Genomic DNA, 57,671 nt, shown 5'->3' with positions numbered 1-57,671 from the left:
ACTATGGACAGCGGAGCCGGTCACGACAGCATGAGCCTCTCGCAGGTGACGAGGGTCGGCATGATTTTTGTCCCAAGCGTCAAGGGAATCAGCCACAGCAAAGAGGAGTTCACGACGTGGGACGATGTGACCAATGGAAATGGAGCAAATGTCCTCTTGCACGCCCTGTGTGACATCGATCGCCTTGAAACACCCGGGAGGTGAATTTTTTGAGCGAGAAAAACGACTATATCATTGAGATGCACGGCATCCAGAAGAGCTTTGGCGGCGTCAAGGCGCTGCGTAACATTGATCTGCAGGTGAAGCGCGGAAGCTGCCACGCCCTTCTGGGCGAGAACGGCGCTGGCAAATCGACCTTGATGAAGGTCCTGACCGGTATCATTGCAAAAGACAGCGGAAAGATCCTGCTCAATGGGGAGGAGGTCCAGATCCAGAGCCTCCGCCATGCAGAGGAGCTGGGCATCGCCATCGTTCCGCAGGAGCTGTCCTTTATCAGCTATTTTACGGTGGCGGAAAACATCTTCTATGGCGAAGAGCCTACACGTCCTCTGCCTCTGCTGATCGACTGGAAAAAGCTGTATACCGCCTGTGATGAGAAGCTCAAAGAGCTGAAAATCGATCTGCCCAGCAAAATGCAGGCCGGAAAGCTGAATGTCTCCGATCAACAGATGATGGTCATCGCTCGCGTACTGGCAAAGAATGCCAACATCATTATCATGGATGAACCGACGGCGCGCCTTGGTCATGGAGAAGTGACGAAGCTGCTGAAATATATTCAATATCTGAAAACCTGCGGGAAGACCATTATTTACATCTCCCATCGTCTGGAGGAAATTTTCGAGATCTGCGATACCATCACAGTCCTGCGCGACGGCGAGACGATTCAGACCGCTCCCACCTCCCAGATGGACAGCGACAAGCTGATCAACCTGATGGTCAACCGGCAGATCAAAGTCAACACCACCCGGACCCGGAAGAGCAGCATCGGCGAGACCGTCCTCTCTGTAAAGGGACTTTCGAAAAAGGGTGTGCTGCGGGACGTCTCGTTTGAAGTCCACAAGGGTGAGATTTTGGGGATGTTCGGCCTGGTGGGCGCCGGTCGGACAGAAGCGGTCCGCGCCATGCTGGGGGTTGACCGGTATGACACGGCGGAAATCCGGTTGGACAGTAAGCCCGTCGTATTCAAAAACATCGGACAGGCCCTAGCCGCTGGCGTCGCGCTTGTGCCGGAGGAGCGGCGGAAGCAGGGGATCCTTCCCAACACGCCGATTTACAAGAATGTGTCCATCTGCAATCTGAAGGCGCTGTCGCGTCTGGGCCTGATCGACAAGAAGAAGGAACTGGAATACGCCAAGCACTGCACGGAGATACTGGGCGTCGCCTGCTCCTCCGTATTCCAGAATGTGGGAAATCTCAGTGGCGGTAATCAGCAGAAGGTAGTCATTTCCAAGTATATTGACCGCAATATCCGCGTGCTGATCCTCGACGAACCCACCCGCGGCATTGATGTCGGTGCGAAAGATCAGATTTATGAAATCATTGAGGGCCTGGCACAGCAGGGAATGGCAGTGATCGTGATCTCTTCTGAGATACCGGAGTTGCAGCTGATGTGCGACCGCATCTGCGTCATGAGCCAGGGGAAAGTGACGACCGTGATCGATCGTTCTGAATTTGCGGATTCCGATAATATTCTGCGGAATGCAATCGGAATATGAGGATAGGGAGGAGTTCATTGATGAACGCCAAATTAAATGTTTCCAGAATTGCCCGGAATTACGGGACGCTTTTCGCTTATATCATCATGCTGCTGGTGTTCTCGATCCTGGCGCCGAGTGCTTTCCCGACGCTTTCCAACGTGATCAGCATCCTGCGGCAGATCGCCATGCTGGCCACCATCAGCCTGGGCCTGACCTTCGTCCTGATCACCAAGCGCTCGGATCTGTCCATCGGCTACAGCACAAGCTTCCTCGGGATCGTAGTGGCTGCGCTCCTGGTCAGGGCTGGAATGAACATATGGCTTGCTGCATTGATCACGGTCCTTCTCGGCGCACTGATTGGACTGATCAACGGCGTTGTGATCGCCTATCTAGGAGTTCCGGACTTTATTGCATCTTTGGGAGTCGGTTACGTGGTGGCTGGCATCAATCAGGCCTATACCAAAGGCCACCCCATCTCCAATCTCCCGGCGGACTTTGAGATCTTTGGCGCTCAGCGACTGGGCGGTGTGATCCCGAACGCGGTTATCATCATGCTGATTGTACTGGTCGTGTCTAGCATTATCCTCAACCAGACAAAGTTGGGACGATACATATATGGCGTGGGTGATAACGAAGAGGCATCTCTGATGTCCGGCGTCAATACGCGCTCCACCATTGTGTGGGCCTATGTTTTCTGCGGCATTGCCTGCGGCGTCACGGCCGTGATGCTGACTTCCAGACTGGGCTCTGCGCATCCTCAGGCTGCGGAGGATTACTTGCTGGATGCTATTGCGGCCGTATGGCTGGGCGGCACCGCTTTCAAAGACGGTGAGCCGAATCTGGCTGGTACACTGCTGGGCGCTCTGATTATCGGAACAATGGCCAACGGCCTCACGATCCTCAATGTCTCCTACTACTATCAGGATATTGCGACTGGCCTGATTATTCTCGCCGCCGTTATTATCACCTCGGTTCAGAAGAGCCACAAGAATTAACGAAGGATTGGAGAATACTTGTATGAGAACACTGGTAAAAAACGGGACCATTGTCACAGCAGAGAGTGAGTACAAAGCAGATATTCTCATTGTCGATGAAAAGATCACGTCAATCGGCACCAATCTAGAAGGCCCCTTTGATAGAATCCTGGATGCAGAGGGCAAATATGTGCTCCCCGGCGGTGTGGACAACCACGCCCACTTTGAGGCGCTCAATACGGACGGCATCACCACAAACGAGCCCTATGCCACTACCTGGGTGGCCCTGCAGGGAGGAACGACTACCATTGTGGACTTCTGCACCAATGAACCCGGCATGAACCTGGTGGATTCCGTCAACTACCGCCTGAATGTCCGCGCCAAAGGCAAGGTGGCTCCCGACATCGCCATTCACGCCTGCTGCAACGATTTCACGGATGAGACCGTCGGTGAGATCAAAAAGCTGGTGGAGATGGGTGTTCCCACCATGAAACTGTTCCTGGCCTATAAGGGCACCTCCCTCTACATGGATGACAGCAAGCTGCTGGCCTGCCTGGAGGAGGCTGGCAAGCAGGGCATGACGATGATGGTCCATGCGGAGAATCCGGACGTTCTGGATAAGTGCCGCAATGATGCGGCCGCTACCGGACACTATGAGCCAAAATACCACTACATGACCCGCCCCCCCTACGGCGAGGCGGAAGCCGTCTCCCGTGCCATCCGGTTTGCGGATGCCATGCACTGTCCCATGTGCATTGTCCATGTCAGCTGCATCGAGGCTGGCGAGGAGATCCGCAAGGCTCGTGCGGAGGGCAAGGCGGTGATCGGCGAGACCTGTCCCCACTATCTGGTGCTGGACAAGCACAAGATGGACCATCCGGACTGGCACATCGCCGCCCGGTGGATCTGCTCTCCGGCCCTGCGGGACAAGGAGGACCAGGATTACCTATGGAAGGCGCTGAATAAGGATTGGCTGTCCATCTGCGGCTCTGACAATTCCGGCATCCCCCAGGCACAGAAGAACTGGGGCTGGGACGAGGAGCATCAGCGCTGCGACTTCCGGATGGTCCCTAACGGTTGCCCCGGCGCCGGCGACCGCATGAATGCCCTGTGGACCTATGGCGTTGCCGCCGGCCGCATGACACGGCAGAAGTTTGTGGATGTGTGCTGCACCACGCCGGCCAAGCTGAACGGCATCTATCCCCGCAAGGGGACCATCCAGGTGGGCGCTGACGCGGACCTGGTGCTGTTCGACCCGGACTACAAGGGGACGATCACGCTGGAGACCAACCCCACTGGCGTGGAGTACAACGTGTTCGAGGGCCTGGAGCAAATCGGCCGCGCTGATACGGTGTTGCTGCGCGGCAGCGTCGTGGTGGAAAACGGCAGGTATCTGGGTGAAGTTACAGAAGTTGTGGCTGACGGCATTACCTATCAGGGATGCACCAGCGCCAACGGCAAGTTTATTCCCGGCAAACCCTATGGTTTGGGATATGACCTCTTGAAAAGATCATAAGAAGAGGATTGCAATCGGGATGAACTCCTTGAACTTTCACGGATGTATAAGAGACGATGTTGATCAATTTCCTATCAATGCTGTAACAGGGCGCCGAGTACATACTCGGCGCCTTCTGTCATCATCCAGTTTGCATATGCGAACTACCTTTATTACATAGGGAACGTTGTAAGTGTAAAACGATTATAAGAATATGAGGCTATCCCGCCGAAAGGCCGATCTTAACTTATATCGTCTGTATCTCAGAAAATATTTCCTGTTGGCTTGACAAAGAGGGCGTGCCCATTTTGAAGAAATTGACGAAACCATTATCTGCTTAGTACGATGACTGGAATGTTAATATCATCAATCTGCTGGAGACCTACGACCGTCTGATTGCGTTTGGTCAAAAGAACCTCAGCACCCCCTTTGTGCAGGAGGGCATCCAGAGCATCAGCACCAGAAATCGCATCCTGCGTGAGCTCTGCTCCCAAAACCCGCCCATCTCCAAAGTGTTCCGGGAGATTGGGCTGGCGGACGAACAGGGATCCGGGATGGGGAATACTTATAAGTACACAAAGCTCTACTCCGGCGGGAGCCCGGAATTTATTGAGGGTGACGTGTTCCACACAGTCATGCCGCTTGCTCCAATTACGGCTGAAATGGTTGGACCGCAGGACGTCACCCATGTGACCCTACATGATACCCTGCTTGAGCGTATCCTTGTTTTTTGAACGGAACTGCGCTCTAAAGCGAGGATTATGCAACACTGTGGTTTTCAGGATTTCAAACATTTCACGCAGAAGTATCTTAAACTTTTGCTGAACCTTGGGATGCTGAAGATGACCCTTCCCGATAAACCTCAGAGCCACAGCCAGAAATATATGACGGTGCAAGGGGCTGTACCTAAAAATTGAACACAATTTGGAATAAAGAATTGAAGGCATGATCTTGGGTAATAAAAGACTATATTGTGGCGAAAAGCTTTGATAAGTTAGGCTGCCTTGCATACCTCTGTAAGACGTCTAATGAGGCTTGGTACCTTTCAGGTATACTAGAGGTTCTGCAGGCTGTCGGCGTCCAGATCGTGATCCTGGATGGTCCTGAGATTTATTCGGAGTGTGTCCCTACACGTATGTGGAGGACATGGAGAATATCATTGATCGGGGGGGACAGTTGGACAGGGGTTTATAATGCAGAAGATTACCCGGAGATACTGAGGAAGAATTCCATGCCGCTTACGATAAAGAGGTCCAGAATGAGCCCGTCGGGAAGATTAGGCCTTGTTTGAAAAATAAAAGTTACACAAGAAACCAAGTTATGCGAAGCTATGAGCATGAAACGATATGAATTAACAAAAGAACAATGGGAACGGATCAAGTCGCTGCTGCCACCAGAAGAAATGGGAAAGCGGGGGCGCCCCCGGAAGGATAACCCGATTATGCTCAACGGAATGCTCTGGATCGTCCGGAGCGGTGCGCAGTGGCGTGAACTGCCGGAGACTTATGGCCCTTGGCAGTCTATATACGCCCAATTCGCTAAATGGGGGGATGACGGCACTCTGGAAGTGGTATTCCACACACTGTCTACGGACGCGGATATGGAGAACCTGAACATGGACTCCACCTGCGTAAGGGTGCATGAAAGCGCAAATGGCGAGGAAAAAACGGCAGATAAGGCGGTTGGCCGTACCAAAAGCGGATGGAACACAAGACTCCACGCTGTTGTAGACGGTCTGGGAAACCCGCTGGAGTTCCGGATCTCCGCTGGAAATGGCCACGATTCGGTTCACGCTGTTGAACTGCCGCAAAAGGTCAGAATCGGCAGGAGTGCCGTGCCGCCAGACCGGGCCTATGGTGCCCGGACGATTCGGGAATATATCTCAGCGCACAGGGCCAGCTATGTGATCCCGCCGCAAAGCAATGTTTCCGATCCCTGGCCGGTTGACTGGCATCTGTATAAAGAGCGCCATCTGGTGAAGTGTTTTTCCCAGAAAATCAAGTGGTTTCGCAGAATCGCCACCCGATATGACAAGCCGGATGCTTCCCTCTTGGCCTTTGTGTATTTTGCCGCCATCGCTATTTTGTTACTTTAGCACAATCTCCGCCTTTTTTCGAATAAGCCCTAGTAAGCGACCCCATCCTTTTTACGGATAACCGGTTGGGAAATGGAGAAGCAAGGATACTGCCGATATCCGGTGATTTGCGCGTGAGGGAAGAATATCCGGGCAGAAAGCCGTTGCCGGGTGAAAGCGCCTAACCTGTTGGGCACACACTGCTGTTACCGTCATCCTCACAACCGTTTCTGAAAATTGCCCGCCACGGAAACATCCTCATCCATGATAATAAAGGAATTGGGATCTTCTTCCCGCAGGATTTTCCGCAGGTGGAGCGCCTCCTTCTTAGAAACTACTGTCAGCAGCAAGTCGGACGGCTCGTTGCTGTAAGCTCCGACGCCAGTCCACTTCGTCACGCCGCGGCCGGCATATCGGAACACCAACTGCTCCATGGCCTCAGATTTGGTGATGATCAGCATGGTGACCATTACATTCTGCAAGTGCATCCGGTCCAGAGTCAGGTAGGTGGTGCAGCCGAAGATGATGCTGTAAACCACCACGTCCTGTTCAAACAGGAGGAGGCCGATCCCGTATACGAACACATTCAGGATCATGGCGATTCGCCCCACGCTGAAATCCGGCTTTTTCTGGACGCACAGCAACCCCAGGATCTCCTCGCCGCCGCCGGAGCATCCCGCTGTCAGCGTCATGCCCGCCCCGACGCCGCATACCAGCCCGCCGATGACGCAGGCCGCGATTGTCTCGTCAAACAATCCTTCCGCCGGGATCGGGATTAGGGCCAAAAAGGCACTGTAACAGACGATGCAAAGGGCGGTCTTTGCAAAGAAAAAGTGCCCGAACCGGAACCAGGAAATCAGCAGTAGAGGAATATTCAGCAGAAAATAAAGAATGCCCGCCAAGTCGCCGATCTGCTGGATGGCAGGGAAGAAATGCAGCAGCAGCATTCGCAGCAGCTGCGCGATTCCCAGGAATCCCCCGCTGTACATATCATGCGGCAGAATGATCCAGTTCATGGAGGCGGAAAACAGCAGGGAACCCAGGATGATTTGAGCGGCTTCCTGCACCGGATGTCCCTTGTACAGCTCCAGTGCCGTGGGGCTGTCATGCGTTTGCTCCATTTCTCATCTCTCCTTTTCGCTCTGTGGAGAAGCCCTGGCACAATCTGTGCCAGGGCTTCTCCACAACTTGATCTTACTCAGTCGCCAGGCCGTGTTCCACCAGGAACTGGTGGGCCACCTCCTGGGCGCTCATGCCGTCCACGTCCACTTGGGCGTTCATGGCAGCCATGGTCGCCTCGTCGATGGCACCGTCCAGTCTGGACAGTATCTCGGCCAGTTCGGGGTCGGACTCCAGGAGCTCGGCATCCACAAAGTTCACAGCGTAGTAAGGCGGGAAGAAGCTCAGATCGTCCTCCAGCATGGTGAGGCCCAGCTTGGACAGCAGAGCATCGGTGGCAAAGGCGTCCACCACGTCCACCTCGTCGTTCTCAATGGCGGTATAGCGCAGGCTGGCGTCCAGGCCCTTCACGTCCTGGAAAGCGGTGCCGTACTTGCTCTCCAGCAGGGGCAGGCAGTCCTCGCGGTCCATAAACTCCACCGTGCAGCCGAGACGCAGCTCCGGGGACTTCTCAATCAGGTCAGACAGAGAGGTCAGGCCATATTTCTCCGCAGTCTCGGGCTTGACGCTCATCACATAGGTGTTGTTATAGCCCAGGGGGTTGGAGGTCTGGATCCCGTGCTCCTCCAGCATCAGATCGTGGACGGTCTGCCACACCCGGTCCTTATCGGTGTCCATAGGCTGGGCCAGCAGGTTCAGCAGCGCCGTTCCAGTATACTCCACAAACATATCGATGCTGCCCTGCTCCAGGGCGTCAAAGCACATGGCCGCGCCGGACAGGCCGAAACGCTGTTCCACCTCATAATCGGTATTTGCCTCGATCAGCTCCGTGTAGATCTCACCCAGAATGTTGACCTCGGTGAAGTTGGAGGTGCCCACTACGATGGTCTTCTGATCGCCGCTGCCAGCTTCAGACCCGCTGCCGCCCGCATCAGAGGGGGTCCCGCCGCAGGCGGCCAGAGAGAGGGCCATGGCGGCGGCCATCGCCATACAGGTGAATCGTTTCAAGTGTTTCATACAAATAGACTCCTTTTCAGAATGGGGTGTTGATATGGTTGAGATATCGAATCTGCCTCACAGAGGACTCATGCGATGATAGAGGCGTAGGATGCCACAGAAACCACCAGCAGGGCTCCGCACAGCGCGGCGGCCATCGCCTTCCGGCGGGACCGGACCGACAGGCTCAGGTTTTTGATCTGGTCCTGAGGCAGCAGTCCCTCGCTGGTGAAGGCCCGCTCCACGCGGCCCAGGAGGAAATCCAGAGTCAGTGCCATCAGCGCGGCGGCCACGGCTCCCATGATCGTCATGGGGTAATTCAGGGAGTTCATGCCCAGCTGGATGAAGGAGCCCAGGCCGTTGGCACCGGCGAAGGCGGCGATGGTCATGGTGCCCACAGAGCTCACCGCGGCGATGCGGATGCCGGACATGATGTACGGCATGGCCATGGGCAGCTCCACCCGGCGCAGCTGCTGCATCCGGGTCAGGCCGATGCCCCGGGCCACTTCCATGGAAACGGGGGAAATGCCGGAGATGCCGGTATATGTATTTTTCAAAATGGGAAGGAACGCATAGACGAATACCATGAAAATGGCCAGCGTCTCACCCACGCCCAGAAAGGGAATGCCCATGGCGAGCAGCGCCATACAGGGGATGGACTGCATCACGTTGGCGATTCCGATCACCACATTGGATACCGCTTTGTTCCGGGTGATGAAGATGCCGAGGGGAACGGCGATGATCAGGGCCAGCACCACGGAGAAGCTGGTCATGGCCAGGTGCCGGAGAAACTCCTCCAGCAGACTGTCCCACTCCTCCACATAAATGGAGAAATAATCCATCAAAGTGTAGCGGGACATATCACTCCGCTCCTTTCTCCGGCGGTATGTTCCGGAACGAACTGCTTGCTCATGGTGGCCAGAATGATGCTCTTCGTCAAATAGCCGAGCAGCTTCCGGTCATGCTGGATCACGGGAATAATGCCGGACACATCGTAATCAATGGTGGCGATGATCTCTTTCAGGGAAGTTTCCCCCTCCACGGCGATGTAATCATCGGATATGTAGTATTCTATGGGGTCGGCCTCCCGCTTTCCGATCAGCTCCTCCAGCCAGACGACACCCAGGAGCGTCTGCCCCTTATCCAGCACCAGCAGGCTGTCCACGCTGTTGTGCCTCATGATCTGCAGGGCCTGGATGACGGTGCGCCCCTTTGAAATAGTGAAGGGACGGCGGCGCATGATGTCCGCTGCGCGGATATATTCCGGGTTGGCCCACAGCCGGTTGGCGCCGATGAACTCTGTGACGTACTGGTTCGCAGGGTGCTTTAGAATGTTTTCCGGGGTGTCACACTGGGCGACTTTTCCATCCTGAATGATGCAGATGCGGTCGGCCAGCTTGATGGCTTCGTCCATGTCGTGCGTGACGAAGACCACCGTTTTTTGCGCCTTGGTCTGCAGATCATGGATTTCGTTCTGCAGCTCCGCCCGGGTCATGGGATCCAGGGCGGAGAAAGGTTCATCCATCAGGACGATGGGCGGATTGGCGGCAAAAGCCCGGGCGATGCCCACCCGCTGCTGCTGACCGCCGGAGAGCTGGGATGGGTACTGGCCCCGGTAGATTTCCGGGTCCAGATTGACCATCTTCAGCATCTTATCGACCCGGTCCCGGATGGCCTCTTTGGAAAAACGGGCGATCTGCATGGTGAGGGCGATGTTTTCTTCCACCGTCAGGTGGGGGAACAGGCCGCCCGACTGTACCACATATCCAACCTTTTTGGGAAGGTCCTGGACCTTGATCTGTTCTACGGGAATGCCGTCGATGGAAAGCGAGCCTCCCCGCAGGGGAAGCAGCTTGTTGATGCTCTTCAGCAGGGTGGTCTTGCCGCATCCGCTGGAACCGATCAAAACGAAAAATTCGCGGTCATGGATTGTCAGCGAAACACCGTCCAACACAGGCTTATCTTTGTAGGCGATGCGAACGTCTTCAAATTCGATCATGTCTCCTCCATCTTCACATCGTAATTGAATCGAGCGCTGGTTTGCCCATATTATGGGCTGTGATTTATTAAAATGGGATTAAGTTCTGCTCAGCGGGCATTAAGATTCCATTTCATTGCGTGTGAGGTGGGGGCGGAGCTTCTGAATGGGCTCCAGAAAGGAAATGCGAAAGCTGGGATATACGCCGCCTACACGCCTCTTAATCCAATCTTAATGCTGTGGGCGAAATACTTATATAATTATGGTATCCTGCATGATAGGATAAGGCTGTTGAATTCCGATCCAGAATCATGGGAGATGAAGATATATGGAAAAAACAGAGAACAGCACTCCCTATTCCCCCCGGTACGGAGAGGCGGAGACCGGAGGCACCGGAAGACTGAAGATCTTTTTCGGGTACGCGGCAGGCGTGGGCAAGACCTACGCTATGCTGGAGGCAGCCCATCAGGCGCAGAAAGAAGGCGTCGACGTGGTGGTCGGCTATGTGGAGCCCCACGCCAGGCCGGATACACTGGCGCTGCTGGAAGGGCTGGAGGTCCTCTCATGCAGGGAGGTGGACTACCGGGGGATCCGGCTGCGGGAGTTTGACCTGGACGGAGCCCTGGCGCGCAGACCACAGTTGATCCTGGTGGATGAACTGGCTCACAGCAACGCCCCGGGCTGCCGCCACACCAAGCGGTATCAGGATGTGGAGGAGCTGCTGCAGGCGGGGATCAATGTCTATACCACAGTAAACGTGCAGCACCTGGAATCTCTGAACGATCTTGTCACCTCCATCACAGGGATCGTGGTGAACGAACGGATCCCGGATCACGTGTTTGACCGCGCCAACCAGGTGGAACTGGTGGACATTGCGCCCGCTGACCTGGAAAAGCGGCTGGAGGAGGGGAAGATTTACCGGCAGCGCCAGGCGAAGCAGGCGCTGGAGAATTTTTTTACCGCCGAGAATCTGACGGCCCTGCGGGAGATCGCCATGCGCCGGACAGCGGACCAGCTCAACCGCACGGCGGTCCAGGAGAAAAAGGGGAAGGCCGCGCGGGCGGGAGACCATATTCTGATCTGCCTGTCCTCAGCCCCCTCCAACGCCAAGGTGATCCGCACGGCCGCCCGGATGGCCGAGGCGTTCCACAGCGGCTTCACGGCGCTCTTTGTCCAGACACCGGAGACCAAGGAGCTGTCCGGAGAGAATATCAAACGCCTGCGGAGCAACCTGCGCCTGGCGGAACAGCTGGGCGCACAGATCGCCACCGTCTATGGCGCGGACCCGGCGGAACAGATCGCGGAGTACGCCCGGGTCAGCGGTATCACGAAAATCGTCATGGGGCGCGTGAATCACCGGCAGCACCCCTGGATCGGGCAGAAAAGTCTGGCCGACCGGTTGATCGAGCGGACGGACCTGGATGTGTATATCATTCCGGACCGCCAGCCGCTCTATAAAAAGCCCCTTGGAAAGCTCCGGAAGTCCAGAGTCCGCTTTTCCTGGAGAGACGCCGTGGTCACGCTGCTGTGCCTGGCGATCTCCACAGCGGTGGGGTTTGCCTTTGATTGGGCGGGCTTCAGCGAATCCAACATCATCACGATCTACATTCTGGGCGTATTGGTGACAGCAGTCAGCACCAGCGGGCATCTGTATGGAGCAGCCAACTCCCTGCTGAGCGTGCTGGCGTTCAACTTCTTTTTTACCGAGCCGCGCTTCACCCTCCAGGCTGACGGGCCCAGCTATCCCGTCACGTTCCTGATTATGCTCTCATCCAGCATCATCGCCAGCTCTCTGGCCAGCCGCGTGAAGGAGCAGGCCCGCATGGCGGCGGAAAAGAGCTACTATACGGAGCTGCTGCTGGGAAGCAGCCAAAAGCTGCAGACCATCCGGACGGAGTGGGACTGTCTGCGCCTGACGGCGGAGCAGCTCAGCCGCATGTTTGACCGGCCGGTCATTTATGCCCTGAACGACGCCGACAAGGAGCTGGACTTCCGGATCGAGCCGGCGGACGAACACACGCTTCTGGAAAAGCTGAGCACGGAAGAGATCGGCGTCGCCAAATGGGTGCAGAAAAACAACAAGCACGCCGGCGCCACCACGAATACGCTTCCGGACTCAAAATGGCTGTTTCTTTCCGTGCGGGGCACCCGCGGCGTGATGGGGATCGTAGGAGTTCCCATTGCTGGTTATGTGGTCCCGGACGCTTTTGAAAAAAACCTGATGGTGGCACTCCTGGGAGAGTGCGGCCTCAGCCAGGAGCGTATTCGTCTGGAGGAGGAGCGGAACCAGATCGCGCTCCAGACCCAGCGGGAGAGCCTCCAGGCCAATCTGCTCCGGGCGGTCTCACACGATCTGCGCACACCGCTCACCAATATCAACGGCAGTGTGGGCATCCTGATGGGGAAGGATCAGACGCTCAAGCCGGAAGTGCGCGAGCAGCTGTATACCGCGATTGACGATGACACGAACTGGCTCATCAACATGACGGAAAATCTGCTGGCAGCCACACAGCTGGAAACTGACAGGACCAAGCTGAAAACCGCTCCCGAACTGCTGGAGGATCTGTTTCAAAGTGCTGTCCGGCAGTTGGACCGGCGGGCAAGGGACCACCACATCTCAGTTGATCTGGAGGACCAGACGCTCATGGCGTCCATGAACGCGGGGATGATTCAGAGGGTCATCATCAACATGATGAACAATGCGATCCAATATACGCCCAAGGACTCCCATATCATTCTGAGCGGGACCCGCAGGAAGGACTGGGTGGAGATCAGCGTCTCTGATGATGGCCCCGGGATCCCGGATGAGGCGAAAAAGCACCTGTTCGATCTGTTTTATACCGCGGAGCAGGGAAAGCCTGACAGCAAGCGGGGACTGGGGCTGGGACTGCATCTCTGCCAGTCTATCGTCAATGCCCACGGGGGGACGATCACCGTCTCCGATCACGCACCATCGGGGACAACCTTCCGGTTCACCCTGCCCGCAGTTCGGACAGACGGCGTGAAATGAGCGTCCAGGACGGCGGTTTTTCATTAATGTTTTGTTAATACCGCCAGAAATTTCTTAATCCCCTTTTATAACGCGCTGCGCTATTCTAGAAAACGCGAACGGGAGAATAGGGGGCATCTGTGCCTGCTACCCGGAGCGAAAGGAGAATCTTATGAAGGAGTATCTGCTGATTCAAGTGGCCGCCGCTGCTGCCATTGGGATCGCCGCGTGGCGGACTCTTCCGGAGACGATGATGTGTGCAGCCTGCGGGCAGCTCCAAAGAAGAAAGGAGTTTTCAAGATGATGGATGTATTGATGGTAGGCACCCTGGCGGTCAGCTTCGGCCTGGTATGGCTGCTGATCCGCTGGTGTCAGAAACAGCTGGACGACCCGGAGTCGTAAGCGCAGAAAGGAGATCATAACCATGATTGCACTTGGAATTATCGTTCTGCTGCTGGGCGCTTATCTCGTTTACGCGCTGGTGCATCCGGAGCGTTTCTGAGATGCCTGATACCGCAGAAAATAGGAGGAATACGATATGTTGCAGCTGGCGCTGACAATCATCATCTTTCTGATCATTGTCATTCCGGTTGGACGGTATATGTATCATATCGCCACATGGAACCACACACTGGCCGACCCGGTCTTTGACCGTCTGGACGGCGTCATTTACAAAATCGGCGGCGTGAATCCCCATCAGGGTATGAACTGGAGACAGTACGCTCTGGCTCTGGTGGGAACCAACGCGGTCATGGTGGCCATCGGCTACCTGATCCTGCGCATTCAGAGCGTCGGGATCTTCAACCCCAACAGCATCGGCAACATGGAGCCGACCCTGGCGTTCAACACCATCATCAGCTTCATGACCAACACGAACCTGCAGCATTACTCCGGCGAGTCCGGACTGAGCTACTTAAGCCAGATGCTGGTCATCATCTTCATGATGTTCGTCTCTGCCGCCAGCGGCTACGCTGCCTGCATCGCGTTCATCCGCGGGCTGACCGGCAAGACCAAGGACGACGTGGGCAACTTCTTCGCCGACCTGACCCGCATCACCACCCGCCTGCTGCTGCCGTTCTCCATCGTGGGCGGCCTGCTGCTGGTGTGGCAGGGCGTGCCCCAGAACTTCGACGCCAACATCGTGGTGAATACACTGGAGGGCACCTTCCAGACCATCGCCATGGGTCCCATCGCCGCACTTGAGATCATCAAGCACCTGGGCACCAACGGCGGCGGCTTCCTGGGCGCAAACTCCACCACCCCGCTGGAGAACCCCACGATCATCTCTGACATGATCGAGCTGTACTCCATGATGCTCTTCCCCGGCGCCTGCGTCATCACCTTCGGCAAGATGGTGCGCGGCCGCAAGAAGAAGGATGCCGCCGGCGACAAGGCGCTGGCCGGCAGCGAATCCGCCGGCCAGCTGTCTGCGGGCGGAGCTGAGCAGGGCCCCCGCCTGAAGGACCACAGCCTGACGGCGTCCATCTACGGCTGGGAGGGCCGCACGATCTTCCTGGCCATGGGTATCATCTTCCTGGTCGGCCTGGGCGTGTGCTACTGGTCGGAGCTCCAGGGCAACCCGGCTCTGGCAAAGATCGGCCTGGATCAGTCCATGGGCAGCATGGAGGGCAAGGAGGTCCGGTTCGGCATCGCCCAGTCGGCCATGTTCACCACCACCACGACCTCTTTCACCACCGGCACCGTCAACAACATGCACGATACCCTGACGCCTCTGGGCGGCATGATCCCCTTGCTGCACATGATGCTGAACGTGGTCTTCGGCGGCAAGGGCGTCGGCCTGATGAACATGATTATGTACGCCATCCTGGCAGTGTTCATCTGCGGCCTGATGATTGGCCGTACGCCCGAATACCTGGGCAAGAAGATCGAGGGCCGGGAGATGAAGCTCACCGCGCTGTGCATCATCATCCATCCCTTCCTGATCCTGTTCTTCTCCGCGCTGGCGGTCTCCACCTCCGGCGGCCTGGAGGGAATCACCAACCCGGGTTTCCACGGCCTGAGCCAGGTGCTGTATGAGTACGCCTCTTCCGCGGCCAACAACGGCTCCGGCTTTGAGGGTCTGGCAGACAACAGCTACTTCTGGAACATCACCGCAGGCCTGGCCATGTTCTTCGGCCGGTACCTGTCCATCGTGATCCAGCTGGCCATCGCCGGTTCCCTGATGCGCAAGCGGTTTGTCAACGAGACCGTGGGCACCCTGCGCACGGACACCCTGTCCTTCGCTGTGATCTTGGTGTTCGTAGTCTACATCTTCGCAGCGCTGACCTTCTTCCCCGCGCTGGCGCTTGGCCCCATCGCAGAGCATCTGACCCTGTGGGCCTAAGGAGGGCGTTTTCATATGAGTAAGAAACAAAATAAGAAATTTATCACCCCGGAGATCCTCCGGGGGGCGGTGAAGGGCGCGTTCGTCAAGCTCAATCCCCGCTATATGATGCGTAACCCCGTGATGTTTGTGGTGGAGATCGGCTGCTTCATCACCCTGCTGCTCTCCTTCTTCCCCGGCCTGTTCGGGGACGTGGACGCAGGCTCCCTGCGGATCTACGACATCATCGTATGCGTGATCCTGTTCATCACGGTGCTGTTCGCCAACTTCGCCGAGGCTGTGGCGGAAGGCCGGGGCAAGGCCCAGGCCGCCAGCCTGAAAAAGACACAGAAGGACACGGAAGCCCACCTGCTCCATGAGGACGGCAGCGAGACCATCGTCCGTTCCAGTGAGCTGAAAAAGGGCGACATCGTTCTGGTGGTGGCTGGCGAGGTCATCCCCGGCGACGGCGAGGTCATTGAGGGCATCGCCTCCGTGGATGAGTCCGCCATCACCGGCGAGTCCGCCCCCGTGGTCCGCGAGAGCGGCGGCGACTTCTGCTCCGTCACCGGCGGCACCACGCTGGTGTCTGACTGGCTGAAGATCCGCATCACCTCCGAGCCGGGCAACAGCTTCCTGGACCGGATGATCGCCCTGGTGGAGGGCGCCAGCCGCAAAAAGACCCCCAATGAGATCGCACTGAACACCCTGCTGGTGTCCCTGACCATCATCTTCCTGATCGTGGTGGTGACCATGTATCCCTTCGCCGTATACAGCGGCGTACAGATCCCCGTCTCCACCCTGATCGCCCTGCTGGTCTGCTTGATCCCCACCACCATCGGCGGCCTGCTGTCCGCCATCGGCATCGCGGGCATGGACCGTGTCACCCGCTTCAACGTCATTGCCATGAGCGGCAAGGCAGTGGAGGCCTGCGGCGACGTGGATACCATGATCCTGGATAAGACCGGCACCATCACCTTCGGCAACCGCTTGGCCGCCGACTTCTTCCCGGTGGAGGGCGCCAGCCGCAGCGATCTGATCCGCTGCGCGGCCCTCACCAGTCTCCACGATGACACCCCGGAGGGCAAGTCCACTCTGGAGCTGGCCCGCCGCCTCGGCGATAACAGCGTGGAGCCCGCGGGTTCCAGCTTCCTGGAGTTCACGGCCCAGACCCGCATGAGCGGCGTGGACCTGCCTGACGGCACCAAGGTGCGCAAGGGCGCCAGCGACGCCATTGAGCAGTATGTGAAGGAAAACGGCGGCAAGGTCCCCGCGGATCTCCGCACCCATGTGGAGGAGGTCTCCTCCCTGGGCGGCACGCCTCTGGTGGTGTGCGAGAACAACAAGGTCCTGGGCGTCATCTACCTGAAGGATACGGTGAAGCCCGGCATGGTGGAGCGGTTCGAGCGCCTGCGGGCCATCGGCATCAAGACCATCATGTGCACCGGCGACAACCCCCTGACCGCGGCCACCATCGCCAAGGAAGCCGGCGTGGACGGCTTTGTGGCAGAGTGCAAGCCTGAGGACAAGATCGCCCTGATCAAGAAGGAGCAGGCCGAGGGCAAGATCGTCGCCATGACCGGCGACGGAACCAACGACGCCCCCGCCCTGGCACAGGCCAACGTGGGCCTGGCCATGAACTCCGGCACCACTGCCGCCAAGGAAGCGGCCAACATGGTGGACCTGGATTCCGACCCCACCAAGATCCTGGAAGTGGTGGAGATCGGCAAGCAACTGCTGATCACCCGCGGCTCCCTGACCACCTTCTCCATCGCGAACGACGTGGCCAAGTACTTCGCCATCATCCCGGCCATGTTCAAGCTGGCTGTTCCTGAGCTGAACGTGCTGAACATCATGGGGCTGGCGACCTCTTACAGCGCCATCCTGTCCGCGCTGATCTTCAACGCCATTATCATCCCCTGCCTGATCCCCCTGGCCATGAAGGGCGTCAAGTACCGCCCCATGTCCTCCGGGAAGATGCTGGGCCGGAACATGATGATCTACGGCCTGGGCGGCATCATCGCCCCCTTCGTGGGCATCAAGATCATTGACCTGATCATCGCCCCGGTGCTGGCTGCCCTCGGCTTTGGTATGTAAGGAGGAACCTGAATGATGAACGAGAAGAAACATGGCATTGGCCACAATATCCGGCAGGCCGTTCTGGTCACCGTGGTATTGCTGGTGCTGTGCGGCCTGGTATTTCCGGTGCTGCTCAGCGGCCTCTCTGCTGTGATTTTCCCCAGCCAGGCCAAGGGCTCTCTGGTGACGGCAGACGGCATCGCCGTGGGCGCCAAGAACGTGGGTCAGGACTTCACCGAGGATTACTTTATGTGGTGCCGTCCCTCCGCGTACAATTACAATACTTACTATGAAGAGGACACCGACGGCGACGGCCAGGTGGAGCAGTACTACAACGACGGTTCTGAATTCGCCGGCCTGAGCTCCGGCTCCAACAACTACGCCCCCTCCAACCCCGCCCTGACGGAGCGGGTGGAAGCGGACATCGAGGAATTCCTGGAGAAGAATCCCGGTGTCAGCCGGGAGGATATCCCCACTGACCTGATGACTGCCTCCGGCTCCGGCTTGGATCCCCACATCTCTCCCGCCTCTGCGGAGGTGCAGATTCCCCGCATTGTGGAGGCCTCCGGCCTCAGTGAGGATGAGGTGCGCCAGATCATCGCCGACAACACCAAGGGCAAGACCCTGGGCGTGTTCGGAGAGGAGACCGTCAACGTGCTGGGCGTGAATCTGGACATCGCCCTGGCCATGGGCCTGGTGGGCGAGATCTCCAAGTAATCACGGGCCCCGGATGCCTTCTTGGGCAGAGGACACTGGTATGCAGTTTCATTTTGAGAAAACGCTGGAAAAGCGGTATGAGCCGCAGGTCACTGTTACGAACGAGACCCCGGCGTGGCTGATGATTTGCCTGGCGGAGTCCATAAAGGACTGGATCGGCCAGAGTCCCAGAATCTTTTGCAAAAGTGAGGAGCCGTACCTGCAGTTCGGCTATGAGGTGCTGACGTTCCCGGTTGCGGAGTTTGCACAGATTTTCGGCCCGCTGATCTATGCGATCAATCAGGCATGGCCTGTGCAGGTATTTGGAATGGGAAGCCAGGATGAGCTGGTCGAGCTGTCCTTCACAAAGGAGGGGACAGCCCCCACTATCCAGCAGAAGAACGTCTCCGGGATTCCATGTGCGGAATTGAGAGACCTGTACTTCTGCGTGAAGTTCCCGGATCCTCTGGCGGCGGACTGTATGTTCCGTTTGCTGGACGCGGTGGAGAAAAAGTCTGCTGCCGTGGCCCTGGAGTGGGAGTACGCCGATTTTCTGGAACAGCAGCGGCTGGCAAGAATTGACCGGACACTCTCCTATTGCTATGTCTCACTTGAAGAAGAGGAGAGCGCGGACCCGGTCGGATGGCTTTCCGGACTGACGCTTCAGCAGAAATGCGAACTGTGGCGGATGTTTTTGGGAAAGCGGCTATTTCTGCCGGAATTCGAATGGCTCAGAGATGCAATGCTCCAGGGAGCTGTTCCAAACTGGATCGAGTGGCATTTAGCGCTCTATCGTGTTCTGGAGGAAGAGAACATTCGCTTTTTCTGTAAGGACGGACAATTTGAGCTGCTGGACAAGGAAGGACACCGCATCTATTTCGGTGTAGACCATTCCGAGGCGGCAGAGCAGGTGCTGATGAAAGTCCTGTTCCCGCTCAACCAATGACCGAGAGATTCTGAAATAAGGCTGAAAGGCGGACCGGTACATCCGGTTCGCCTTTCAGCCTCTTATGATTCCTTAATACGGGAAACGCTTTCTTTTTCCCGATTTAAGCTGAAAAGCAGTATGATAAGGTCAAAGGAAGGGATGATTATGATGACCTGGAAAACGAGGCTCCTGCATTTTGAGCGCATGTGTGATGGGCTCGTGGAGCATTTCCTGCTTCAACACAAGATCCTTGGATTTCTATTGATTTTTATCGGGATGCCTCTGGTGACGCTGTCGGCGGTATGTATTTGCTCCACCGTTCTTGTACTGCCGCTGGCCTTGGCGTTTGGGTACCTGTGAAGAGGGCCTTAATACAATTTTAATACGAGCCCTTAAAAATTAATGCCCCTTTAAGACGAAAAGTGGATAATGTGATTAAGACTCCATAAAGACATATTAAGGGGTGGGGCTTACGCAGCGGCCTTTTCATAAAAGCTGGTCGTCTCCGTTTCGGATCATCATATTCGGATTTCTCTTGGTGATTCTGCTGGGGAGCTTCCTGCTGATGCTTCCGGTTGCCACAAAAGAAGGTGTTGTCACGCCGTTTTCGGATGCTCTGTTTACTGCCACGTCGGCGGTATGCGTGACAGGCCTGGTTGTTCACGACACTGCTACTTACTGGTCGAATTTCGGACAGTTCATCATCGTATTGCTTATCCAGATCGGGGGCCTTGGGGTGGTAACCGTGGCCGGTGCTTTCGGTATCCTCTCCGGGCGCCGGATCGGCCTGATGCAGCGCAGCACGATGCAGGAGGCCATCGCTGCGCCGAATGTGGGCGGGGTCGTGCGCCTGACAGGTTTTATCCTGAAAACTGCCTTGGTGGTAGAGCTGTTGGGGGCTGCCGCGCTGTTCCCCGTTTTCTGGCAGGAATTCGGCTTGATAAAGGGACTTTGGTATGCCCTGTTTCACTCTATTTCCGCCTTTTGCAATGCGGGATTCGACTTGATGGGGATCAAGGAGCCCTTTTCGTCTCTTGTGGATTACGCGGACAACCCGGTGGTCTCCGTTGCGATCCCGCTGCTAATTATCATCGGCGGCATTGGATTCTTGACTTGGGATGACATCCGTACGAACCGCCTGCACATAACCAGATACCGGATGCAGAGCAAGGTGATTCTGGTGGTCACCGGCAGTCTGATTCTGCTTCCCGGCATCTATTTCTTCCTGTTCGAGTTTGCGCGGGAGCCTGTGGGGAAGCGACTCCTCTTATCCTTTTTCCAGGCGGTCACGCCCCGAACTGCGGGTTTTAATACGGCGGATTTGACCGCTATGAGCGAAAGCGGGCAGACGATTATCACCATGCTGATGCTCATAGGTGGTTCGCCAGGCTCCACTGCGGGCGGCATGAAAACGACAACGCTGGCGGTTCTTCTGGCGAACGCGCTGGCGGTTTTTCGGCGCAATGAGTATCCGCATTTCTTTAACCGCCGGATCTCCAAAGAGACCATCTCCCAAGCGGCGACAATTTTTGCGATGTATCTGGGGCTGTTTCTGGCCGGAGGACTGGTAATCAGCCGAATGGAGGGGCAGCCTATTCTGGACAGCCTGTTTGAAACGGCTTCGGCCATCGGAACTGTGGGCCTGTCCTTGGGACTGACGCCGCAGCTGCATACGGTCTCACGCCTGATTTTGATCGGCCTGATGTTCTTTGGACGGGTAGGGGGGCTGACGCTGATATTCGCTGCCCTTTCCAGCACCCAGAATTCCAGCGCCCGACTGCCGCAGGAGCGGATTACGGTAGGGTGAATCTGTAAATAAAGAGGATGAAATACATGAAGACAATTTTGCTGATCGGTTTAGGCCGCTTCGGCCGCCATGTGGCCATGAAGCTCCACGAATTGAACCATCAGGTGATGGCGGTGGATCAGGACGAGGAAAAAGTCAACCGGATTTTGCCCTATGTGACCAGCGCCCAGATCGGAGACAGCACAAACGAGGAATTTTTGGCCTCTTTGGGGGTGCGAAACTTTGATGTATGTATCGTCGCTATCGGCGATAATTTCCAGAGTTCTCTGGAGACGGCTTCCCTGCTGAAGGAGGCGGGGGCGAAAAAGGTGGTGGCCCGGGCCGCACGGGACATTCAGGCCAAATTCCTGCTGCGAAACGGGGCGGACGAGGTCGTCTACCCAGAGCGGCAGATCGCGGTCTGGACCGCCATCCGATACAGCTCGGATAATATTTCGGACTATATCGCGCTGGGGGACGATCATGCCATCTTTGAGATTCAGGTTCCGGATAACTGGGTCGGCAAGACCATCGGCCAGCTGGATGTCAGGAAACGGCATCATGTGAGCATACTGGCCATCAAGCAGAACGGACACTTCGCCATGACGGTCATTACGCCGGAGACCTGTCTCCCGGCCAACAGCACCATGCTGGTTTTGGGAACAAACCAGAACGTTCAAAAATGCTTCCACATCTAGCGGCTGCGGCTCCAGGCATGGAAAGGACAGGTTGGGATGGAGTATATGATTTTGCTTGGCGGCCTTCTCGTGTTTGCGCTGGTCGGTTTCTGGATGATGGGAAGGGTTGACAGGTTTCTGAATGCGGCGCGGGCAGAGCAGGAGGGGCGGCAGCATGCCGAGTGCTTGAAGATCGCGGCATCGGACCCCTGTGTGATGCAGCCTGTTTTTAAAACTGTGTCGGCGCTTAAGGAGCAGCACCCGGACTTGTGGTGTGAGCTGTCCTTCGGAAGAGAAGCGGAGGTTTTGGGATGTCTCAGCACAGGCAATGTGGACGTTGCGATTCTCCCCGGTGAGACAGGGGGCGGAGCGGCGTTTGAAAGCAGAGACTTTCTGTTTTCGCCGGTTTCTTTCCGGGCGGTGGAGGATTGCACGACCTTGTCATCTATCGACACAAGCGTGCGGCGGCAAAGGATATTGCTGAAACAGAATACATCTGCTTCCCTGGCTGCGGAATTTGTTCAGAGAATTTGTGAACAGAAACCGTAGAAACGTGCTATAATAGAGCCGTTTGAAGGGAGGCGGTAATATGGAGACTTCTGCGCAGGTCGGACGGGGAGAGCGGAGGCGGAAAGGATCCCTTACGATTTTTGCCGGTTATTTCTCCGGCACGGGAAAGACCTACCGGATGCTGGAGGCTGCCGGCCGCGCCGTGCGGGCTGGAGAGGATGTTGCCGTCGGCCTGCTCTCCTGCAGCCAATGGCCGCAGACGCAGATCTTGGCGGATGGCTTTGAGACGCTGCCGCTCAAAGCGTTTTCGGAGGCGGGGAAGACCGTTTATGAGCTTGACGTGGATGCCTGTCTGAAGCGCGGCCCAAGGCTTCTCTTGATCGACGAGCTCTCTCATGAAAACGCGGGCGGCTCCCGCCACAGAAAACGCTGCCAGGATATTGAAGAACTGCTGCAGGCAGGGATTGATATCTATACGACGCTGGATGTACAGCACATTGAGAGTATTCAGGACACCGTTTCCGAAATTTTGGGCGCTCCGGCCGAGGAGCGGATTCCGGACAGGGTGTTCGATCAGGCCGCGCGCGTGGAATTCGTGGACTGTGAACCGGAAGACCTGCGGGAACGCCTGATCCGGCAGGACCGGACGGATCTGCTGTCTGAATATTCACAGCCCAAATTGAGCGCGCTTCGGGAGCTTGCCCTTCGCCGCTGCGCGGACCGGACGGCTCTGGATACACAAAAGAGCCGGGGCGGAGAGAGGTACCGGACCCGGGAGCATGTCCTGGTCTGCCTTTCCGCAGCACCTTCCAATGAACGTGTCATCCGAACGGCTGCCCGGATGGCCGACGCGTTCCGCTGCGGCTTTACGGCGCTGTTTGTTGAGACAAAAAATTTTCAGTCCATACCGCAGCCGGATCGGAACCGTCTGAGGGCCAATCTGCGTTTGGCTCAACAACTGGGTGCATCCGTCGAGACGGTATATGGCGATGACGTGGCCTACCAGATCGCCGAATTTTCCAGGCTGTCCGGCGTGACCAAGATTGTGCTGGGCCGTGGAGAGACTTCCAACCGCATCCTGTTTTGGAAGCCCTCGCTGACGGAACGGCTGGTTGAGCTCACACCGGAACTGGACATCCACATCATTCCTGACACTGGAACAGCAAGGCGGTTTGCCTCCCATTACAAAAAAGAGCTGTATGCACCCGCGGTCCCCCTCCTGGATTTGCTGAAAAGCACTCTGCTCCTGGTGCTGTCTACGCTGGTGGGCCTTATCTTCTATTATCTGGGCTTGAGCGAGGCCAATATCATCACAGTCTATATCCTGGGGGTGATGCTGACCTCTATCTTCACAAAGAGCGCGGTTTGCAGCTTTCTGAACTCGGTTGTGGGCGTCTTGGCGTTTAACTTCTTTTTTACGGAGCCAAGATTTTCACTGCATATCTACGCCAGCGACTATATGGTCACATTTTTGGTCATGTTTCTGGCATCCCTTCTTACAGGCTCTCTGGCCGCCAAGCTAAAATCTCTGGCGAAGCACTCAGCCCAGCTGGCATGGCGGACCAAGCTTTTGTTTGAAACGAATCAGGAATTGCAGAAGGCCGGAACCCAGGACGAGATCCTTTCTGTCACCGCACGGCAGCTGCTGAAGATTTTTCAGCGCGATATTGTCACCTATCGGTCAGATCAGGGACAGCTGGACGCGCCGAAGATCTTTCCGGTTGATGATGCGTTTTCCGAAAGCAAATACTCCGCCGCATCGGAGCATCAGGCGGCCCAGTGGGTTCTGACCAACAACAAGCGGGCGGGCGCCGGGACGGAGACGTTTTCGGATGCGTGCTGCACATATCTGGCCGTCCGGACCGCAGAACAGGTATATGGGGTCATAGGCGTCGCGGCCTCTGGCGAGGAGATGGATTCCTTTGAAGGCGGACTGCTCCTCTCGATCCTGGGGGAGTGCGCCCTCGCTATGGAAAACCAGAAAAACCTGGAGGAGAAAGAGGCGGCTGCGGTCCTGGCCAAGAACGAGCAGCTGCGGGCCAATCTGCTCCGCTCGATTTCCCACGACCTGCGCACACCGCTCACCTCCATCTCCGGAAATGCCAGCAACCTTCTCTCCAACGGAGATATGTTTGACGCAAAGACCAAGCATCAGATGTATGTGGATATTTATGACGACGCCATGTGGCTCATCAATCTGGTGGAGAATCTATTATCCGTCAGCCGCCTGGAGGGAGGGCAGATGAATCTGCACCTGTCCACAGAGCTGATAGGTGAAGTGGTGGCTGAGGCGCTGCGGCACATCAACCGCAGAAGCGCGGAGCACCATCTGCATATCCAGAGCGGCGACGAGTACCTGCTGGCGCAGATGGACGCGCATTTGATCGTGCAGGTCATCATCAATATCGTGGACAATGCGATCAAGTACACGCCGCCTGGCTCTGACATTGAGATTAGCTGGGAGCGGCAGGGGCGGTTCGCCGCACTGTCGGTTGCTGACAACGGCCCGGGCATTCCTGACTCGGCAAAACCCCGCGTTTTTGACATGTTCTACAGCGCCTCGAACCGGATTGCCGACAGCCGTCGCAGCATGGGGCTGGGGCTGGCGCTGTGCAAGTCTATCATCACGGCCCATGGCGGGGAGATCACGGTGGCTGACCACGCGCCCCATGGGACAGTTTTTACGTTTACCATACCAATTGAGGAGGTTGAATTGCATGAATAAACCCTTGATTTTGGTCGTGGAGGACGATGCGCCTGTCCGCAGTCTGATCACAACGACTCTGCGGGCGCACGATTACCGTTTTCTCTCTGCGGCCAACGGGGAATCCGCTATTCTGGAAGCCAGTTCGCACAATCCGGACATCATGCTGTTGGATTTGGGACTGCCGGATCTGGATGGCGTAGAGGTGATTCACCGTGTCCGCACCTGGTCGAATCTGCCGATTATTGTGATTAGCGCCCGCAGCGAGGACACGGATAAGATTGAGGCGCTGGATGCCGGGGCAGATGACTATCTGACCAAGCCGTTCTCCGTGGAGGAACTGTTGGCCCGTCTGCGGGTAACCCAGCGCAGGCTGGCTACCCTGCAGGCCGGAGTGGTGAACGAAGGCGCTGTATTCACCAACGGCAGGCTGAAGGTGGATTATGCTGCGGGGTGCGCGTTTCTGGGCGAAGAGGAACTGCATCTGACGCCCAGTGAGTACAAGCTGCTATGCCTGCTGTGCAAGAATGTGGGCAAAGTGTTGACGCACACCTTCATCGCCCAGCAGATCTGGGGCAGGAGTTGGGAAAACGATGTGGCATCTCTCCGGGTCTATATGGCCACCCTGCGCAAGAAGTTGGAACGGGATCCGGATTCTCCGCAATATATTCAGACGCACATTGGAGTAGGGTACCGGATGCTAAAGGTGGAGTAACAGCGGATGCATTCCAATTTCAGTGAAAAGATCGTTTTATTCTTCATGTGATGTGTGATGCATTTTGCGGCACTTGAAATACTGGATTCCATGGGCATAAATGAGTCGAGATTGAAAAAAATTGCCTGGACGACTGTTTGACACCTATTTGTAAATAACCCGGAGCTGTTGCGGTGCAACGGTTCCGGGTACTTCTCCTCAATGTGCCGAAATTTGTGCAACTCCACGGAACCCCTTGTGCTCCAATGAGTTTCTCTTTGACGGACTGAGAACTCCAACTTTGCAGACCATTGCCTCGAATGCAGCTGGGCGCACCAAGGACCGCCGAAAATTAAAAATTTTCGGCGGTCCTTGTCTGCGGCTATGAAAAACGGCCCACTGACAAATTGGAGCTGCGGGGGATGTCCCATCCGACAGTGTGACAAAGGCGAAAGAGACAGCCCCGGCGTTCATGAGGCAGAGGCGTCCCGGCAGCGGTCTTTACCGCAGGTACAGGGCATTCCGGCTGATGAGAAACGTAAGAGCGGTTGTTTCTGCTGCCTGTCTGGCCTATCCGGCGTGATGGGGAAATTGGGGTTCCAAGTTTTTAAGAGCCGACAAATCAACTGGGAGGCGTATGCGCAGAAACTGGAGGCTCTGTGAGAAGGAGGAAGCCTGTCCCGAAAGGGGCAGGCTTCCTTTGCTGTGAGATGGATACTATTGAGAGCGGTTAAAGAGGATAAAAATAAAGTTTATACGGGGCCCCATGGTACAACCAAGTAAAAAGGCGGCCAAAACACGATGAAGGGACTGTATGAACTGTTGTCATACTGCCGGCCCTATCAAAGGACCGCATACTTGCGTGGAGTGATTGGCACGGTATTCCCGCGGTGTCATACCAGAGAGAACATTGAGCTGCTTATGGAAGTAAATTGCGCTGTCCAACCCGCAGCTTGAAAAGAACCACACATGTGTCTATTCAGAAGGAAAAACCATTCAACGTTATGATGCCAATATGGAATAAATTTGCCCAGCTACAAATTGTTGAATATAACCTTGATTAGCTGCGCAGGGAAAAGCCGCAGTACCGCGCGGAGCGGTTTTTTCGCAATAGGCACCTAGCGATATTGTGTGTTCGATGATTATTGATCGTCTTCCTGCAGAAAAACAAGGAGAGCAGTCTGGGGGTTATCTGTTCTTAAAAATGCTTCCTGCCGTATCTGCAGTCAAGAGCGCATCTGCAATTTCTGCTTTCGGTGCGTTTTTGGGTACCGACTGAACAATCGTGCAGAAGGGAATCAGCTTGCCGTGGAGAATTCTGTGCAGCTCAGGAATAAGGGCATAGCATTTCCGGATGCTGTGAGTCACCGCTAGAATGCCGCGCTCAAAACCGACGCCGGATGGATGGGTGCTGACCTCAATGATGTTGTCCGTGGCAGATGTGCAGATCTTGCGTTCTCCTGCGAATGTTGCCGCATAGCCGTTCTCCGGCAGAGGGTGGCCAACCATATATCCGCGATGGCCGGAGGCCCCCCGACGCGGCTGTTGCTTCTCGAGTGCAGGCAAGCCCCGGTTTCAAACCATGTCACCATTGCGTCACCCATTCCTGCGACCTAAAATCTTGCGGGAGGAGGGCAGATCATGCAGGGATCTACCATAACAATATCAGGGCTTGCATCTAAAAACAGATAGGCGTCAAACACACCCCGGTCATCATACATCGCGCTGAGAGAAGAGCGGGGAGTCTGCTGAGCACACCTGAAATCTGGCATCTTCGGAAAGCCAGAGCAGGCAGAAAACGGAAAGTCTTTCTGCCTGTTCTGAATACTGGAGTTACTTCTTGTAGTAGGTGGGTCGGCCCTTCTCGTCGTGGTCCTTGTCGAAGGTGGGATAGGCGCCGCCGTTGAAGCCGTTGTAGCCCAGGGGATTGCGGAAGCCCAGGGGGTTCTTGCCCACAGGATGGGTCTCCAGCAGCTCCTTGATCAGCTCACTGTAGCCCTCCACAACGGCCTCCACCAGCAGCTTGTCGCCCTTCTCCTTGGTGGCCTTGGTGGGGTTGCCGATGACGCCGTAATCCAGGTCGTCCTTCTCCAGCAGCGCGAAGGTGCCCTCAGCGCCGTAGAACTGCCAGCGGTGAGAGGCCTCGCCGGGAGCCATCTTCCACTTGGGGTCCACCAGGGGCGTGCCGCCGCCGTCGATGGCCAGGTCCATGTGGACCAGGTCGCCGTACAGGGACAGCGCCATGGAGGTCTCCGCCTCGTCGGCGTGCCACATGAAGTCCTCCAGCACGTTCTTGTTGTCCCGCAGGAAGTCATACCAGGTGGAAGCCAGAACGAAGTAGCCCTCCGCTGAGCGACGGTTCTGCAGGCTGGCAGGGCCGTTGCCCGCGAGGCGGCGGACCTGCTGTCCATTCAGTATTATGTCCGGGACATCGAAGAAGAGATAGCCAAGCGCATGAAGCAGCCGGTCAAGGAGATCAGCGAGGTGGAAAAGGATGCTGAGAGCCGCTTCGATGTCTTCGGCAACATTCTGGCCCAGGTGTTGGCACTGAGTCCTCTCCATAAGGGGGTATTGGAGTGCCCGCCCGATTTGGCAGAGCGACTCCGAAGGCGTTCCTCTCTGGAGATGGTCACGACATCACTTTGCCAACAAGGGGCCGGACACAGACTGCGCGGTGCTGCTATAAACGATTGGTTATCCCAAAGCACAGCCCTGTCCACCAATTTGGGTGGACAGGGCTGTGCCGTGCATGAAATGGCAGGTTCAGAATTGAAAAGTCGCTGTGTCTCTTGATTGGCCTCCGCCGCGGCAATGAACTCCCGGAATACAAGGGGGCCTGCCTACGGTAGGAACAGGGGCAGGGGCCTATTGGCTCCACATCGGGCTGGATGTCCGGGTCCGGCAGTTCTGCTTCCGGTGCCGGGTGGGCTTTTCCATTCAGAACCCGATGTACGCATAAAAGGCCCGGGCCGGTTGTTGCTCGCCTCTGATGACAAATACTGCCCCGTGCCGCCAGGGGGCCCTGGTGCCCAAGGCCGGGGCCAGACATGGGCCAGACTTCTGGAGGGCGACATTCACCCCGGCCACCGGCAGCCGACCCGGGGAGGCCGCCGCAATTCCCGCCCCCGGGCCGAATACTGTGCTGCGGATCAGACAGAGAACAACAGGTCGGAGTAGGTGGGGAAAGGCCAGCGGTCAGAGCTGGTGAGGGTCTCCAGCTGATCGGCAGCCCGCCGGGCGGTATCCATATCGGGGATCAACACATCATGGCTGTATCGCATAGCTTCCGCAGCGTCCGCGGGAATTGCAGACAGGTCCATCTCCAGCTTGTCGGAGGCGGCCATCAGGGCATCCGTCAAGCTGCCGATCTGGCAGGCAGTGCTGACCTCATACTGGCAGCAGGCACCCAGGTCCTTTTTGGTACCGGCCCGGCTGCACAGGTCCCCGGCAAAGGCGGAGACGGCGGGTAGGATTTGGCGGCGGATCATGTCCGTCATGGTCCGGGCCTCGATACAGATGACCGTAGAGTAGTTCTCAATATGGATCTCCGCCCGGGCCTCGATCTCCTCCTTGGTGTAGATGCCGTGCTTGACAAACAGATCCACGTTTTTGGGAGCGGTGTACATGGGCAGAGCGTCAGCGGTGGAGGTCAGGTTGGAGAGGCCACGTTTCCGGGCCTCCTTCAGCCAGGCCTCGTCATAGCCGTTGCCGTTGAAGATGATCCGCTGATGCTCGGTGAACACCCGGCGGATCAGCTTCTCCAGGTCGGCCTGGAAGTCCCGGGATGCCTCCAGCTCGTCCGCAAACTGTTCCAGTTCCTCGGCCATGATGGTGTTCAGGGTGATGTTTGGACCGGAGATGGACTGGGAGGAGCCCAGCATCCGGAACTCGAACTTGTTGCCGGTAAAGGCCATGGGGGAGGTGCGGTTCCGATCCGTGTTATCCTGGGGGATAGCGGGCAGGGAGTCCACGCCGATCTTCAGCGTCCGCTTGCCGGTGCTCTGGAAGTCCGTGTCGTTGATGATGGAGTCCACCACAGCGGAGAGCTCGTCTCCCAGGAAGATGGAGAGCACGGCGGGCGGTGCCTCCTGGGCGCCCAGCCGGTGGTCGTTGCCGGGGAAGGCCACCGTGGCCCGCAGGAACTCCTGATAGTCGTCCACACCCTTGATGAAGGCCGCCAAAAACAGCAGGAACTGGGCGTTCTGCCGGGGGGTGGAGCCGGGCTTGAACAGGTTCTTGCCCGTGTCGGTGGAGAGGGACCAGTTGTCATGCTTGCCGGAGCCGTTGACGCCCGCGAAGGGCTTCTCATGGAGCAGGCACACCAGTCCGTGGCGGTCGGCCACCTTCTTCATCATTTCCATGGCCAGCTGGTTCTGGTCGCAGGCGGAGTTGGCATCGGAGAACACCGGCGCCATCTCATGCTGAGCAGGGGCTACCTCGTTGTGCTTGGTCTTAGACAGGACGCCGAGAGCCCAGAGCGTCTCATCCAGATCCTTCATATACGCGGCCACTCTGGGGCGGATGGCACCGAAGTAATGGTCCTCCAGCTCCTGCCCCCTGGGGGGCTTTGCGCCGAACAGGGTCCGGCCGCACATTCGCAAGTCCTCCCGCTTCTCATAGAGGGCCTTGTCAATCAGAAAATACTCCTGCTCCGGCCCTACCTGGGCAGTGACCCGCTTCGTCTCTGTGTCGCCGAAGAGCCGGAGGATGCGGACCGCCTGGCGGCTGACCTCGTCCATGGACCGCAGAAGAGGCGTCTTCTTGTCCAGGGCTTCGCCGGAGTAGGAGCAGAAGACGGTGGGGATGCACAGGCTGCCCTCCTTGATGAAGGCAAAGGAGGTGGGATCCCAGGCGGTGTAGCCCCGGGCCTCAAAGGTGGCCCGCAGACCGCCGGAGGGGAAGGAGGAGGCATCCGGTTCACCCCGGATCAGCTCCTTGCCGGAGAATTCCATCATGATCTTTCCGCCGCCCACAGGGGCGATGAAGCTGTCGTGCTTCTCCGCCGTGACGCCGGTCATGGGCTGGAACCAGTGGGTGAAATGGGTGGCGCCTTTTTCCACGGCCCACTGCTTCATGGCCTCAGCGATCTCATTGGCGGTGGAGAGGTCCAGGGGCGTCCCCTCCGTCACGCACTTCTTCCAGGCGCTGTAAGACGCCGAGGAGAGACGCTCCTTCATAGTGCCTTCGTTAAATACCAGACTCCCAAACAGCTCCGGCAATTTCTTCGTCTCACACATCACACAAAACCTCCTGTCTCAAATTCGTTCTGTATCAAAAAGGAATGCGGAGAGCTTTCTCACATTCCGCTCTGACCGTAGTTGGAGAGGACCCGGGCGGAGGGATCGTCCACGTCGCAGCCCTCCCAGGACCGGTTGGGCATCCAGAAGTCCCGGATCATCCGGGCCTGGCCGGGGTAACACTGCTCAAAGATCTCCCGGTACAGCAGGCTCTCCTTGGTGAAGGGCGGACAGTAGTCATACTGTTTGCGTCGGGTCTCAAACTCAGAATCCGTGTACTTCTCCTCCGCGTAAGCCTTCAGGTCGTCCACCATGGAGTGGCCCACTGCGTCGGAGAAGGCGGCCTTCTGCCGCCAGAGGATGCTGTCCGGCAGCAGGCGGTCCTTTTCAAACGCGTGGCGCAGCAGGTACTTGCCCATGCCATAGGTGTTCATTTTCAGCGCCGGATCCACCGCCATGACGTATTGCACGAAGTCCAGGTCGCCGAAGGGGACCCGGGCCTCCAGAGAGTTGACGGAGATGCACCGGTCCGCCCGCAGCACATCGTACATGTGCAGCTCATCCACCCGCTTTTTGGACTCCTGCTGGAAGGCTCCGGCGCTGGGGGCAAAGTCTGTGTACTTGTAGCCGAACAGCTCATCGCTGATCTCGCCGGTCAGCAGCACCCGGATGTCCGTCTTTTCGTGGATGGCCTTGCAGCAGAGATACATGCCCATGCTGGCCCGAATGGTGGTGATGTCCCAGGTGCCCAGGGCGGCGATGACGACGGGCAGGGCCGCCAGAACCTCCTTCCGGGTCATATAGACCTCCGTGTGATCGGCGCCGATGAACTCCGCCGCTTCCCGGGCGTACTTCAGGTCGATGGCATCCGTGTCCATGCCGATGGCGAAGGTACGGATCTTCTTCCCCAGAATTACGGAGCTGATGGCGCACACCAGGGAGGAGTCCAGCCCGCCGGAGAGCAGGAAGCCCAGGGGAGCGTCCGCGTCCAGCCGTTTATCCACCGCCGCGATCAGCTTGTTGCGGATGTTGCGGCAGACGGTCTCCAAGTCATCGGTGGAGTACTGCGTGACGGTGGTGAGATCCGCGTAGCGGACAAATTTTCCGTCCGCGTAATAGTGTCCCGGCGGGAAGGGGCGGATCCCCTTACACAACCCCACCAGGTTTTTCGGTTCGCTGGCAAAGACGATGGCGCCGGAGCGGTCATAGCCGTAGTACAGGGGCCGGATGCCGATGGGATCCCGGGCTGCGATGAGCTCATCCCGCTTGGAATCGTAGATGATGAGGGCGAACTCCGCGTCCAGCTTGGCGAACATCTCCAGGCCGTACTCCCGGTACAGAGGAAGCAGGATCTCACAGTCGCTGCCGCTGCGGAAGGAGTAGCCTTTTTCCGTCAGCTGCCGCTTCAGGGGGCGGAAGCCGTAGATCTCGCCGTTGCAGACCACATAGTCCCCGTCCAGCTCAAAGGGCTGCATCCCCGCCTCCGTCAGGCCCATGATGGCCAGCCGGTGAAAGCACAGCCAGCCGGACGGCGTCTCGAGGATCTGAGACATGTCCGGTCCCCGGGACCGGGTTCGGTCAAAGAAGGGCAGAAGTTCCTCCTTGGTGTAGGTCTTTTTGGAAAAACCCATAATTGCGCACATAGATAGAAGCACCTCCGAAATAAAAAAGATCGCAGCTCCGTCCTGAAATTTCAGGACGAATAGCTGCGATCCGCGGTGCCACCTGACTTGCCCCCTGATCGGGGACCTCTTTGACTAGGCTCCAACAAGCCCGCGTGAGGTAACGGTCACGACTCGTTTCACTTACTGGCGGTCTCCCGCGTTCAGATCACAGCTACGGAGTGTTCTTCCCGCGGACTCTTTGGTACGGGGTTCTCACCATCCCCCGCTCACTGGCCCGGAACATCCGCGGTACTTTTCTCCATCAACGCCTTTGCTGATGTTAAAATTATGGTCTAAAGATTACCACTGGGGATATCCGCTGTCAATGTGGGAATATCCCAAAACCCAGCTGAAAATTTCCTGAAATTTCTCCATCCTTGTGTCAGGGGGATGTCCCATCTACCCAATGGAGCGTACCAGATTCGTGTAGCCGGTCAGATACCGGTCCACCTCCGCAGCGGCGGAGCGCCCTTCGGCGATGGCCCACACCACCAGGGATTGGCCCCGGCGCATATCGCCAGCGGCGAACACCTTGTCCGCATTGGCAGCATAGCTCCCCGGCGCTGTGCGGACCGTCCTGTCCGCCTCCACACCGAAGGCCTCGCACACGCCCCGCTCACACCCGGCAAAGCCGGTGGCGCCGATCAACAGCTGGCAGGGCAGGGTATCCCCCTCCGTGGTGACCACACCGGTCAGGGAACCGCTTTCCCCCGCCACCAGGCTCTGGACCTGGACGCCGAACCGCCGGGGATCCTGGCCCGTAACGGCCAGCGCCTCTTCGTGGGCGTAATCCAGCGGCAGGCTTCCCGCAGCGTCCAGGTAATCCGTCCGGGGACGGCGCACCAGCTGGGTCACGGAGCGGCAGCCTTGCCGCAGGGCGGTGGCCACACAGTCGCTGGCGGTATCGCCAGTGCCGATGATAACCACATCCAGCCCGGAGGCGGAGGGAACCGCCGCCTCCGCCTTGCCGAACTGAGCCCGCTCCACAGCAGCCTTCAGGTACTCGGTGCCGTAGCATACGCCGGAGATGCCGGTGGTGTCCAGTCCCAAGGGCCGGGGCGCTCCGGCCCCGCAGCAGAGGATCACCGCGTCGTACTCCGCCAGCAGCCGCTTTGCCACGGCACCCTCTGAGGCGTCCACACCGCAGACGAAGGTGACGCCCTCCTCGGTCATCAGGTCGATGCGCCGCCGGACCACAGATTTGGGTAGCTTCATATTGGGGATGCCGTACATCAGCAGACCGCCGGGGTGCTCCGCCCGCTCGATGACGGTGACCATGTGGCCCCGGCGGTTCAGCTGGTCTGCTGCCGCCAGGCCCGCCGGGCCCGAGCCTACCACGCAGACCTTCTTCCCCGACCACTGGGGCGGCCGGCGTGGGCGGAGCTTCCCGGCGCCAAAGGCCGCTTCGATGATGCTCAACTCATTGTCCCGGACCGTAATGGGGTCCCCATAGATGCCGCAGATGCAGGCGTTTTCGCAGGGGGCGGGGCACACGCGGCCGGTGAACTCCGGAAAGCTGTTGGCCTTCAGCAGCCGGCTGAGGGCGTGGCCCCAGTTGCCGGAGAGGATCATGTCGTTCCACTCGGGGATCAGGTTGTGCAGGGGACAGCCAAAGGCCTTTCCCTCATATATCATCCCCGCCTGGCAGAAGGGGACGCCGCAGTTCATGCACCGGGCGCCCTGCTGGCGCCGGATCTCCTCCGGCAGGGGAAGGTGGAACTCCTCCCAGTCCCGGACCCGCTCCGCCGCGGGCCGGCGGCCATCCTCCCGGCGGGTATATTCCAAAAAGCCGGTGGGTTTTCCCATGTTGTCCAGCCTCCTCTCAAGCTCTGGTATTGGCGTAGAACGCCTCGATCTCCGCCTGCTGACGGGTCATGCCTTTCTCCTCGTACTGGGCGATGGACCGGAGCATCCGGTCGTAGTCCCGGGGCATGACCTTCTTGAAGCAGGGGACGTAGGAGTGGAAGGCCGCCAGGATCTTCTTCCCCCGGGGGGAGCCGGTGGCGGCCACATGGGCCTCAATGAGGGAGCGGAGCTCGGCGATGTCGTGAGGCTCCGTCAGGGTGTCCGTCATCACCTGGTCCTTGTTGAGGCGCATATAGAGGTCGTGCTTTTCGTCCAGCACATAGGCGATGCCGCCGGACATCCCGGCTGCGAAGTTCTTTCCCGTGGGGCCGAGGATCACGCAGCGGCCGCCGGTCATGTACTCGCAGCCATGGTCCCCCACGCCCTCCACCACGGCGATGGCGCCGGAGTTGCGGACGCAGAACCGCTCGCCGGCCATCCCGTTGATGAACGCCTGGCCGGAGGTGGCGCCGTACAGAGCCACGTTGCCCACGATGATGTTCTCGCCGGGGTCGAAGGTGCTGTCCTTGGGTGGATAGAGTACCAGCTTGCCGCCGGAGAGGCCCTTGCCCAGCCCATCGTTGCAGTCGCCCTCCAGCTCCAGGGTCAGTCCTTTGGGGATGAAGGCGCCGAAGGACTGGCCTCCGCCGCCATGGCAGGTGATGACATAACTGTCATCCGGCAGGGAGTCCCCGCACTGCCGGGTGATCTCGGCGCCGAACAGCGTGCCGAAGGCCCGGTCCGTGGAGGAGACGGTGAGCTCCAACCGGCCGGTCCGCTTCCCCTTCAGCGTCTTGCCCAGTTTGGCCAGCAGCACGCTCTCATCCAGGGTCCGCTCCAGATGAAAGTCGTAAACATCTCCGGGATTGAAGTGGGACGGCCCGCCGCTCCAGGGATTTTCCAGCAGGCTGCGGAGGTCCAGGGTCTCCGCCCGGTGGGTCACCAGCTTCTCCCGGACCCGCAGTAGGTCACTGCGGCCCACCAGTTCATCCACGGTGCGGATGCCCAGGGCCGCCATATACTCCCGCAGCTCCTGGGCCACGAATTCCATGAAGTTCACCACGTACTCCGGCTTGCCGGAGAAGCGGGACCGGAGCTGGGGATTCTGGGTGGCAATGCCCGCCGGGCAGGTGTCCAGGTTGCACACCCGCATCATGCAGCAGCCTAGGGCCACCAGGGGCGCGGTGGCAAAGCCGAATTCCTCCGCCCCCAGCATACAGGCGATGGCCACATCCCGCCCGGTCATCAGCTTGCCGTCGGCCTCCAGGGCCACCTGGCTCCGCAGACCGTTGGCGATCAGGGCTTGGTGGGCCTCCGCCACGCCCAGCTCCCAGGGCAGGCCCGCCCCGTGGATGGAGCTGCGGGGCGCGGCGCCGGTGCCGCCGTCATGGCCGGAGATCAGCACCACCTGGGCACCGGCCTTGGCCACGCCGGCGGCGATGGTGCCAACCCCCGCCTCGCTGACCAGCTTCACGCTGATCCGGGCCCGGCGGTTGGCGTTTTTCAGGTCATAGATCAGCTGGGCCAGGTCCTCGATAGAGTAGATGTCGTGGTGAGGCGGCGGAGAGATCAGTGTCACGCCGGGGGTGGAGCACCGGGTCCTGGCAATCCAGGGATAGACCTTTTTCCCGGGCAGATGGCCGCCCTCGCCGGGCTTGGCACCCTGAGCCATCTTGATCTGGATCTCCTGGGCGCTGGTGAGGTAGGCGCTGGTAACGCCGAACCGGCCGGAGGCTACCTGCTTGATGGCGGAGCACCGCTCATCGCGCAGGCGCGCCGCGTCCTCGCCGCCCTCGCCGGAGTTGGACTTGCCGCCGATGCGGTTCATGGCGATGGCCAGGCACTCGTGGGCCTCCTGGGAGATGGAGCCGTAGCTCATGGCGCCGGTTTTGAATCGCTTGACAATGGACGCCACAGGCTCCACCTCGTCGATGGAGATGCCGCCGCTCTCATCGAACTGGAAGTCCAGCAGCCCCCGCAGGGTATGGGGCTTGGCAGGCTCGTCCACCAGGGCGGAATACTCCTTGAAGGTCTCGTAGCTGCCCTCCCGGACGGCCTTCTGCAGCAGCAGGATGGTCCGGGGGTTGTACATGTGGTCCTCCTTGTCCGGGCCGGACCGCAGCTTGTGGATGCCGGTGGAGTCCAGCGTGGAGTCGTAGCCCAGGCCCAGGGGATCGAAGGCCTGGCTGTGGTTCCACTCCACGCCCTCCTCGATCTCTGCCAGGCCGATACCCTCCACCCGGCTGACTGTGTTGGTGAAGTACTTGTCCACCACGTCCCGGTTGATGCCCAGGCACTCGAAGATCTGGGCGGACTGGTAGGACTGGATGGTGGAGATGCCCATTTTGGAGGCGATCTTCACGATGCCGTGGAGGATGGCGCTGTTGTAGTCGTTGACGGCCGCAGTGGGATCCTTATCCAGCATCCCCAGGGTCACCAGCTCCTCTACGCACTCCTGGGCCAGATAGGGGTTGATGGCCTGGGCGCCGTAGCCCAGGAGGGTGGCGAAGTGGTGGACGTCCCGGGGCTCGGCGCTCTCCAGGATCATGGAGACTGCGGTGCGCTTTTTCGTCCGCACCAGATACTGCTCCAAGGCGGACACCGCCAGCAGGGAGGGGATGGCTACATGGTTCTCGTCCACCCCCCGGTCTGACAGGATCAGGATGTTGGTGCCATTCTTGTAGGCCCGGTCCACGTTGACGAACAGCCGGTCCAGGGCATTGGCCAAGGGAGAGCCCTTGTAGTACAGCAGGGAGATGGTCTCCACATGGAAGCCAGGCCGGTCCATGTAGCGGATCTTCATCAGATCCACGGAGGTGAGGATGGGGTTGTGGATCTGGAGGACTGTGCAGTTCTCCGCTCTTTCCTCCAGCAGATTGCCGCCGGAGCCCACATACACCGTGGTGTCGGTGACGATCTCCTCGCGGATGGCGTCCATGGGCGGGTTGGTCACCTGGGCGAAGAGCTGCTTGAAGTAGCTGAACAGGGGCTGGTGCTTTTCCGACAGCACCGCCAGCGGTGTGTCCACGCCCATGGCGGAGGTGGGCTCCGCCCCATCCCGGGCCATGGGGAGGATGGCGTCCTTCACCTCCTCATAGGTGTAGCCGAAGGCCTTGTACAGCCGGTCCCGCCGCTCCTGGGAGGACCGCTCCACACGCCGGTTGGGGATGGGAAGATCCCGCAGGTATACCAAGTGGGCATCGAGCCACTCGCCGTAGGGCTGCTGGCGGGCGTACCGCTCCTTGACCTCGGCGTCGTCCACCAGTCGACCGGCAGTCAGGTCTGCCAGCAGCATCCGCCCCGGCTGGAGCCGGGACTTCTTCACGATCTTCTCCGGCGGGATGTCCAGCACCCCCACCTCGGAGGAGAGAATCAGCTGCTTGTCGGTAGTGAGATACCACCGACAGGGGCGCAGGCCGTTCCGGTCCAGCACCGCGCCCACCGTGTCCCCATCGGAGAACACGATGGCCGCCGGGCCGTCCCAGGGCTCCATCATGGTGGCATAGTAGTGGTAGAAGTCCCGCTTCTCCCGGCTCATTTTCCGGTCGTTGGCCCAGGGTTCCGGGATGCACATCATCACCGCCTGGGGCAGTGGGATGCCGTTCATCATCAGAAATTCCAGGGTGTTGTCCAGCATGGCGGAGTCGGAGCCGCTCTGGTCTACCACCGGCAGGATCTTGTCCATGTCCGCCTCCAGTACGGCCGAGTGCATAGTCTCCTCCCTGGCCAGCATCCGGTCCACGTTGCCCCGGATGGTGTTGATTTCACCGTTATGGAGGATGTAGCGGTTGGGATGGGCCCGCTCCCAGCTGGGGGTGGTGTTGGTGGAGAACCGGGAGTGGACCAGGGCGATGGCGCTCTCACAATCCGGCTCCGTCAGGTCCGTGTAGAACTTCCGCAGCTGCCCCACCAGGAACATGCCCTTGTACACGATGGTCCGGCTGGAGAAGGAGCAAATGTAGGTGTTCACATTGGATTGCTCGAACTCCCGGCGGACCACATACAGCTTCCGGTCAAAGTCCAGGCCACGGGCGCAGTCTACAGGCCGGGCCACAAAGCACTGGCAGATGCAGGGCATACAGTCCAGGGCCTTCCGGCCCAGCACCTCCGGATGGGTGGGCACATCCCGCCAGCCCAGGAAGTCCAGCCCCTCCTTGGACGCGATGATCTCCAGCATCTTCTGGGCCTGGGCCCGCTTCAGCGCGTCTGCGGGGAAGAAGAACATGCCCACGCCATAATCCCGGGGGCCGCCCAGGGCGATGCCCTCGGCGGAGGCCGCCTTCACCATCAGCTTGTGTGGCACCTGAATCATCAGCCCCACGCCGTCACCGGTCTCGCCGGTGGCGTCTTTACCTGCCCGGTGCTCCAGCTTTTCCACGATCTTCAGGGCACTGTCCACTGTGGCGTGGGACGGCGTGCCCTTCAAATTCACCACGGCGCCGATGCCGCAGGCGTCGTGCTCCCACAGGGGATCATAGATATTGTGTATGTTCTGCGCTGGTCCACTCATTGGGACTGCCTCCCTTGTCGTTTCATCGTCAGGCTTCAGCCTGTTGTGTACCGCTCCAGGATCAGCCGGGCGGTCTCTGCAAGCCGCAGCCCCGTGTCCATGCTGTACTTCTGCAGAAAGCGGTGGGCCTCCGCCTCGCTCATGAGGTTTACCTCCATCAGCACCGCCTTGGCCCGGCAGATCAGCCGCTCCTCCTCGGCACTTCGCTGGATATGAAGCCGGGGAGCCGGGGCGCCGCCTGCAAGGACTCCCTGGGCCAGATCCAGCGAGGCGAAGAACTCCGCCCGGGAGGAGGGGACGGCCAACTTGATGAGGTTCCTGTCCCCACACAGCTCCAGATTCCCGGGAGAGGAGATGACCAGCACCGGGGCGATGCCCGTGAGGTCCACGGCCAGCATCTCCGCAGTCATGTCCCGCAGCCGGAAACCGCAGATGACGACGGCTCCGCCCAGCTTCCGGGCGGCTCGGATGGTTTCCGCGCCGCTGAAGCAGGAGATGGACGGCGCGAGGCCGCCGGAGCCCAGAATGCGGGTGATCTGGGCGTGGGCTTTCTCAGAGGCAAACGCCAATATGATCCTGTCCATGGAATTTGCCCCCCTCCTCTCTCTGCGGCCCTGTCAGAAGGGCCGGCAGGTCAGTACGCCACCAGATACTGTTCCAGCTCCCACTGGGACACCTGGGCGGCGTACGACCGGCACTCCCGACGCTTTCCGGCCAGATACTGCTCCGTCACGTGGGCACCTAGCGCGTCCGTAATGACGCTGTCTGCCTCCAGGGCCCGGACGGCCTCCTCCAGAGAGCCGGGGAGCCGCTGGATGCCGGAGGCGTCTCCCACCTCGTAAAGGTTGCCGGTGAGGGGGGCGGGGGGCGTCATCTGCTGCTCGATCCCGTCCAGTCCCGCGGCAAGGCACGCCGCCAGGGCCAGATAGGGGTTGCAGGCGGGATCAGGGCTCCGCAGCTCCACCCGGGTGCTGTTTCCCCGCGGTGTTGGAATGCGGACCAAGGCGGAGCGGTTGCCGGTGGACCAGGCCAGATGGCAGGGGGCTTCGTAGCCGGGCACCAGCCGCTTGTAGCTGTTCACCAGTGGATTGGTGACGGCACAGCATCCCCGTACGTGTCCCAGCAGTCCCGCGATGAACTGATAGGCCAGCGGGGACAGGTGCCGGGGATCCGCCTCGTCATAGAAGGCATTTTTCCCATCCCGAAACAGGGACATATTTACGTGCATGCCGCTGCCGGCGGCGCCGCTGACGGGCTTGGGCATGAAGGTGGCGTGGAGGCCGTTCTTCTGGGCCAGGGTCTTCACCGCCAGCTTGAAGGTCATGATGTTGTCCGCAGCCCGCAGGGCGTCGGTGTACTGGAGGTCGATCTCGTGCTGGCCGGCTGCCACCTCGTGGTGGCTGGCCTCCACCGCCACGCCCATCTGCTCCAGATTCAGGCAGATCTCCCGGCGGGTCCCCTCCCCATGGTCCAGAGGGCCCAGGTCAAAATAGCTGGCCTCGTCGGAAGTCCGGATGGTGGGCTGACCGTCTTCATCGGTCTGGAACAGGAAGAACTCCAGTTCCGCTCCCACATTGCAGGTGAAGCCCAGGGCGTCGGCACGGCGGAGCACCCGCTTCAGCACACCTCGGGGATCACCGGCGAAGGCGGTACCATCGGGGTTGTGGACGTCGCAGATCAGCCGGGCCACCTTGCCGTACTGGGGCCGCCAGGGCAGGATGGCAAAGGTGTCCAGGTCCGGCCAGAGATACTGGTCTGATTCTTCAATGCGGACGAATCCCGCGATGGAGCTGCCATCCATCATAATCTGGTTGTCCAGCGCCCGCCCGATCTGAGAGGCGGTGATGGCTACGTTTTTCAGCTGGCCGAAAATGTCTGTGAACTGCATACGGATGAACTGGGCATCCTCCTCCCGGACCAGCCGGATGATGTCCTCCTTGGTGTAGTGACGCATGAGCCTGACTCCTTTCCGATGGTGACCGTGTATGGACGCGGAGCGCCCCTCCGCGAAAAATTTTAAAAAGAAAAAAGAGCAAAGGATACCGCCAAAGGGCGCCTTTGCTCTCAGTGCTATTATTATACGAACTTTAAGGCGGTGTTGTCAAGACACTTGGGGGCCCGGAATCCCCACAGACGGAAAATTTGTGGGACCGCCTAAAATCGTTCCGCCGTCCCCAGGAGCTTTGGCGAAATCGACAAAAAATGAAGGAATGCGTTGACAGCTCCGACAAAGCTGGCTGCGCGTCCGCCATCAAACAAAGGTACTTTGGCCCACCATCCCACAGCGCCTTGTTTGATACACGCAACGAGACATATCCCATTCAATGGCGGGGGCATTTCTTTTGGCAAAAGAATATGACCGACACATCAGCGGTTATGAAGATCGTCAGCACACCATCTTGCAGGACGGCGATTGCCCCGCAGGCCCCGGATGCCCGGTCCCCTGACCACGCCGGACGAAAAGGGCCGTTGCCCGCAGGCTGCTCTGGAACGGCCCTTCCGGGGAAATCTTCCATTGGCAGCAGTTATCCCATGACTTAGGATGCCCGCTGCCGTGCAGCTGGGACCGCGTTTCCCCCGGCGGGAAGGAAACACAAAACGCGCCCGGACCGGGAATCCCGGTCCGGGCGCGGCGCGTGGAGACAGCGCGGCTTTACGGCTGCCGCAGGTGGATCTGGCAGGAGGGCAGATCGTAGAAGGGCTCTGCCGCCGTAGGGGTCAGGCCGGATACGGCCCCGGTCTGGTACAGGACGGAGGAGGACTTAAAGCACAAGGGCAGAATAGGCGCTTGCTGCTGAAGATAGGCACACAGGTCCGACAGAGCTGCGGCCCGGTCCTCCGCTGCGGCGCAGGCGGCCAGGAGCTGCTCCGTCTGGGGATCCGCCCAGCCGCCGTAGTTCAGACTGCCGCCGGTGCCCACCAGGGCGGAAAGGTCCCAATTCGCAGGCAGCCGCACTTCGCCATAGTACAGGTCGAAGTTCCCGGCGGCCAGGGCGGCGGCATACTCCTCCCAGGGCAGGGCCTCCACTTGGATCTGAAGGTCGAAATCCGACAGGGCCTGGGCGATATGCTCCGCAGCGGAGACCTTGAAAGTGTTCTCCTGATTCACCAGCAGGGTCACTGTGCGGGTCCGGCCGGTGTTCAGTCCCGCTGCCTCCATCGCTGCGGCGAAATCGTCATAGGAGTATAGGGACTCCAGCTCCGCCGGGTAGAGCGGGGAGACAGGGGAGACCGGGAACTGGGCCGCCCGGGCGTGTCCGGACAGCACGGCGCTCACCAGCGTCTCCCGGTTGATGCCCAGGCCCAGGGCCCGGCGGGCGGCGCTGTCCTGAAAGGGGGCGCGGGCGGTGTTGAAGCCCAGGAACTGGAGCACTGTGGTATCCGCATCCTCATAGCTGATGTTGCCGGTGGCGGTGATGGGCTCCGTGCCGATCAGGTCGGCAGTAATCAACTGCACCTCGTGGGAGGAGAACTGGTACAGTATGGCCTCCCGGTCCCTGGCGGCGGAGAGGGCGATCCGCTCCGCGGGGCGGGACTCCCCCCGCCACCAGCCGCTGTGGGACGCCAGACAGGCACCCGCTTCATCGGTGGTGAAATAGTAGGGGCCGGTGCCCACAGGGGTGAGGCTTTCCTCAGTTCCGGACTTGACGATGGGGATGTCCAGCAGGGCCGGGAGGCTGGAGTCCGGGCGGGACAGGGTTACGATTACCACCCCGTCTCCGGCGGAGACAGCGGCCACATGGGCCAGCCGGGCGCTGTACCGCTGGGAACTCTTGGCCCGCCGCAGGGTGGCCGCCGCGTCCGCCGCCGTCAGGGGGGACCCGTCGGAAAAGGTGACGCCGCTGCGGAGGGTGAACGTGTAGGTGAGGGAGGCGGCGTCATAGGTGTAGCTCTGGCACAGCCACGGCTGGGGTTCCAGCTGGCGGTCCAGGCGGAAGAGTCCCTCGTAGATGAGGGAGCCCGCCACCTGTTGCATACCGTCGGCACAGGTCACCGGGTCCAGCGTCTGGTCCGGGTCATAGGGAAGGGTGAACGCCGCAGGGAGGATCACCTCCTCCTGCTGGTCGGCGGGCTCCTGGTCCCCCAGCAGGCCGTTGGCGGACTCCACGGGGGCTTCCGTCCAGCAGCCGGACAGCAGCAGGGTCACTGCCCCCAGCAGGCACAGGATCTGGATGCGCTTGGTCTTGGTCATGGCACAGGCCCTCCGGCAAAGAGTGTTTCAAAGGCAGATCACGGCCACCTGTGCGCCCCGGGCCTCGCCCATCTTCCGGTGGGACCAGAAGAGGTCGGGGCGGCAGGCGGTACACAGGCCGCAGATGTCGATATGCTCCGGCGCGACACCGGCGTGGAGCAGCCACTGACGGTTCAGACCCGCCAAATCTACATGGTATTTGGGCCCTCGACGCTCCAGATACGGCTCCGCCTCCGGCCCCAGGGCAGAGGCCCGCATGGCCTCCGGTACGTCGCCGTCGGTCTCAAAGCAGCATTTCCCAATGCAGGGCCCCACGGCAGCCAGGATGCGTTCCGGTCTGGCGCCCAGCAGGCGGACCATCTCCCGGACGGTCTTCTCCACGATTCCAGCGGCACAGCCCCGCCATCCGGCGTGGACCGCTCCCACGCACCCGGCGTCCGGGTCATGGAGCAGAAGGATGCCGCAGTCGGCGGAGAACACCACCAGGGGCAGTCCTTTTTCAGCGGTGATGAGGGCGTCGGCGTCGTAGTCCCGGTCCCGGATCAGACCCTTCCCGGCGTCGGCGGCGGTGCAGAGCCGCACATCATCCCGGTGGACCTGCCGGGAGAGGACGGGGTACGCCGAGTCCATATCCAGGGCGGCGAAAAAGCGGCGGTAGTTCTCCTCCACGTTCTCCGGCGCGTCCCCGCGTCCGGGGCCCAGGTTCAGGGTATCCCACGGCGCCGGAGACACCCCGCCCCGCCGGGTGGAGAATCCGTGGCGCACCCCGCCCAGCAGGGGAGAGGCGAGCCAGACCAGACTCTGTTGTTCATGGGTGACAAATGACATGGCGACCTCCTTTGATTGAGCATGAAAAGGGACGTCAGGAGCGTTCCTGGGGATCGTTCACCGGGTCCGCAAGGCGGCGGGAACCCTACCACCAGATGGTACCAGTCAGAAACAGCAGGGCGCTGACGAGGAACAAGGCTGTAAAAGGTTGGTGCCTTCGGCGAATAGGTATCCAAAGGCCAGCAGCCCCAGGGCAGATACCATCAGACCTATGCCGATCAGCATATTTCGAATCGTGTGCAGCAGGCGGATGCTCTCCTGATTTTCACCCACGGAAGCAGCTCCCTTCTGTGAAAAGACCGCCCCCTGCCCTCCGGCAGGAGAGAACAGGGAGCGGAAGAGATAAAAATGAAAAGACAAAGGATAAAAGATAGAGTGGAGAGTGAGGAGATGCTCCCAAAAGGAAAGGGGCTAGGGGAAACCCATCCGGGTTTCCCCAGTTGATCTGCCGAAGGCAGATCAAGAAATTCCAATCATTTTCGCCGCGGCGTGTACGTGGCGAAAATACTTTGACCTAAGCGCCTTGGGCGCGTTCACCAGTCCGCAGACTGGTGGTGGGGGAGGTCGAGGGGGAGCCTGCTCCCCCTCGAAATCAGTTGTCGTGGTACTCCTTGCAGGTGCACTTCTTCCACTTCAGGCCGCTGCCGCAGGGGCAGGGGTCGTTGCGGCCGATCTTGTTGACCTTGACAGGCTGCTTCTTGGGGGCGGTGCCGTCGCCGCCCACGTTTTCCACCATGCCCTTGGCCACCCGCTCCCGCTTGACCTCCTCGTCCTTCTTCAGCCGGACGGAGAACATGCGGCGGACCGTCTCGGTCTGGATGGCGGAGACCATCTCCTCGAACATGGTCAGGGACTCCTGCTTGTAGGCGATGACCGGGTCGGTGTTGGCATAGGCCCGCAGGCGGATGCCCTGCTTCAGGTCGTCCATGGCGTCGATGTGGTCCATCCAGTACTCGTCCACCACGCGCAGCATGATGACCCGCTCCAGCTCCCGCATGAGGGGCGTACCGATCTCCGCCTCCTTGGCCTCGTAGGTCTTCTCTGCGGCCTCCAGGAAGAGGTCGGTGAAGTCCTGCTGGGTCTTGTCGGCGGCGTCGTCCTCCGTGAACTGGAAGGTGTCCTTGGGGAAGTACAGCCCCTCCAGGCCGCGCAGCATCTCCCGGCAGCCGGCGGCGTCCAGGGCCTGGGCCTCGCCGAAGACCATAGCCACGTGGTCGGCGATGGCGTTGCGGGTCATGGACAGGATGGTGTCCTTCAGGTCCTTGCCGTCCAGAACCTCCCGGCGCTGCTGGTAGATGATCTCCCGCTGCTTGTTCATGACGTCGTCGTACTCCAGCACGGACTTGCGGGACTGGAAGTTCCGGGACTCCACGGTGGTCTGGGCGTTCTCGATGGCCTTGGTCAGCATCTTGTTCTCGATGGGGGTGTCCTCGTCCAGGTCGAACTTCTCCATCATGTTCTGGATCCGCTCGCCGCCGAAGAGGCGCATCAGGTCGTCCTCCAGGGAGATATAGAACCGGGTCTCGCCGGGGTCGCCCTGGCGGCCGGCGCGGCCGCGGAGCTGGTTGTCGATCCGGCGGGATTCGTGGCGCTCTGTGCCGATGATGAAGAGGCCGCCGGCGGCGCGGACCTTCTCCGCCTCCTCCGCGATCACCGCCTTGTGCTGGGCCATCTTCTCGGCAAACAGCTTCCGGGCGGCCAGAATCTCCTCGTTGTCTGTTTCGGCGTAGCCGGTGGCGTCGGCAATGACCTCATCGGAGTAGCCGGCCTTCACCAGGTCTGCCCGGGCCAGGTACTCGGCGTTGCCGCCCAGCATGATATCGGTGCCGCGGCCGGCCATGTTGGTGGCCACGGTGACGGCGCCGAACTTGCCCGCCTGGGCCACGATCTCCGCTTCCTTCTCATGGTTCTTGGCGTTCAGCAGGTTGTGCTGGATGCCCTCCCGGGCCAGCAGGCCGCTGAGCAGCTCGTTCTTCTCAATGGACACGGTACCCACCAGCACGGGCTGGCCCTTGGCGTGGCAGTCCTTGATCTGCTGGATGACCGCTCGGTACTTGCCTGCCTCGGTCTTGTACACCACGTCGTGGTGGTCGTGGCGCTGGTTGGGCCGGTTGGTGGGGATCTCCACAATGTCCAGCTCGTAGATGGTGCCGAACTCCTCCTGCTCCGTCATGGCGGTGCCGGTCATGCCGGACAGCTTGTCGTACAGGCGGAAGTAGTTCTGGAAGGTGATGGTGGCCAAGGTCTTGTTCTCGCTGGCCACGGTGACGTGCTCCTTAGCCTCGATGGCCTGGTGCAGGCCGTTGGAGTAGCGCCGGCCGAACATCAGACGGCCGGTGAACTCGTCCACGATGATAACCTCGCCGTCCTTCACCACATAGTCGATGTCCCGCTTCATCACGCCGTGGGCCTTGATGGCCTGGTTGATGTGGTGGGAGAGGGTAGCGTTCTCCGGGTCGGACAGATTCTCCACGTGGAAGAACTCCTCCGCCTTGGCGATGCCCCGGGCGGTGAGCATGGCGGTCTTGGCCTTCTCATCCACGATGTAGTCCGCGTCCGCCTCGGCGGGATCCTCTTCCTCCTTGTTGTCCACCTGGACGACCGCCTGCTTCTTCAGGCGGGAGACGAACATCTCTGCCATGTCATAGAGCTGGGTGGACTTCTCCCCCTGGCCGGAGATGATGAGGGGTGTCCGGGCCTCGTCGATCAGGATGGAGTCCACCTCGTCCACGATGGCGAAGGCATGACCCCGCTGCACCAGCTCCGTGGAGTAGATGCACATGTTGTCCCGCAGATAGTCGAAGCCCATCTCGTTGTTGGTGCCATAGGTGATGTCCGCGGCGTAAGCGGCCTGCCGCTCCTTGGTGGTCAGGCCGTGGACGATCAGGCCCACCTTCAGGCCCAGGAAGCGGTGGACCTTGCCCATCCACTCACTGTCGCGCTTGGCCAGGTAGTCGTTCACCGTGACGATGTGGACGCCCCGGCCGGTCAGGGCGTTCAGATAGGCGGGCAGAGTGGCTACCAGGGTCTTGCCCTCGCCGGTCTTCATCTCGGCGATCCGGCCCTGGTGCAGCACGATGCCGCCCACCAGCTGCACCCGGTAGGGCCGCATGCCCAGCACCCGGTCCGCGGCCTCCCGCACGGTGGCAAAAGCCTCCGGCAGGATATCGTCCAGGGTCTCGCCATTCTGCAGGCGCTCCTTGAACTCCGTGGTCTTGGCCCGCAGGGCCTCGTCGCTCATGGCCTTGTATTCGTCGGCCATGGACTCGATCTTGTCCACGATGGGGTAGATGGATTTCAGCTCCCGGGAGCTGTAATCGCCAAAAATCTTTTTCATCAGACCCATGATTGTGATACTTCCTTTCCGGGCCGGTCCCTCCGGCCCGCCGGAATGGCGGAGCGCTGGAGAAAGGCCCGTTGATCCATATTATTTATAAAAGGTGGGGCAGTCCCCACGAAAAAGCAGAAATAGCATACCACAATCGCAGGTGGAATGCAAAGAAAAAACAACTTTTGTAAAAAAAGTTCATAAATAGCGGCCCATGTCCGGCAGAAGCCATGATTTTTCGACAGGACGCGGCGGGGAAATCAGCGAAAAGAAACAAACGCTTCCCGACCGGGCAATCGATTGCCCAGTCATAGGAGCTCCGGATCCAGCTCCTCGTCCAGCAGCATCCGGATGCGGCTGAGGACCGTGCCCTCGCCGGTGGAGGCGTCGTAGTCCACGCTTACCAGCCGGGCGCCCGGCAGCTTGCGCTGGAGGGCGGCGTACTGCCCCTTGCCGAAGATGTGGCCCGGCAGGCAGGCGAAGGGCTGGACGCAGAGAATTTTTCGGTATCCCAGCCGGGCCCAGCCCACGGCCTCGGCAGCGATCAGCCACCCATCCGCCACCGTCACCCGCAGGGGAGCATACCCCTCCGCCTGCCGCTTCAGCTCCGGCAGCGGCGGCAGGGCATGATAGCCCGCCTGATTCAAAATCGACAGCATATCCCGCTGGATCTCCGCCAGGTACGACGCCAGCAGCCGATACACCCGCCGGGCAGGGGCGGAGCCTTTCAGGGCGTGGCCGTCCATGTAGTACAGGGCGTACCAGGTGATGCCGCCCACGCCGATCTCGCAGTGCTCCGCCGCCAGATACCGCTCCAAATTCCAGTTGCCCAGGTGGCAGTATTTCGTGTAGATCTCCCCCACGATAGCCACCTTCTGGACTTCACGGGGCACCCGCTCCACCGCCCGGAATTCGGCCGCCATCTCCCGGCAGCGGCGCAGGATCTCCCGGCGGGTGAGTCCTCGATTCCCCGCCAGATCCTGTCCCAGGTCCTCCGTCCAGCGGCGCCAGAGTGCCTCCGCCGTGCCGGGGACTGCCTCGTATGGCCGGGTCTGGTTCCGCAGCAGGGCCAGCGTGTCCCCCCACACGGCAGCGGCCAGACAGCGGCGGACCATGGCGGCGGTGATGGGCAGCCCGGTGCCCCAGTCGATGCCCCGGACATTGAGACTCAGGGTCTCCACCCGGCCGTAGCCCAGCCGGTCCAGCACCCGCCGCAGCAGGCGGATGCCGCAGGAGCCCCGGCACTCGTCCCCCGCCTGGCCGAACAGCACCCCGCACCGGGCCGGGTCGTACCGCCCGGACCGCAGGGCGGACAGCACCTGCCCCGCCACCAGGAACACCGGATAGCACAGCTCATTGTGGAAATATTTCAGCCCCAGCTCCGCCAGATGGGGATCGTCCTCCGTCAGCAGCACCGGCTCCCATTCCTCCGACGTAAAGGCGTACTGCAGCAGGGGGAACCAATCGTCCAGCAGGGAGGGGATCAGCAGCGTCTTCCGCTCTGCCATCCCGGCCACCTCCTTTTATCCCAGCATACCGGTCCGCGCGGGGGAAAGCAAGGCAAAAGTGGTTACAAAATCCGCCGGAATCCCCGCCGCCCCTTGCCCCGCCCGCTCCTTTGTGTTAAACTGACAAAAAAGCCCCACCCGCCGCCGCGGCGGGGAGGAGCAAAAAAGGAGGTTCCCCCATGAAGCTCAGCTTTTACGGCGCCGACCAGTGCGTCACCGGCAGCTGCCACTGTCTGGAGGTCAACGGCAGGCGCATCCTGGTGGACTGCGGATTGCAGCAGGGGCGGGACGAGGTGTCCAACGACGCTTTTCCCTTTGCCGCGAACGACATCGACTTCGTCCTGGTGACCCACGCCCACATCGACCACACCGGCCGGATCCCCATGCTGGTGAAGCAGGGCTTCCAGGGCCGGATCGTCGCCACCCGGCTGACGGCGGATCTCATGGACATCATGCTCCAGGACTCCGCCCACATCCAGGAGTCCGACGCGGAGTGGAAGAACCGCAAGGCGGAGCGGTCCGGCGCCCCCCGGGTGGAGCCCCTTTACACCATCGAGGACGCCCAGCGGGTGAGCCAGTACATGACCACCTGCGAGTACAACCAGCCCCTGGACCTGTGCGAGGGCGTCCGGGTGGAGTTCGTGGACGCGGGCCATCTGCTGGGCTCCGCCTCCATCCTCGTCACCGCCACGGAGGGCGGCATCACCAAACAGATCGTCTTTTCCGGCGACATCGGCAATGTGGACCAGCCCATCATCCGGGACCCCACCTACCTCACCGGCGCGGACTACGTGGTGATGGAGTCCACCTACGGCGACCGCAACCACACGGAGGTGTGGAGCTACACCGACGATCTGGCGAAGATCATCGACGAGACCATCGCCAAGGGCGGCAACGTGGTGATCCCCTCCTTCGCCGTGGGCCGCACCCAGGAGCTGCTGTACTTCATCCGGGAGATCAAGGACAAGGGGATGGTGAAGAGCGACCCGGACTTCCCCGTGTACATCGACTCCCCCCTGGCCAAGAAGGCCACCACCATCTTCACCGGCGACCTGCGGGGCTATCTGGATGAGGCGGCGCTGGAGCTGGTGCAGGACGGCACCCACATGTTCAACTTCACCAACCTGCGCATGACGGAGACCAGCGAGGAGTCCAAAATGCTGAACATGGACCCCACCCCCAAGGTCATCATCTCCGCCTCCGGCATGTGCGACGCGGGCCGCATCCGCCACCACCTGAAGCACAACCTCTGGCGGCCGGAGTGCACCGTGGTGTTCGTGGGCTACCAGGGGGAGGGCACCCTGGGCCGCGCCCTGCTGGAGGGTGTGAAGAGCGTGAAGCTCTTCGGCGAGGAGATCGCCGTCCATGCGCAGATCGTGAACTTCCAGGGTCTCTCCTCCCACGCGGACCGGAACCACCTGCTCTCCTGGATCCAGGCCATCCAGGCCCCCAAGCCCCAGCACGTGTTCGTGGTCCACGGGGACCGGGAGGTGGCGCCCTTCTTCGCCAAGACCATCCAGGGCCTGGGCTTCACCGCCCACGCGCCCCAGTACACGGAGGTGTACGACCTGATCGCCGACAAGGTGACCGAGCCCGGCTACCTGCCTGAGCGGAAGGCCAGGACCACCGGCGGTATGCGGGCCAGCGCGGCCTACGAGCGGCTGGTGGCCGTGGGCAACATGCTTATGGAGAGCATCAAGCGTAGCCGCGGGCGGGACAACAAGTCCCTGGCCCGGTTCGCGGACCAGCTGCGGCAGCTGCTGGAGAAGTGGGAGAGCTAAGGCAGCTCCCTTGCCAGAGAGAAGGCGGCCTGGAACGCGGCCTCCAGCTCCATGCTGTGGAGCTGCGCCGCCGCATCCTCGTATTTTTCGACGGTGTTCCAGCTGTCGTCCGGAAGCAGGTCCCGGAGCCGCAGGGACAGGCGGGCGGTTAGGCGGGAGACTTCCCGGTACTCCGGGGAGGGGAGATAGGAGGGGAGGAGCTCCTCCTTGGCATAGGCATATAAAATTTCCATTGCATCCGACATAGCGATCACCATAGCACCCATTTTGTACATATCATTATATACACCCATATTGTGCGTGTCAAGGGGTTTGAGAGTTTTTATGATAAAATTTGCGGAGAGACTGCGCGAACTGCGGAGAGAAAAGAAAGTGACCCAGTCAAAGATGGCCGATTTCCTCGGTATCAAGCTGAGGTCTTACCAGAACTATGAGGGCGGCTCTCGCCGGCCGGATTACGAGGGACTGGTGGCCCTGGCGGATTACTTCGACGTGACCACAGATTATCTGCTGGGGCGGAGCGACGTGCGGGGGTAACATGGGATGGGCCGCCGTCCGGCGGCCACGGGGGATTCTGCTCCCGCAGGGGGCTGGTCCAGCGGGATGCACCCCCCATTGTCGTCGTCGCAAAGTCCGCTCAGCTCCGTTTCCGCCTGCGGCGAAAACTGCGCCTGCTCCCTTGCTCCTCCTCTCCCCACCGCGCGGGGCGCGGCGGGGGCCCCTTTCGGTCTTGCCAAAAGAGAAACGGGCCGTGCACGGTCCAAAAGAAAAGACCGCTTAGACGCGCTCCGGCGCGTTCGTGCCTCCGCGCGACGGGGGTCGGCGGATCGGTGCAAGCGCCGATTTTGGCCTGCCTTCGGGCACGCTATCATCTTCTGCGATTTCTGGGACTGCCGTCCCGTGGCGGATGGTGCGGAGGTCGTCGGGGTGGTTATCGCATTGTCTCTGCTTCTCTTTTCGCTGCCGCTGGCCGTCCCGCGCGGGAACTGGTGCAACGGGCGGATGTGGACATCCGCCCGAAAGCATAAACCCCTACGACCACCCGGGTAGCGCGTAGCGAAGCGGAACGCGCGGAAAGAGGAGCCGGTCAAATGCGTCCTTGCACCCCGACCCAAGACGCACCCGCGCCGCGGGAATCCGCCATCAAGCCTGTACCGCACCCCGCCGCGCCCGTCGGGGAGCCATCGCAGACCCGCAGGCACCATCTCACGCCGACCCCCGTACAGCAACTTTGCACCAGAGGTGCAAAGTTGCGACCAAAGCGCCTTTTTCTCTTACACCGGGCGCGGCGCGTTCTCTTTTTGGGTAAGACCAAAAAGAGAATGGGGGGCGCATCTGCCTAGCCATCAGCATGGCTGAAATTCCAGCGTCCAATGGGACGCACCCCCCGGAGGTATCTATGGATCGACTTCATGAAAACCGCATCTACACCGGCACGGTGGAATCCTACTCCAGCGAGGGTTTGGGCATCGTCCGCCTGGACGGCGCCGTGGTGTTCGTCCCTCAGGCCGTCCGGGGGGAAACCATCGACCTGAAAATCACCAAGGTGATGAAGACCGCCGCCGCAGGGGAGATCGTGAAGATCCACAAGCCCTCTCCCGACCGGGCCCAGCCCGAGTGCCCCGATTACGGCCGGTGCGGCGGGTGCGACTTCCAGCACCTGACGTACCCCGAGGAGCTGTGGGCCAAGCGCCAGCGGGTCCAGGACGCCCTGACCCGCCTGGGGGGCGCAGACATCCGGGTGGAGGAGATCCTGGGGGCAAAGAACCCCCTCCACTACCGCAACAAGAGCCAGTACCCCGTGGGCGCGGACGGCGCCATCGGTTTCTACCGGGCCCGGTCCCATCAGGTGGTGCCGGTGAAGCGGTGCTTGATCCAGCCCGAGGCGGCGGACAAAACCGCCGCGGCGGTGGGGGAGTGGATGCGGCGCTACAAGGTTCCCGCCTACGACGAGGCCACCGGAAAGGGACTGGTGCGCCATGTGTACGTCCGGGTGAACCGGAAGGGCGAGAGCCTTTGCTGCGTGGTAATCAACGGCAGGCAGGCCCCCCGGGAGCCGGAGCTGGCCGCCTATGTCTGCGCCGCCGTGCCCCACACCGCGGGAGTGCTGGTGAACAGCAACACGAAGCGGGGCAACGTGATTCTGGGGGAGAAGTACCGCACCCTCTGGGGGCGGGACTATCTGATGGACACCCTCTGCGGCCTGGAGTTCAAGTTGTCGGTGCCCTCCTTTTACCAGGTGAACCGAGATCAGGCGGAAGCGTTGTACGGCAAGGCCCTGGATTATGCCGGCCTGACGGGGCGGGAGACGGTGCTGGACCTGTACTGCGGCATCGGCACCATTACGCTGTGCCTGGCGAAGCGGGCCGGACGGGTCATCGGTGCGGAGATCGTGCCGGCGGCCATCCGGGACGCCAAAGAGAACGCCGCCCGGAACCACATTGAAAACGCGGAATTCTTCTGCGGCGACGCGGCTGAGACAGCCGCACGGCTGGAGACGGAGGGCCTGCGGCCGGACGTCATCACCGTGGACCCGCCCCGGAAAGGGCTGGCGCCGGAGGTGATCGGCTCCATCGCGGCCATGGGGCCGGAGCGGGTGGTGTATGTCTCCTGCGACCCCGCCACGCTGGGCCGGGACGTGAAGCGGTTCGGAGAGCTGGGTTACCGGGCCGTCCGGGCCTGTGCAGTGGACATGTTTCCCGCCACACGGCATGTTGAGAGCGTGGTGCTGCTGGAGAGGTATGATATGGATGGGAGGCGCATAGACCATGGCGGGAGAACGGATTCGGACGACCATCCCTGAAATTGTGGACTATTGGGCAAAGCACACGGGTGAATGCGGATTGAGCGTCGATTTCGCGGAGGCCCATGAGCAGTGCTGGCGCTGCGACTGCCAGCGCAGTCTGGAACGCTGCCACATCGTCCCTGCTTCTCTGGGCGGCGAGGACACGCCGTCCAATTTTGTCATCTTGTGTAAGCGATGCCATTTGGAAACCCCAATGTGGCGGATCCGGAGGTCATGTGGGACTGGCTGCGGGCATACGGCGTGCCTTTTTATGACACCTTCTGGTGGGTAAACGGGATCGAAGAATACAAAAAGATATACGGGAGATCCTATGCAGAGGAACTCCGGACGCGGGGAATTTCCCCGGAGGACCCGGCATTCAAGGCGGTTTTGGACGAGCAGCGGCAGAAGGCGTCCTACCATTTCGGCGATCCCCATCTGAACATTGCCACACTGGCGGGGATCATCCGAATGGCGCTGAAGGCATACGACGCGGCTCACGGCCTGGAAACTGAACGGAATGTGATCGCCTATATCAACCGGAATGGATTCTGGCAGGGAAAATAAAGGAATTCCCCGACCCAATAAAACGGCCGAATCCCGGCATGATAGAGATGCCGCACTGCCGCGGCATCCGGCTGCTTGGATTTTTGCGGCCTGTACAGAAAACAGTTGTCAAATTCCGGCAGAGGGTGTATGATAGGACAAAGAAAGGCGGCCAGAGTACCGAAACAGGAGGAACGTTATGAACAAAACTGCAAGCATGGTCTTGAAGATCATCGGCGCCAGCCTGGCATTCGCAGCGGTTATCTGCCTGCTGATCGGCGGCTGGCATGACCTCAGCGTGGGATACAGCGGTATGAAGAAGCGGCTGGCCCGGAAATTCGGCTCCGAGTACGACGACTACGCCGACGAAGAGCTCTACGAGTAATCCAGAGCATAAAAAGGACCCCATCCAGATGGATGGGGCCCTTTTCTGCGTTTTTTTCGCCACATGGCAACAAAAAACGGCTGGAAGAAATCCCCAACCGCAACGAAATTCCCCTTGACAGAGGAAAAAAACCATGGTAAAATAAGACGCTTATATGATGGCAGAGGATATTCCGCCATTTTTTATCGTTGAGATAACGATAGCATATTTCCCAGAACAATGCAAGAGCGGGATGCAGGAATTTTAACAACGATACCGTGCGTATCATTCCTGGCCGCGCCACCCGAAAAACCACGCGCCCGGCAGGACAGGGCGGGGCGCACAGAAGAAAGGTGAATGAGAAGATGGCCAAAGACAAGTACTACGGAAAGACCCTTCGTAAGAACTTCGCCAGGCACGAGGAAGTCATGCCCATGCCCAACCTTCTGGAGATCCAGAAGAAGTCTTACCAGGAGTTTTTGGACACCGGCCTCCGGGAGGTGTTCAACGACGTGGGCGCGATCACGGACTATCAGGGCAACCTGGAGCTGACCTTCATCGACTACAAGATGGATGAGGCGCCCAAGTACGACGTGGAGGAGTGCAAGGCCCGGGATGCCACCTACGCCGCGCCGCTGAAGGTGAAGGTCCGCCTTCGGAACAAGGAGACCGAGGAGATCAAGGAGCAGGAGATCTTCATGGGCGACTTCCCGCTGATGACCCACTCCGGCACCTTTGTTATCAACGGCGCCGAGCGCGTCGTGGTTTCCCAGATCGTCCGGTCCCCCGGTGTGTACTACGGCAAGGAGACGGACATCAAGACCGACCTGCCCATCCTCACCTCCACTGTCATCCCCAACCGGGGCGCCTGGCTGGAGTATGAGACCGACGCCAACGAGGTCTTCTGGGTCCGCATCGACAAGAACCGCAAGCTCCCCATCACCTGCCTGATCCGGGCCCTGGGCCTGAAGACGGACCAGGAGATCCTGGACCAGTTCGGCGACGATCCCCGCATCGTCACCACCCTGGAGAAGGACCCCTGCAAGAACTACGAGGACGCCATGCTGGAGATCTACCGGCGCCTGCGTCCCGGCGAGCCCCCCACGGTGGAGGCCAGCGAGACCCTGATCCACAACCTGTTCTTCGACCCCCGGCGCTACGACCTGTCCACCGTGGGCCGGTACAAGTTCAACAAGAAGCTGTCCCTGTGGCAGCGCATCCCCGGCTACAAGCTGGTCTATCCCGTGGCAGATCCTGCCACCGGTGAGCTCCTGTTTGATGAGGGCCATCTGCTGACCAAGGACGATGCCCGCCTGCTGGATACGGTCGGCGTGGGAGAGGTCACCATCGACGTGGAGGGAGCGCCCCTGCGGGTCATGTCCAATAAGATGTGCGACCTGAGCCATTATGTGGACTTCGATCCCCTGGCCGAGTGCGGTATCAAGGAGCGGGTGCGCTTCGACGTGCTGCAGGAGCTGCTGGGCCAGTACAGCGGCGAGGAGCTGAAGGACCAGATCCGCCTGCACCGGGCCGATCTGGTGCCCAAGCATATCATCATTGATGATATCCTCACCTCCATCAACTATATGAACGGCCTGGCCCGGGGCATCTCCGTGAAGGATGACATCGACCACCTGGGCAACCGCCGCCTGCGCTGCGTGGGCGAGCTGCTGCAGAACCAGTTCCGCATCGGCTTTTCCCGGATGGAGCGGGTAATCCGGGAGCGCATGACCATCCAGGACCTGGATGTGGTCACCCCCCAGAGCCTCATCAACATCCGCCCCGTCACTGCCGCCATCAAGGAGTTCTTCGGCTCCAGCCCCCTGAGCCAGTTCATGGATCAGACCAACCCCCTGGCGGAGCTGACCCACAAGCGGCGTCTTTCCGCCCTGGGCCCCGGCGGCCTCTCCCGCGAGCGTGCCAGCATGGAGGTCCGCGACGTCCATTACAGCCATTACGGCCGCATGTGCCCCATCGAGACCCCTGAAGGTCCCAACATCGGCCTGATCTCTTATCTCGCCACCTATGCCCGGATCAATGAGTACGGCTTTATTGAGGCGCCCTACCGGGCGGTGGACAAGGAGACCTTCCACGTCTCCGACGAGATTGTCTATATGACCGCCGACGAGGAGGACAACTACATCGTCGGCCAGGCTGCTGAGCCTCTGGACGAGAACGGCTGCCTCATCAACGCCCGTATCACGGCCCGGCACCGGGACGAGATCGTGGAGGTGGACAAGGAGCGGGTGGACTACATCGATGTGTCCCCCCGGATGATGGTCTCCATCGCGACGGCCATGATCCCCTTCCTGCCCAACGACGACGCCAACCGCGCCCTGATGGGCGCCAACATGCAGCGTCAGGCCGTGCCTCTGCTGCGTCCCCACGCGCCCATTGTGGGCACCGGCATGGAGCACAAGATCTGCATCGACTCTGAGATCGCTGTCCTGGCGGAGGGCGACGGCGTGGTGACCTCTGTGGACGCCCGCCACATCACCGTCAAGTACGACAGCGGCGAGGTCAAGGACTACAAGCTGACCAAGTTCCTCCGGTCCAACCACGGCACCTGCATCAACCAGCGGCCCATCGTGGAGGTGGGCGAGCGGGTTCACGGCTGGGGCACCGACGAGAACGGCCAGACCGTGGATCCCACCGTCCTGGCGGACGGCCCCGCCACTGAGCAGGGCGAGATCGCCCTGGGCCAGAACATCCTGGTTGGCTTCATGACCTGGGAGGGCTACAACTACGAGGACGCCGTGCTGCTGAACGAGCGTCTGGTGCGGGAGGACCTGTATACCTCCATCCACATCGAAGAGTACGAGATCGACGCCCGGGACACCAAGCTGGGCCCGGAGGAGATCACAAGAGACATCCCCAATGTGGGCGAGGACGCCCTGAAGGATCTGGACGAGAACGGCATCATCCGCATCGGCGCAGAGGTCCGTTCCGGCGACATCCTGGTGGGCAAGGTCACGCCCAAGGGCGAGACCGACCTCACCGCCGAGGAGCGGCTGCTGCGGGCCATCTTCGGTGAGAAGGCCCGGGAGGTCCGGGACACCTCTCTGAAGGTCCCCCACGGCGAGAGCGGCATCATCGTGGACGCCAAGGTCTTCACCCGGGAGAACGGCGACGAGCTGGGGCCCGGCGTGAACATGGTAGTGCGGGTGTATATCGCCCAGCGCCGGAAGATCCAGGTGGGCGACAAGATGGCAGGCCGCCACGGCAACAAGGGTGTCGTGTCCCGGGTCCTGCCGCAGGAGGATATGCCCTTCCTGCCCGACGGCACGCCGCTGGACATCGTGCTGAACCCCCTGGGCGTGCCCAGCCGTATGAACATCGGCCAGGTGCTGGAGGTCCATCTGGG

Annotated in this window: 46 protein-coding genes and 1 other annotated feature (2 of these 47 cut by a window edge); of the genes, 27 read left to right on the top strand and 19 right to left on the bottom strand. The window is 60.0% G+C overall.

Translation table 11 applies throughout. The features are described from left to right. The 4 genes in view from OCV80_RS15840 to hydA are tightly spaced (at most 22 nt apart) and all read left to right on the top strand, a layout consistent with a single transcriptional unit that may run on beyond the window. Positions 1–204: the final stretch of a Zn-dependent hydrolase gene (locus OCV80_RS15840; RefSeq protein WP_267288549.1), read on the top strand. Its footprint begins 990 nt before the window's first position; only the last 204 of its 1,194 coding nucleotides appear in the window; its start codon lies off the left edge, out of view; the stop codon is at positions 202–204. A gap of 5 nt (positions 205–209) precedes the next feature. Continuing rightward, positions 210–1,715: a sugar ABC transporter ATP-binding protein gene (locus OCV80_RS15835; protein WP_025543714.1), complete on the top strand. Its 1,506-nt coding sequence runs from the start codon at positions 210–212 to the stop codon at positions 1,713–1,715. A 20-nt stretch (positions 1,716–1,735) separates the two neighbouring features. Next, complete coding sequence (locus OCV80_RS15830; protein WP_025543713.1) at positions 1,736–2,692, top strand: ABC transporter permease; 957 nt, start codon at positions 1,736–1,738, stop codon at positions 2,690–2,692. Between the two features lie 22 nt (positions 2,693–2,714). Next, positions 2,715–4,187: a dihydropyrimidinase gene (hydA, locus tag OCV80_RS15825; protein ID WP_119310762.1), complete on the top strand. Its 1,473-nt coding sequence runs from the start codon at positions 2,715–2,717 to the stop codon at positions 4,185–4,187. 308 nt (positions 4,188–4,495) lie between these two features. On the opposite strand, the gene OCV80_RS15820 is transcribed toward hydA, so the two are convergent. Next, positions 4,496–4,795 (bottom strand): hypothetical protein, encoded by a 300-nt coding sequence (locus tag OCV80_RS15820; RefSeq protein ID WP_136891617.1) that lies wholly within the window; start codon positions 4,793–4,795, stop codon positions 4,496–4,498. Between the two features lie 111 nt (positions 4,796–4,906). On the opposite strand from OCV80_RS15820, the gene OCV80_RS16660 reads away from it, so the two are divergent. The 3 genes from OCV80_RS16660 to OCV80_RS15815 are packed head-to-tail and all read left to right on the top strand — an operon-like array spanning position 4,907 to position 6,261. Beyond that, positions 4,907–5,083, top strand: coding sequence for a Fic family protein (locus OCV80_RS16660; protein ID WP_353866959.1), 177 nt, complete (start codon positions 4,907–4,909; stop codon positions 5,081–5,083). Between the two features lie 56 nt (positions 5,084–5,139). Beyond that, positions 5,140–5,457 carry a DUF6718 family protein gene (locus OCV80_RS16475; protein WP_309452266.1) on the top strand — a complete coding sequence of 106 codons (318 nt, stop codon included), beginning with the start codon at positions 5,140–5,142 and terminating at the stop codon, positions 5,455–5,457. Positions 5,458–5,502: 45 nt separating this feature from the next. After that, positions 5,503–6,261, top strand: a complete 759-nt coding sequence (locus tag OCV80_RS15815) for an IS5 family transposase (protein ID WP_158629822.1) — start codon at positions 5,503–5,505, stop codon at positions 6,259–6,261. 197 nt (positions 6,262–6,458) lie between these two features. Here OCV80_RS15815 and OCV80_RS15810 read toward each other — a convergent pair whose 3' ends face one another. From OCV80_RS15810 to OCV80_RS15795, 4 genes are all read right to left on the bottom strand, one after another. After that, positions 6,459–7,361, bottom strand: a complete 903-nt coding sequence (locus OCV80_RS15810; protein WP_021750414.1) for a YitT family protein — start codon at positions 7,359–7,361, stop codon at positions 6,459–6,461. Between the two features lie 73 nt (positions 7,362–7,434). Then, positions 7,435–8,376 (bottom strand): glycine betaine ABC transporter substrate-binding protein, encoded by a 942-nt coding sequence (locus OCV80_RS15805; protein ID WP_136891618.1) that lies wholly within the window; start codon positions 8,374–8,376, stop codon positions 7,435–7,437. Positions 8,377–8,444: 68 nt separating this feature from the next. Continuing rightward, complete coding sequence (locus OCV80_RS15800; protein ID WP_025543709.1) at positions 8,445–9,215, bottom strand: ABC transporter permease; 771 nt, start codon at positions 9,213–9,215, stop codon at positions 8,445–8,447. Continuing rightward, complete coding sequence (locus OCV80_RS15795; protein WP_021750417.1) at positions 9,197–10,354, bottom strand: ABC transporter ATP-binding protein; 1,158 nt, start codon at positions 10,352–10,354, stop codon at positions 9,197–9,199. Before OCV80_RS15795 ends, OCV80_RS15800 begins: the two co-directional genes overlap by 19 nt. Positions 10,355–10,661: 307 nt before the next feature. On the opposite strand from OCV80_RS15795, the gene OCV80_RS15790 reads away from it, so the two are divergent. From OCV80_RS15790 to OCV80_RS15735, 13 genes are all read left to right on the top strand, one after another. Continuing rightward, a complete protein-coding gene (locus tag OCV80_RS15790; protein WP_021750418.1) occupies positions 10,662–13,343 on the top strand; it encodes a sensor histidine kinase in 2,682 nt (893 codons plus the stop codon). Positions 13,344–13,494: 151 nt separating this feature from the next. Beyond that, entirely contained in the window at positions 13,495–13,626 is a 132-nt protein-coding gene (locus tag OCV80_RS15785) for a hypothetical protein (protein WP_021750419.1), read from the top strand. Positions 13,627–13,746: 120 nt separating this feature from the next. After that, positions 13,747–13,824 carry a K(+)-transporting ATPase subunit F gene (kdpF, locus tag OCV80_RS16655; protein ID WP_081692053.1) on the top strand — a complete coding sequence of 26 codons (78 nt, stop codon included), beginning with the start codon at positions 13,747–13,749 and terminating at the stop codon, positions 13,822–13,824. Positions 13,825–13,860: 36 nt separating this feature from the next. Next, entirely contained in the window at positions 13,861–15,666 is a 1,806-nt protein-coding gene (locus OCV80_RS15780) for a potassium-transporting ATPase subunit KdpA (protein ID WP_021750420.1), read from the top strand. 15 nt (positions 15,667–15,681) lie between these two features. Beyond that, positions 15,682–17,742, top strand: a complete 2,061-nt coding sequence (gene kdpB / locus OCV80_RS15775) for a potassium-transporting ATPase subunit KdpB (RefSeq protein WP_021750421.1) — start codon at positions 15,682–15,684, stop codon at positions 17,740–17,742. 15 nt (positions 17,743–17,757) lie between these two features. Next, positions 17,758–18,441 (top strand): K(+)-transporting ATPase subunit C, encoded by a 684-nt coding sequence (kdpC, locus tag OCV80_RS15770; RefSeq protein ID WP_025543707.1) that lies wholly within the window; start codon positions 17,758–17,760, stop codon positions 18,439–18,441. Positions 18,442–18,481: 40 nt separating this feature from the next. Continuing rightward, positions 18,482–19,366: a hypothetical protein gene (locus tag OCV80_RS15765; RefSeq protein WP_025543706.1), complete on the top strand. Its 885-nt coding sequence runs from the start codon at positions 18,482–18,484 to the stop codon at positions 19,364–19,366. A gap of 147 nt (positions 19,367–19,513) precedes the next feature. Next, the gene (locus tag OCV80_RS15760) at positions 19,514–19,708 is read left to right on the top strand and encodes a hypothetical protein (RefSeq protein WP_025543705.1); all 195 of its coding nucleotides are present in this window, start codon (positions 19,514–19,516) and stop codon (positions 19,706–19,708) included. 103 nt (positions 19,709–19,811) lie between these two features. Then, complete coding sequence (locus OCV80_RS15755; RefSeq protein ID WP_119310765.1) at positions 19,812–21,155, top strand: TrkH family potassium uptake protein; 1,344 nt, start codon at positions 19,812–19,814, stop codon at positions 21,153–21,155. A 26-nt stretch (positions 21,156–21,181) separates the two neighbouring features. Further along, positions 21,182–21,832, top strand: coding sequence for a potassium channel family protein (locus OCV80_RS15750; RefSeq protein ID WP_025543703.1), 651 nt, complete (start codon positions 21,182–21,184; stop codon positions 21,830–21,832). 36 nt (positions 21,833–21,868) lie between these two features. Then, on the top strand, positions 21,869–22,360 hold the full coding sequence (locus tag OCV80_RS15745; protein WP_119310766.1) for a LysR family transcriptional regulator: 492 nt from the start codon (positions 21,869–21,871) through the stop codon (positions 22,358–22,360). A gap of 40 nt (positions 22,361–22,400) precedes the next feature. Beyond that, positions 22,401–25,046 carry a sensor histidine kinase gene (locus OCV80_RS15740; protein WP_025543701.1) on the top strand — a complete coding sequence of 882 codons (2,646 nt, stop codon included), beginning with the start codon at positions 22,401–22,403 and terminating at the stop codon, positions 25,044–25,046. After that, positions 25,039–25,740: a response regulator gene (locus OCV80_RS15735; RefSeq protein ID WP_021750429.1), complete on the top strand. Its 702-nt coding sequence runs from the start codon at positions 25,039–25,041 to the stop codon at positions 25,738–25,740. Before OCV80_RS15740 ends, OCV80_RS15735 begins: the two co-directional genes overlap by 8 nt. A gap of 1,167 nt (positions 25,741–26,907) precedes the next feature. On the opposite strand, the gene OCV80_RS15730 is transcribed toward OCV80_RS15735, so the two are convergent. The 13 genes from OCV80_RS15730 to OCV80_RS15670 all read right to left on the bottom strand — a co-directional run bounded on the left by OCV80_RS15730 (position 26,908) and on the right by OCV80_RS15670 (position 48,831). Next, a complete protein-coding gene (locus tag OCV80_RS15730) occupies positions 26,908–27,285 on the bottom strand; it encodes a dehydroquinate synthase/iron-containing alcohol dehydrogenase family protein (protein WP_136891619.1) in 378 nt (125 codons plus the stop codon). Between the two features lie 267 nt (positions 27,286–27,552). Further along, entirely contained in the window at positions 27,553–28,281 is a 729-nt protein-coding gene (locus tag OCV80_RS15725; protein ID WP_249390710.1) for a creatininase family protein, read from the bottom strand. Positions 28,282–28,868: 587 nt separating this feature from the next. Further along, complete coding sequence (locus OCV80_RS15720) at positions 28,869–30,956, bottom strand: glutamine synthetase III family protein (protein WP_267288548.1); 2,088 nt, start codon at positions 30,954–30,956, stop codon at positions 28,869–28,871. Positions 30,957–31,015: 59 nt separating this feature from the next. Next, entirely contained in the window at positions 31,016–32,599 is a 1,584-nt protein-coding gene (gene asnB, locus OCV80_RS15715) for an asparagine synthase B (RefSeq protein ID WP_267288547.1), read from the bottom strand. Positions 32,600–32,647: 48 nt separating this feature from the next. Continuing rightward, positions 32,648–32,895: a binding site (T-box leader), on the bottom strand. 124 nt (positions 32,896–33,019) lie between these two features. Next, on the bottom strand, positions 33,020–34,426 hold the full coding sequence (locus tag OCV80_RS15710; RefSeq protein ID WP_119310770.1) for a glutamate synthase subunit beta: 1,407 nt from the start codon (positions 34,424–34,426) through the stop codon (positions 33,020–33,022). Positions 34,427–34,442: 16 nt separating this feature from the next. Then, positions 34,443–38,975, bottom strand: a complete 4,533-nt coding sequence (gene gltB / locus OCV80_RS15705; RefSeq protein ID WP_267288546.1) for a glutamate synthase large subunit — start codon at positions 38,973–38,975, stop codon at positions 34,443–34,445. A 35-nt stretch (positions 38,976–39,010) separates the two neighbouring features. Next, positions 39,011–39,559, bottom strand: coding sequence for an ANTAR domain-containing response regulator (locus tag OCV80_RS15700; protein ID WP_021750771.1), 549 nt, complete (start codon positions 39,557–39,559; stop codon positions 39,011–39,013). 50 nt (positions 39,560–39,609) lie between these two features. Then, positions 39,610–40,929 carry a type I glutamate--ammonia ligase gene (gene glnA, locus OCV80_RS15695; RefSeq protein WP_021750770.1) on the bottom strand — a complete coding sequence of 440 codons (1,320 nt, stop codon included), beginning with the start codon at positions 40,927–40,929 and terminating at the stop codon, positions 39,610–39,612. Between the two features lie 699 nt (positions 40,930–41,628). Then, positions 41,629–43,167: an ABC transporter substrate-binding protein gene (locus OCV80_RS15690; protein ID WP_021752141.1), complete on the bottom strand. Its 1,539-nt coding sequence runs from the start codon at positions 43,165–43,167 to the stop codon at positions 41,629–41,631. Between the two features lie 27 nt (positions 43,168–43,194). Next, positions 43,195–43,995, bottom strand: coding sequence for a peptidoglycan editing factor PgeF (pgeF, locus tag OCV80_RS15685; RefSeq protein WP_119310773.1), 801 nt, complete (start codon positions 43,993–43,995; stop codon positions 43,195–43,197). 105 nt (positions 43,996–44,100) lie between these two features. After that, on the bottom strand, positions 44,101–44,268 hold the full coding sequence (locus tag OCV80_RS15680) for a hypothetical protein (RefSeq protein ID WP_158629823.1): 168 nt from the start codon (positions 44,266–44,268) through the stop codon (positions 44,101–44,103). A gap of 319 nt (positions 44,269–44,587) precedes the next feature. Further along, on the bottom strand, positions 44,588–47,344 hold the full coding sequence (gene secA, locus OCV80_RS15675) for a preprotein translocase subunit SecA (protein WP_267288551.1): 2,757 nt from the start codon (positions 47,342–47,344) through the stop codon (positions 44,588–44,590). 287 nt (positions 47,345–47,631) lie between these two features. Beyond that, positions 47,632–48,831, bottom strand: coding sequence for a hypothetical protein (locus OCV80_RS15670; protein WP_267288545.1), 1,200 nt, complete (start codon positions 48,829–48,831; stop codon positions 47,632–47,634). 179 nt (positions 48,832–49,010) lie between these two features. Between OCV80_RS15670 and OCV80_RS15665 the strand changes: the two genes are divergently transcribed. Continuing rightward, entirely contained in the window at positions 49,011–50,612 is a 1,602-nt protein-coding gene (locus tag OCV80_RS15665) for an MBL fold metallo-hydrolase RNA specificity domain-containing protein (protein ID WP_025545630.1), read from the top strand. Here the strand turns inward: OCV80_RS15665 and OCV80_RS15660 are convergent. After that, a complete protein-coding gene (locus OCV80_RS15660) occupies positions 50,609–50,887 on the bottom strand; it encodes a DUF6809 family protein (RefSeq protein ID WP_136891622.1) in 279 nt (92 codons plus the stop codon). The genes OCV80_RS15665 and OCV80_RS15660 overlap by 4 nt on opposite strands. A gap of 49 nt (positions 50,888–50,936) precedes the next feature. On the opposite strand from OCV80_RS15660, the gene OCV80_RS15655 reads away from it, so the two are divergent. From OCV80_RS15655 to rpoB, 6 genes are all read left to right on the top strand, one after another. Further along, positions 50,937–51,149 carry a helix-turn-helix domain-containing protein gene (locus OCV80_RS15655; protein ID WP_021750755.1) on the top strand — a complete coding sequence of 71 codons (213 nt, stop codon included), beginning with the start codon at positions 50,937–50,939 and terminating at the stop codon, positions 51,147–51,149. Positions 51,150–52,011: 862 nt separating this feature from the next. Further along, on the top strand, positions 52,012–53,415 hold the full coding sequence (gene rlmD / locus OCV80_RS15650; protein ID WP_267288544.1) for a 23S rRNA (uracil(1939)-C(5))-methyltransferase RlmD: 1,404 nt from the start codon (positions 52,012–52,014) through the stop codon (positions 53,413–53,415). After that, positions 53,381–53,689 carry an HNH endonuclease gene (locus OCV80_RS15645; RefSeq protein ID WP_267288543.1) on the top strand — a complete coding sequence of 103 codons (309 nt, stop codon included), beginning with the start codon at positions 53,381–53,383 and terminating at the stop codon, positions 53,687–53,689. Before rlmD ends, OCV80_RS15645 begins: the two co-directional genes overlap by 35 nt. Further along, entirely contained in the window at positions 53,614–53,964 is a 351-nt protein-coding gene (locus OCV80_RS15640) for a hypothetical protein (RefSeq protein ID WP_267288542.1), read from the top strand. The genes OCV80_RS15645 and OCV80_RS15640 overlap by 76 nt, the downstream gene beginning before the upstream one ends. 178 nt (positions 53,965–54,142) lie before the next feature. Further along, positions 54,143–54,328: a hypothetical protein gene (locus OCV80_RS15635; protein ID WP_021750746.1), complete on the top strand. Its 186-nt coding sequence runs from the start codon at positions 54,143–54,145 to the stop codon at positions 54,326–54,328. Positions 54,329–54,672: 344 nt separating this feature from the next. Next, positions 54,673–57,671: the 5' portion of a DNA-directed RNA polymerase subunit beta gene (rpoB, locus tag OCV80_RS15630; protein WP_021750743.1), read on the top strand. Its footprint extends 703 nt past the window's final position; only the first 2,999 of its 3,702 coding nucleotides appear in the window; it begins with the start codon at positions 54,673–54,675; the stop codon falls past the right edge of the window.

It is taken from the genome of Oscillibacter acetigenes (assembly GCF_025567605.1).
In the GTDB taxonomy this organism is placed as follows: domain Bacteria; phylum Bacillota; class Clostridia; order Oscillospirales; family Oscillospiraceae; genus Oscillibacter; species Oscillibacter welbionis.
The sequence above is the reverse complement of the archived record's forward strand: the minus strand, read 5'-3'. Positions and strand labels throughout refer to the sequence as shown.

Excerpts from the sequence above, each read along its gene's own strand:
- OCV80_RS15830 (WP_025543713.1), top strand. The coding sequence starts at position 1,736 with ATGAACGCCAAATTAAATGTTTCCAGAATTGCCCGGAATTACGGGACG.
- hydA (WP_119310762.1), top strand. The coding sequence starts at position 2,715 with ATGAGAACACTGGTAAAAAACGGGACCATTGTCACAGCAGAGAGTGAG.
- OCV80_RS15815 (WP_158629822.1), top strand. The coding sequence starts at position 5,503 with ATGAAACGATATGAATTAACAAAAGAACAATGGGAACGGATCAAGTCG.
- OCV80_RS15810 (WP_021750414.1), bottom strand. The coding sequence starts at position 7,361 with ATGGAGCAAACGCATGACAGCCCCACGGCACTGGAGCTGTACAAGGGA.
- OCV80_RS15805 (WP_136891618.1), bottom strand. The coding sequence starts at position 8,376 with ATGAAACACTTGAAACGATTCACCTGTATGGCGATGGCCGCCGCCATG.
- OCV80_RS15800 (WP_025543709.1), bottom strand. The coding sequence starts at position 9,215 with ATGTCCCGCTACACTTTGATGGATTATTTCTCCATTTATGTGGAGGAG.
- OCV80_RS15795 (WP_021750417.1), bottom strand. The coding sequence starts at position 10,354 with ATGATCGAATTTGAAGACGTTCGCATCGCCTACAAAGATAAGCCTGTG.
- OCV80_RS15790 (WP_021750418.1), top strand. The coding sequence starts at position 10,662 with ATGGAAAAAACAGAGAACAGCACTCCCTATTCCCCCCGGTACGGAGAG.
- OCV80_RS15785 (WP_021750419.1), top strand. The coding sequence starts at position 13,495 with ATGAAGGAGTATCTGCTGATTCAAGTGGCCGCCGCTGCTGCCATTGGG.
- kdpF (WP_081692053.1), top strand. The coding sequence starts at position 13,747 with ATGATTGCACTTGGAATTATCGTTCTGCTGCTGGGCGCTTATCTCGTT.
- OCV80_RS15780 (WP_021750420.1), top strand. The coding sequence starts at position 13,861 with ATGTTGCAGCTGGCGCTGACAATCATCATCTTTCTGATCATTGTCATT.
- kdpB (WP_021750421.1), top strand. The coding sequence starts at position 15,682 with ATGAGTAAGAAACAAAATAAGAAATTTATCACCCCGGAGATCCTCCGG.
- kdpC (WP_025543707.1), top strand. The coding sequence starts at position 17,758 with ATGAACGAGAAGAAACATGGCATTGGCCACAATATCCGGCAGGCCGTT.
- OCV80_RS15765 (WP_025543706.1), top strand. The coding sequence starts at position 18,482 with ATGCAGTTTCATTTTGAGAAAACGCTGGAAAAGCGGTATGAGCCGCAG.
- OCV80_RS15760 (WP_025543705.1), top strand. The coding sequence starts at position 19,514 with ATGATGACCTGGAAAACGAGGCTCCTGCATTTTGAGCGCATGTGTGAT.
- OCV80_RS15750 (WP_025543703.1), top strand. The coding sequence starts at position 21,182 with ATGAAGACAATTTTGCTGATCGGTTTAGGCCGCTTCGGCCGCCATGTG.
- OCV80_RS15745 (WP_119310766.1), top strand. The coding sequence starts at position 21,869 with ATGGAGTATATGATTTTGCTTGGCGGCCTTCTCGTGTTTGCGCTGGTC.
- OCV80_RS15740 (WP_025543701.1), top strand. The coding sequence starts at position 22,401 with ATGGAGACTTCTGCGCAGGTCGGACGGGGAGAGCGGAGGCGGAAAGGA.
- OCV80_RS15735 (WP_021750429.1), top strand. The coding sequence starts at position 25,039 with ATGAATAAACCCTTGATTTTGGTCGTGGAGGACGATGCGCCTGTCCGC.
- OCV80_RS15725 (WP_249390710.1), bottom strand. The coding sequence starts at position 28,281 with ATGGAGAGGACTCAGTGCCAACACCTGGGCCAGAATGTTGCCGAAGAC.
- OCV80_RS15720 (WP_267288548.1), bottom strand. The coding sequence starts at position 30,956 with ATGTGTGAGACGAAGAAATTGCCGGAGCTGTTTGGGAGTCTGGTATTT.
- asnB (WP_267288547.1), bottom strand. The coding sequence starts at position 32,599 with ATGTGCGCAATTATGGGTTTTTCCAAAAAGACCTACACCAAGGAGGAA.
- OCV80_RS15710 (WP_119310770.1), bottom strand. The coding sequence starts at position 34,426 with ATGGGAAAACCCACCGGCTTTTTGGAATATACCCGCCGGGAGGATGGC.
- gltB (WP_267288546.1), bottom strand. The coding sequence starts at position 38,975 with ATGAGTGGACCAGCGCAGAACATACACAATATCTATGATCCCCTGTGG.
- OCV80_RS15700 (WP_021750771.1), bottom strand. The coding sequence starts at position 39,559 with ATGGACAGGATCATATTGGCGTTTGCCTCTGAGAAAGCCCACGCCCAG.
- glnA (WP_021750770.1), bottom strand. The coding sequence starts at position 40,929 with ATGCGTCACTACACCAAGGAGGACATCATCCGGCTGGTCCGGGAGGAG.
- OCV80_RS15690 (WP_021752141.1), bottom strand. The coding sequence starts at position 43,167 with ATGACCAAGACCAAGCGCATCCAGATCCTGTGCCTGCTGGGGGCAGTG.
- pgeF (WP_119310773.1), bottom strand. The coding sequence starts at position 43,995 with ATGTCATTTGTCACCCATGAACAACAGAGTCTGGTCTGGCTCGCCTCT.
- OCV80_RS15670 (WP_267288545.1), bottom strand. The coding sequence starts at position 48,831 with ATGGCAGAGCGGAAGACGCTGCTGATCCCCTCCCTGCTGGACGATTGG.
- OCV80_RS15665 (WP_025545630.1), top strand. The coding sequence starts at position 49,011 with ATGAAGCTCAGCTTTTACGGCGCCGACCAGTGCGTCACCGGCAGCTGC.
- OCV80_RS15660 (WP_136891622.1), bottom strand. The coding sequence starts at position 50,887 with ATGTACAAAATGGGTGCTATGGTGATCGCTATGTCGGATGCAATGGAA.
- OCV80_RS15655 (WP_021750755.1), top strand. The coding sequence starts at position 50,937 with ATGATAAAATTTGCGGAGAGACTGCGCGAACTGCGGAGAGAAAAGAAA.
- rlmD (WP_267288544.1), top strand. The coding sequence starts at position 52,012 with ATGGATCGACTTCATGAAAACCGCATCTACACCGGCACGGTGGAATCC.
- OCV80_RS15645 (WP_267288543.1), top strand. The coding sequence starts at position 53,381 with ATGGCGGGAGAACGGATTCGGACGACCATCCCTGAAATTGTGGACTAT.
- OCV80_RS15635 (WP_021750746.1), top strand. The coding sequence starts at position 54,143 with ATGAACAAAACTGCAAGCATGGTCTTGAAGATCATCGGCGCCAGCCTG.